The sequence below is a fragment of the Streptomyces sp. TRM68367 genome (genome assembly GCF_014495685.1).
Taxonomy (GTDB): domain Bacteria; phylum Actinomycetota; class Actinomycetes; order Streptomycetales; family Streptomycetaceae; genus Streptomyces.
Window position 1 is genome coordinate 1 of the sequence record NZ_JACTVI010000045.1, and the last position, 54,217, is coordinate 54,217.

Consider the following 54,217-nt stretch of genomic DNA (forward strand, 5'->3'; position numbering starts at 1 on the left):
AGGAGGCGATCACTCCCGGAGTCAGTCACACACCGTGACACCACGTCAGTGCGTGAGACGAGGCGCACCGCTCAACTTCGAAGACCCGTATTACCGTGGCCCGCATGAGCTATGTGATCCGGTCAGTCCGTGCCGATGAGTGGCCCGCGGCGCGGGAGTTGCGGCTTGCGGCACTGCGGGATCCGGTGGCGCATCTGGCGTTCCTGGAGACGTACGAGGAGGCCGCGGCCAGGCCGGACTCCTTCTGGCGGGAGCGGACGGCCGGCGGCGCAGAAGGGGCCGACAAGGCGCAGCAGATCATCGCCGAGGGGCCGGACGGGCGGTGGGTGGGGACGCTGACCGTGCTCGTGGAGGAGCCCGGGACGACGGACTGGGCCGGGGTGCCCGTGGAGCGGAAGCAGGGGCATCTGGTCGGCGTGTACGTGCGGCCGGAGGAGCGGGGGAGCGGGCTGACCGAGGTGCTGTTCGATGCCGCGCTGGAGTGGTCGTGGGCGCGTGGGGTGGAGCGGGTGCGGCTGATCGTGCACGAGGACAACGGGCGGGCGCAGCGGTTCTATCGGCGGGTGGGGTTCTTGCCCAGCGGGGTGGTGGTGCCGTTGGCGGGGAACGACGGGGAGCGGGAGCTGGAGTTCGTTCTCGAACGGCCCTGACGCCTGCGCTGACGAACGGCCCTGACGCCGGTGCTCATACCGGCAGTTCGTCGTGGGGCCAGCGGGCTCGGGCCTGTTCGCGGGAGCGGAGCAGGGCCAGGGTCGGCATGCCCCGGTCCGCTCCGGTGGCCAGCAGCTCGGGGAGCTGGGGCAGGGGAGCCACGGCCGCGATGTCGTCCAGGACGAGGGTGAGTGGTGGGTCGAGCCGGCCGGCGGATGACCGTTCGGCCATGCGGCGGCCGTGCTCGACCACGTTGGAGACGAGGGCCGTCAGGAGGGGCATCGCGCCTGCGTTCGTCCTGGGGTCCTCGAGGGATTCACCCACAACATAAAGCGTGCCCCCTTCCTGGACGAAAGAATCCAAGGCGAGTGCATCACTTCGGTTGGGGGTGCAGGCTTCGCGGACGTTGACCGTGAAGAGGGAGGCCAGTGCGCGGGTGGTCAACTGCTGGGCCATGTCCCGGCGTTCGGGGTGGGCGGTGAGGGCGGCTTCGAGTTCGCCGGCGGCGCCGGGGGCGGCCTTCGTGTTCATACGGAGGATGCGTACGGCGTCCTGGATCTGGGTGCCCTGGGACCAGCGGTGGACGTGGCGGATGGTGCGGGCGTCGATGGCGGCGGCGTGCAGGTAGCTCCGCAGGAGTGTTTCCGCGGTGTCGGCGAGGGCCTGGTCGAGTTTGGCGGTGGGGCGGACGGGGTGGAGCAGGGCGGCGGCTCGTTGGGCTGCTTGTTCTTTGCCCTCGCAGTGCTGGGTGGGGGACCAGTGCAGGCGGGCCGGGGTGTCGCAGAGGTGGGCGGGGTCGTAGAGGTGGACCGGGCCCAGTTTGGCTCTGGCGTCTTTCGTTTCCTGCCAGAGCGTTGGGTTCGAGGTGACGATGAGGGTGGGGCCGTCCGCGTCTCGTACTGCCTGGGTTGCGGTGGTTTGGCGGCTTTCCCTTGGGGCTACGAGGATCTTTTCCCACCCGCCCGCCTGTTCGCCGCCGAACAGGGATGCGGAGGGTTCGGCCTCTGCCGGCGTTGCGCGGACTGGTTCCGCCTCCTTGTGGAGCCCCAGGGGGCTGGGCGCCGTCGGCGGCTGCGGTTCCGTGCGGGGTTTGGGTACGTCGTCGTAGCGCGGGGTCGGCTGTGCCGGTGGCGTCGGCTGTTCGATCGGCGCCGTCTTCTCCTGACGCCTGCGCTGCCGTACCGCTTTCCACCTCGCCGTCGTGCCCATCACGAACACCGCCAGGACGAACAGGATCATCAGCTGGCCGATGAACAGGCCCCAGAACAGGCCGTACCCGGAGAGCTGGTCGGGGGAGGCGTCCGGCCAGGCGCCGGTGATGTCGCGGGGCTGGGTGATGAGGTGGCGCATGGCCAGGGGAGTGCGGGTGAAGGTGACGTCCTGGGGCCAGGCGCCGCGGGCGAACCAGCCGGCGAGGCAGGTGGCCGTCCACACCAGCAGGGTGGTGCCGAGGAGGAAGGCGAGTATGCCGATCAGCAGTCCGTCGGGGATGCCGCCCTGGCCGTCCCGGCGGTTGTCGCGGTGATCATCCCGTCTCACGCTTTCCCCCTACGCCACCGTCGATTCGGAGTCGCCAAGGTGTTGCTCCACGAAGGCCGCCGCCCGCTCCTCCGCCTCAAGCTCGGCGGCGTGCAGGGCCTCGTCCGGCAGTTCGCTGGACGATTCGGTCATCGCGCGGTCGGTGAAGACCAGCGGGCGTTCGGCCTCCGTGATCAGGTGCTTGACGACCTGGACGTTGCCGTTGACGTCCCAGACCGCGATGCCGGGACTGAGCGTCGGGATGATCTCCACGGCCCAGCGGGGCAGCCCGAGCACCCGGCCGGTCGCCCGTGCCTCGTCGGCCTTCTGGGCGTAGATCGTCCTCGTCGACGCCATCTTCAGAATCGCCGCGGCCTCCTTCGCCGCCGCGCCGTCGACGACGTCGGACAGGTGGTGGACGACCGCCACGAAGGACAGGCCCAGGCGTCGGCCGAACTTCAGCAGCCGCTGGAACAGCTGGGCCACGAACGGGCTGTTGATGATGTGCCAGGCCTCCTCGACCAGGAAGATGCGCTTCTTCCGGTCGGGGCGGATCCAGGTGTGCTCCAGCCACACGCCGACGATCGCCATGAGGATCGGCATGGCGATCGAATTTCGGTCGATGTGGGACAAATCAAAAACAATGAGAGGCGCGTCCAGGTCGATGCCGACCGTTGTCGGGCCGTCGAACATGCCGCGCAGGTCACCGTCGACCAGGCGGTCGAGGACCAGCGCGACGTCCAGGCCCCACGCCCGTACGTCGTCTATGGCGACGTTCATCGCCTCGGCCGACTCCGGTTCGGGGTGTCGTAGCTGCTCGACGATGTCGGACAGCACCGGCTGGCGGTCGACGATCGTCTCGTTGACGTAGGCGTGGGCGACCTTCAGGGCGAAGCCGGAGCGTTCGTCGAGGCCGTGGCCCATGGCGACCTCGATGATCGTGCGCAGCAGGGCCAGCTGGCCCGTCGTGGTGATCGAGGGGTCCAGGGGATTCAGGCGGATGCCGTGGTCCAGGGCGGCCATGGGGTCCAGGCGGATGGGGGTTATCCCCAGCTCCTGGGCGATGAGGTTCCATTCGCCGACGCCGTCCTCGCCCTGGGCGTCCAGGACGACGACCTGGCGGTCCTTGAAGCGCAGCTGGCGCAGGACGTACGTCTTCTCCAGCGCTGACTTGCCGTTGCCGGACTCGCCGAGGACCAGCCAGTGCGGGGCCGGGAGCTGCTGGCCGTACAGCTGGAAGGGGTCGTAGATGTAGCCCTTTCCGGAGTACACCTCGCGGCCGATGATGACGCCGGAGTCGCCCAGGCCGGGGGCGGCGGTCGGGAGGTAGACGGCCTGGGCCTGGCCCGTGGACGTGCGCACCGGCAGCCGGGTCGTCTCGACCTTCCCGAACAGGAAGGAGGTGAAGGCTTCGGAGAGGAGGGACAGTGGGTCCCGCATCAGGGCATCAACCCCTACCTTCGGATTCCGGTGGAGAACGGGAGGGTGTTCACGAAGGCGCGGTGGTGCTCACGGTCGCACCACTCCAGCTTCAGGTACGACTTGCCGGCTGAGGCCCTTATTGTCCGCTTGTCGCGGGCCAGGGCCTCGGGGGAGCGGGAGGAGACGGTGATGTAGCCGACCAGGTTGACGCCGGCCGCGCCGCTCGCGAGGTCCTCGCCGCGCTGGTCGAGGCGGTTGTGGGCGGCGATGTCGCGCGGGTCGACGGTGCGGTTCATCTTGGCGGCGCGGGACGCCTCGGCGTCGTCGTTGGTCTTCTCGGTGAGCATGCGCTCGATGGCGACCTCGGTGGGTTCGAGGTCCATCGTGACGGCGACCGTGCGGATCACGTCCGGGGTGTGGACCAGGAGGGGGGCCAGGAAGTTGACGCCGACCGGGGTCATCGGCCACTCCTTCACCCAGGCCGTGGCGTGGCACCAGGGGGCGCGGGTGGAGGACTCGCGGGTCTTGGCCTGGAGGTAGGTGGGCTCCATGGCGTCCAGCTCGGCCGGCCAGGCATTACGTTTCGTCATCGCCTGGATGTGGTCGATCGGGTGGTCCGGGTCGTACATGGAGTGGATCAGGGAGGCGAGCCTGCCCTGGCCGAGGGGCTGCCGTACGCGGATGTCGGCCTCCTGGAGGCGCGAGCAGATGTCGGTCAGCTCGCGGGCCATGACGACGGCGAGCCCTGCGTCCCGGTCGACCTTGCCGCCGTGCGGGCGGGCCGCGCGGGCCATCGCCTGGGCCTCGGCGGCCAGTTCGCGGGTGTAGTGCATGCAGGCGACGAGATAGGCGCGGTGCTGCTCGCTGCTGGTGGACACCATCGACTGCAGCTGGTCGTACGACTCCTGCAGCCATCCCGGGGCGCGCTCGTCGCCGCGTACGGCGACGTCCTTGGCGTGGGCGTCGGGGTCGGCGGGGAGGGTGCGGGCGAGCATCTGCAGGCGGGTGACGAAGCCGTCGCCGTTGGCCACGTGCTTGAGCAGCGTGCCGAAGCGGTCGACCAGGGCCTCCTGGTCCTCGGAGTCGCGCAGGCCGACGCCGGGGCCCTCGATCTCGATGCAGGCGGTGACGGTTCTGCGGTCGGCGTGCAGCAGGACGGCGATCTCGTCGGGGCCGAAGGGGGCCGACAGCCAGGAGATGCGGCCGATGCCGGGCGGCGGCCCGATCTCGACCTCCCGGCCGTCGAGGCGCGTGCCGGCCTCGACGGCGGCGGAGCGGTAGGTGGCGCCGCGGCGCAGGGTGCGCTTGTAGCTGCGGTTGATCTCGAACCACTTGTAGAACGTGCGGCGCTTGTACGGCACGTAGACCGCGGCCAGCGCGATCAGCGGGAAGCCCATCAGCAGCACGATGCGCAGGGACAGGACGGGAACGAGGAGCCCGCACATCATGCCGAGGAAGGCGCCGCCGATGATCAGCGCGATCTCGCCGGTCTCGCGGTTGCGGCCGATGAGTGCGTTCGGCCGGGCCCGGCCGATCAGATACGTGCGGCGGGGCGTGACCGGATGGGACACATGGGCCGCATGGGAGTCAGTCGTCAACGCCCTTCACCTCCCGGGCGGTTGGTACTGCTGTTGCGGGTGTTGCTGGCGTGGGGGGTGTTGACCGGGCTGCCCGAGGAGCGGGGCGCGGGTGCGGCGGAGGGGACTGATCCGCCGCCTCCCCCGGTCGAGGGGCGCGAGCTGTGCGCGGCCACGCCGCCGGAGGCGGGGTTGGCGGGGCGCGGGGCGGAGGACTGGGCGGCCGCTCCATTGCTGTCGGCGCGGGTGCTGTGCGTCTTGATGCCCTGGGCGACCAGGTGCGCCGGGGAGCTGATCATGGCGGCGGCCTTGCCCTCGGCGCCCTGCATGATCCGGTTGTTGCGGGAGCCCGCGATCTCGTCGCCGAAGCCGGGCACGAAGCGGTAGATCATCGCGCTGGCGAAGATGGCGAGCAGGATGATCGCGAGCCCGGAGACGACGGCGGAGAAGGCGTCCGGGCCGTCGCCGGAGGACAGCGCGCCGGCGAGTCCGAGCACGATGACGATGACCGGCTTGACCAGGATGACGGCGACCATAATGCCGGCCCAGCGGCGGACGTGACCCCACAGGTTCTTGTCGACCAGGCCCGCGTAGACGACCGTGCCGAGCAGCGCGCCGACGTACAGCAGAGCGGCGCGGATGACCAGCTCCAGCCAGAGGACGCCGGCGGCGAGGATGCTGACGAGGGACACCACGATCAGCATGATCGGGCCGCCGCCGATGTCCTCGCCCTTGCTGATGGCGCCGGAGAAGTTCCCGAAGAACGTGTCCGTCTGATTCCCGGTCGTCCTGGCGATGACCTCCGTGACACCGTCCGTGGCGGAGACGACGGTGTACAGGATCAGCGGCGTGAACGCGGACGCCAGGACCGTGAGCCAGAGGAACCCGACGGCTTCGCCGATGGCGGTGCTCAGCGGCACGCCGCGCACGGCTCGCTTGGCGACGGCCAGCAGCCACAGCAGGAGCGTGAGGATCGTCGACGCCGCGAACACGACGGCGTACTGCTGGAGGAACTTCGGGTTGGTGAAGTCGACGTTCGCGGTCTCCTTGACGGCCTCGCTGAGCTTGTCGATGGTCCAGGCGGCGGCTTTGGCGCATCCCTTGGCGAGGGAGGAGAGGGGGTCGAGGGTGAGGGAGCCGTCGAGGGGGGTGGAGCCTCCGCCGCCGGTGCCGCCGCCGGAGCCGCCGTTTTCGCAGAGGTTCTTGGCCGGGCCGACGATGAGGTCGCAGTTCTCGTCCGACGACGGTGTGGGGGTTGGCGTGGGTGCCGCGACGGCACGCGTGGCCAGCAGCACCGCCGCGGTCTGTGCGGCGGTGACGGCAGCGGTGAGCTTCAGTACGCGGCGCGAACTAGCGGGCATAGGTGAAGCCTCCGTACTCCTCGACAGCCTTGGCCATCTCGTCGGCGCTGGATGCCCGCTCGTCGCCGGGGACGGGCGCGGGGCCGTCCTTCTGGGAGAAGCTGTCGACCTTCCAGTCGCCGTCCGTCCAGCGCAGCTGGAGGGTCATGGTGAACCAGTCGCTGGTGACCGGGTTGGTGGAATCCTCACCCGCCGTGCCGTACAGGCCGGTGCACCAGACCTCGACAGCCGCAGCGGTGTCCGAGTAGCTCGTTGCCTTGGTGCCGATCGGCATGGTGCGGGAGACGTAGGTGTGGCCCGCTCTCGCGTTGCCGTTCTCGTCCAGGCCGACGCCGTTCAGGAACTTCTTGGAGTACGCCTTGTCCATCTTGGCCTTGAGGGAGGCCTGCTGGCTGGGGACGAAGACCTGCTGGACGATCTCGGCCCGCCGGGCCGGCTTCAGGATGTCGGCCGAGACCAGCGCGACCGTGTAGTTGGCGGCCGCGCTCTGCGCACCCTGCTGGTCATGGGCGAACCCCGACGGAATCCCGCCCGCCGCCCGAACCGGCCGCTCCCCGCTCGGCGCCGTAGCCGAGGCCTGCGGCTGGCCTCCGCCTGCGCCGCCGCCGTTGGCGGAGGATGCGGAATCGTCTCCTCCACGGTTCGCGAAGGCGATCGCGGCGATGAGCAGGACCACCACGCCGACCACCGTGACCAGGCTGCGCGACGACGAGCGGCCGCCGCGGCGCGCGCCGCCGTACGCGTCGCCGCCCCCGTCGGGCAGCCGGGTCCGGGTCTGGCCCGTGCCGCCGTAACCGGCGGAGGCCTCGTGCTCGTCTCCGAGACTCATGCCGCGTACGCCCCCTCGACGTCGTGCGGAAACACCTCGTACGTGGTGCCGTACCCGGTGCAGTTCCTCGCGTACTCCTCGTACGACGGTAGCCGTGCTGGTTCCCGCGCGGGCGCGGTGTGGTGACTCGACATCAGGGAAACGCAACCTCAGCCGGTGGGCACGACGGGCGGGTGGGGTGGAGGGGGACCGGGCGTGCCCGGACGGATCGCAGGTGGGCCGCCTATACGGCCATGCCGTACACGATGGTGAACAGCGTGCCGAGTGAGCCGATGATGAAGACACCCGTCAGCCCGGCGATGATGAGGCCCTTGCCCTGTTCGGCGCTGAACGTGTCCCGCAGGGCCGTCGCGCCGATGCGCTGCTTGGCGGCGCCCCAGATCGCGATGGCGAGGCACATCAGGATGGCCACGGCCATGACGACCTGGATCATCGTCTTGGCCTCGGTGCCCAGGCTGCCGAAGGGGCCCCAGTCCGGAGCGATCCCGCCGATGATGGTGTTGATGTCGCCCTTATCGGCCGCAAAGAGCATGTAAGTCACCGCCCCTGTGTGGGTAGTTCCGCATCCCCTGCGGTCGTGCAGAGGTCAGGCTCATTCTCGCTGACAATGTCGCTGTCGGATGTCGACTTGGCGTCATTGATTGGCGGGTTTCGTACGAATACCTTGCCACCGCCCCGCGCGAGGCCCTAGGGCGAGCGCGGGTCGGACGGCGAAGAGTCGAATCGTCACTCTGTGTATCACGGCTGGTCACGTCGGGCAATGATGCCTGGGCGGAACCCGGGGTGCGGTTCCGTCGTTGAGCCCTTTTATGACTGTTGCGATGCTTGTGCCGCCTACGGCTCCTCGGGGGTGAGAGTAGCCGCACATGCTGAAGGGGGCGCGGCTGGGTGCCGCGGCCCGCTGGGTGGGTTGGTGACGGAACGTCATGGTGTTGACGAGGCTCGCCGGGCGAAGGTGACGAGGCTCACCCGGGGATGGCGCTCACCCGGTGAAGGCACCGAGCCCTTCCTTGCCGTAGGCCTTCTGGAGGTCGGCGGGGCCGTAGGAGGGGGTAGCGGCGTCGTCGGCCTTGGGAGTGGTGTCGGCCTGATGGGCGGTCAGGCCGCCCGTGAAACGTACGGAGTTGCGGGCGAGGTCGCCCTGACCGGTGCCTTACCGAAGGGGGCGTACGTCTTGCCGGACGATGGCGGGCCGATGGCAGGGGAATGGGCGTGGCTTGACGTGGTCAGCGACACCTGCGTTGGATTCGGCGGGGCTTGACGTGAAGTCGGCAAAGCCTGACGTGGATTCAGCGGGGCTTGAGTCCGTGGAGTAGGAGGTGGACGAGCTCGTCGACGCCCTCCAGAGCCGCCTCGGGGGCGATCGCGCCGCTGGCTGCGAAGGCGGCGAGGCCGTGCAGGGTGGCGCCCGTGACGAGGTTGAGGGCGTCCGGATCGCCGTCGATGATCTCGCCGTGCTGCTGGGCGTCCGAGAAGACCCGTACGAGGGAGCCCACGGTGCGGTCGACGGCGGCGGCCATCTGCTCTTCGGCGTCCGGATCGTGCTTACGGGCGTACATCAGCTCCAGCAGCTCGGCGTTGTCGATCGCGAAGCCGAGGTAGGCGCGGGCCAGCGCGGTGAGCCGGGGCTGGAGGGGGAGCGCGGGGTCGTCGGCGGCGGCCAGGGCCTGGCCGAGGCGTGCGTACCCGGCCAGCGCCAGGGCGTTGAGCAGGGCCTGCTTGTCCTTGAAGTGCCGGCCGGGCGCGGCGTGGCTCACTCCGGACGCGCGGGCCAGTTCGCGCAGGGAGAGCGCGTGGACCCCCTTCTGCCTGAGGGTGCGCTCGGCGCTGGCGAGCAGGGCGGCGCGCAGGTCGCCGTGATGATAGGGACGGCTCTCGGGCATGGATGTCATCGTATCCGGATGTTGACCCCGTCAGCATTGTTGTCACCGTCCCCATTGTTGTCATTGACAGCATTGTTGGCGACGTCTACATTGAGGTCATGGCTGAGAAGAGCACCGGCACATGGAACGCGACCCACCTCCCCGACCTGACCGGCCGCACCGTCGTCGTCACCGGAGCCAACAGCGGCATCGGGCTGACGGCGACCGACGCGCTGGCGCGGGCGGGCGCGCACGTGGTCCTCGCGGTACGGGACGTGGAGCGGGGGAGGGCAGCGGCGGCGCGAGTGCGGGGCAGTACGGTGGTACGGCGCCTGGACCTGGCGGACCTGTCCTCGGTCCGCGGCTTCGCCGCCGCCTGGCAGGACCCGCTGCACACCCTCGTCAACAACGCGGGCGTGATGATGCTCCCGAGGCAGCGGACGGTGGACGGCTTCGAGATGCAGTTCGGCACCAACCACCTGGGCCACTTCGCCCTGACGAACCTGCTCCTGCCGCACATCACCGACCGCGTGGTCACCGTCTCCTCCGGCGCCCACCGCTGGAGTGACGAACGCATCCACTTCGACGACCTGAACCTGACCTCGGTCTACGATCCGCGGCGCGCCTACGCCCAGTCCAAACTGGCGAACCTCCTCTTCACCCTGGAACTCCAGCGCCGTCTGACGGCCTCGGGCTCCCCCGTCCGCGCCCTCGCCGCCCACCCCGGCTACGCGGCCACCAACCTCCAGAGCCACGCGGGGAGCCCGGTGATGCGCGGCTTCATGCGGATCGGCAACCGCTTCGTCGCCCAGGACGACAGGGCGGGCGCGCTGCCCACGCTGTACGCCGCGACCCAGGACCTCCCCGGCGCGAGCTACGTCGGCCCTGACGGCTTCGCTGAGATGCGCGGTGGGCCCACACTGGTCGGCCGGTCCCGTGCGGCCAGCGACCCCCTTACGGCCCGCCGTCTGTGGCGGGTGTCGGAGGAGCTGACGCACGTCCGCTTCCCGCTGGGCGAGCGGGAGCCGGCGGCGCCGAAGTGAATCCGCCGTCCGCCTCGCCATCTGGCCGCTTTCGGCCAAGCGGACCACGGCAATGCCCGGCTGCCCCCGCTCGACCGAAGCCATCGCTGGCCGAAACCGGCCCCGTGCCGGGGCTCTTTGAACCACCTTCGTGCTCTGCCGGGTGCCGGGAATGATTCCGACGCCAGCGTGGTTGTACGGAGCGGTCGCTGTTTTACCTGTGTGTTTGTGTCAGTCGCATGCTCGCAGAGAACGATGTTGCGGGCGCGAAGCTTGCCTTCCAGGTCGCTGGAGCAGCCGCGTCGTGAAACCGGCCGGGAATCTCGCACGGTGCGAGTTTCCCCAACCCAGCCCCTGTAAGGAGCAGCAATGACTCAGGGAACCGTCAAGTGGTTCAACGCCGAGAAGGGCTTCGGCTTCATCGCCCAGGCCGACGGCGGTCCGGACGTCTTCGTGCACTACTCGGAGATCGACAGCTCGGGCTTCCGCAGCCTGGAGGAGAACCAGCACGTGGAGTTCGACATCGTGCAGGGCCCCAAGGGCCCGCAGGCTTCACGCGTCCGCCCGCTGTAAGCCTGTAAGCAGGCTGGCAGGCCAAGCCTGCCGTGGGTGACGTGACAGAAACAGAAGAGGGCCAGCACCTTCCCGGTGCTGGCCCTTCTTCGTGGGTCCGCGGTCAGTGGCGTGAGCCCTGTGAACCGCTTTCGGTGAGGTCACCGGCGCGGCGAAAGGCCTCTCCGCGTGCCATGGCTCGCTCCACCTGCCCGGGATCGATGACACGCGGACCACCCAGCGCCTGCGAGGAAAAGCTCATCTGGGCGTTCTCTTCGAGGCAGAGCAGCGTGTAGACGGCGTGCGCCAGGTCGCGCCCCCAGAGGAGGAGGCCGTGGTTGGCAAGCAGCACCGCAGGGCTGTCGTCCCCGATCGCCTCCAGGATCTGACCGACCGCGTCCTGCCCGCCGCGCGGCGCATAGGAACGGGTGACCGGAACAGGCCGGGTCGCCCCCAGACGCGCGAGCGCCTCGATCAGCTCGAAGGGTAACGACAAGATCGCGGGCGCTGATGTGGGCACCGAGAAGAGCGCGTCTCCCAGCGCCAGCCCGTCGGACTCGGTCAAGCGTCCGGAGATCAAGCTTCCCTCGGACGTGAAACTTACGTTCACGCCCGAGGAGACCGGCGACCCCGTCAAGGACGCCATCCTCCGGGACAACGCCGAATTCATCCGCGCGCTCGACGCGGCGATCGTCGCCCAGAATCCGCGACTCCCCGCGCTGGAGTTCTACACGGAGGGCGAGGGAGCGGCAGCCGCCGAGAAGTGGGTTCAGCAGTTCAAGGACGTGGGTTGGACGGTCACAGGCACCGTACGGTTCTTCAACCGCGCAGTGAAGGTGAAGTCGCAGACCGGTGCTGCTATCGGCTACTGCGGAGACGAGAGCAAGGGCTACAGCAAGGTCATCAAGACCAACGAGCTCAAGGGAACCGAGGTGACCAAGGACAGCTATGTCGCCTACAACGTTCAGGTGTCCAAGAACAAGCAGGGAGTCTGGGAACTCGTGAAGATCACGTCGACTCGCGGTGCCGAGGGGTGTCAGCCGTGATCAAGACGCTCCAGCTCACGGCAGTCACTGTCGTTGCGGGAGCAACCTGGATGTGCGCGACACCCAGTGCCATCGCCGCTCAGACGCCTCCCGGCGATGGCATTGGCGAGGATTCGGGTTCACAGCCGGACACCAGCGCCTAGGCCCGGGCCGACGGCGACAAGCTCTCCTCAGCCGTCTCAGGTGTGATCGTCGCCCCGGAGGCCGCCACGAAGGTGAACCTGCCGACCTGGGCGTGGCTGGAAGATCAGCTGAACGAGCACGACGGGACAGGGCGGCGACCTTCCGAGCGGCACGTTCGGCGATGATCAGGACGTCGTGGTTCAGGAGATCCAGGCCGTCAACCGCTGACGGGGAAGCACGAGCAGTGAGCATGTGCAAGGGATCCGATCCAGGTCGACTGTCAGCTGCTGTCCACGAGCGCGAAGCAACTCTGCGATATCCGCGACGAGTTCAACGGGGCGAGACGACGCGCGAGGCCTTCAAGGGGCTTGACGACGATCTGGCCAAAGCCACCAAGGGGAAGTCGGCAGCGACGAGCTTCTTCACGGAATCCAGCGTGATCTGCCGCCGGGTGAGATGGTCGTCGGAGAGCGACACGGCGATCTCCGTCGTCATGCCTGAGCCATCGCGAATGCCTTGGTCATTTCGTCCCCTCCACGAAATGATCGAACTCGCCCGCCTGTACGCCGAGTACGAACGCGTCCCACTTGCGGCGGTTGGTGGTGACGACGTTGGCCGGGTCGCTGGTTTCGCGGATGTAGACGGGGGTGTCGCCGTCGTCTCCGTCGCCGAAGGCGATTTCGATCCAGGGGCCGGGGCCGGTTGCCTCCGGCGGGGCGGCGCGTTCCCAGGTGAGGTTCGGGGGGATGTCAGCCACGGTGCGGTTCCTTCTTGAGGGCAGTGAGCAGGGCGTCGAAGGCGGCCGGGGTGGCCGTGAGTATCGCGCCGGAAGGGTCGTTGCTTTCGGTTAGGCGGATTGTTTCGCGGGTGGTGGCGATGTGTATGCAGGAGTTGCCCTCGCTGCAGTAGGAGGACTTCTGCCAGTCCACGGTCATGGTTGTTTCCCTCACAACTTGTGCATCAGGTGGTGGACAAGGTCCTGGGTCTTCTCCGGGCGCAGTGCTACGGCGTCGATCCGTTCGAAGAGCGTTCGGTACTTGTGCAGCTGGGCCTCGGCGTCGAGGAACGCGACGCCGTGGGACTGGTCGAGCTGGACGGTGTCCAATTGCGGTACCGGGCCGTACGCGTAGTAGATGGACTGCCCGGATCCCGGGTAGGCGCCGACGTCGAAGGTGATGGCGCGCAGGGTGATGTGGTCGCGGTCGCTCATGTCGAGTAGGTACTTGAGCTGCTGCCGGGTGACCTCGGAACCGCCGACCTTCATCCGCAGAGCTGCCTCGTGGACGATCGCCTCGTACGGGGTGGGGTTGTCCTCCCGGTAGAGAATCGCCTGCCGCTTGATGCGGAACGAGAGGCGGTGCTCGATGTCGGGCGGCGAGAGCTCGGTGACCGCCTGGCGGAAGATTTCGAGGGCGTACTCACGGGTCTGGAGCAGACCGGGGATGCGTGCTGTGGTGCTGGCGCGCAATGACCGGGCGTGGTGCTCCAGTTCGGCCATGTCGAGGAGTGAGCTGGGCAACAGCTCGCGGTACTGCTCCCACCAGCCCCGCGTCCGGTCGCTGGTCATCGCCACGATGGCCTCGACAAGCGCCTTGTCCGAGCAGGCATAGACGCTGGCCAGCGTGCGCACCCGCTCGGCGCTCACGCCTACGCGACCGGCCTCCATGTTGCTGACCTGCGCCTGCTTGATGCTGAGGAGTTGACCGGCTTCGGTGGAACTCAGGCCCGCTTGCTCGCGCAGTTTTCGCAGCTCCGCACCGAAGCGCAGTTGGCGCCCCGTTGGGTTCCTCACCGGCTTGTCGCCTCCTTGCCGTCACTCACATGGGTGGCAGTAAAGGGATTCGCTAAGTTTGAGTGAAGAACTTCACTGTCTGCCGCTACCTTACAGCTTGGCCCACCGCCCAGGAGTGCCCCGCTCGACGGAGCGGCGTGGTCACTGGGCAACCGTACGCGGAGTAACGCGGAGTAACAGGGCCTCGATCGCTTTGCCGACAGATCCGGACGACTACGTGAATCCGGATATGATCGTTCTGCCCACGGCTTGGATGCAGGACGACGACTGGCTGGCCGACCCGGAGGACGCCGTGCTCGCCGTGGAAGTCATCTCGCCCGCCGAGAAGTCCCGTGAGATCAGGGACAAGGCCGACTGGTACGCCGTCGCCCGTGTTCCCGTTCTCCTCGTCATCGACCCCCGTAAGGGGACCTGGGCCCTCCACACCCGTCCGGACAACGGTGCCTACCGGGACGTGCTGCCCGGCAAGTTCGGGGAGGCCGTGCGCCTGCCCCAGCCGCTGGGCATCGAGATCGCCACCGACGGTTTCCCGACCTACTGCCCGCCACCGGCACCCGTTTGACGTTTCTCTCACCTTTGTCGTCCAAGATGTCCCCCGATGAAGCGCATCCCACGCTCCCCGGGCAGCCGCCGGCTCGCGCTGTTCGCGGTGTTTGTGTTGTTGGCCGTGACCTCGGCGTCCGTTGCGGCTGCCGATGACGGGCCGGGGCCGTTCGGGGTGACCGTCACGGCGGCGGTCAGTGCGCAGAGTGTGCGGGTCGGGGCGCTGTTCGAGGCGGCGCGGGCGCCCTCCAGGCTGGCCGGGGGGCACTTCTGTACCGCGTCCGTCGTGCACAGTCCGCACCGGAATCTCATACTCACCGCGGCGCATTGTCTGGATGACAGTGGAAGCCTCGTGTTCGTGCCGGGGTATCGGGATGGGCGGGCGCCGTACGGCGTGTGGCCCGTGCGGCGGCGGTTTCTGCCCGACGGGTGGGCCAAGGGGCAGCATGAGGACAGTGATGTGGCGTTCGCCATCGTGGGCACCCACCATGGCAGGGGTGTTGAGGACGTGGTCGGGGGGAACCGGTTCGTGAGCGGGGTGGCCACGGGGGCCACCGGGGTCACCGTCACCGGGTATCCGAGCTCCCGTGAGACGCCGATCGTCTGCACCAACAAGCCCACCGCGCGCAGCGCCACGCAACAGCGCATCGCTTGTCCGGGGTTCAGCGGGGGGACGAGCGGGAGCCCCTGGGTCAACGGGGACGGGCAGGTCGTGGGCGTGCTGGGCGGACACGACGAGGGCGGGGTCACGGCGGACGTGTCGTACAGCGTGGTGTTCGGCGCGGAGGCGGCCGAACTGTATCGGGACGCGGCCGCCGATCCGTAACGTATAACGTCCCATATGGCAGGAGGTCACCTGTTATGCCGGTGTCGTGATCATTCCTGCGGCAGTGGTCCCGCCTCTACACTGACCTCGGCGACGGACTCCTGGGCGGCGAGGGGCGGTTGACGGTGCGTAAGGCGTGGGTCGTGGCGATCGCCGCTCTCGGCGGAGGTCTCTCCTTCGTGATGCTGCTGGTCGTGGGGGTGTACGTCGTCGCCGGGGGCATCGCCAACAACGCGGGCCGCGCCGCCAAGACGCTCGCCAAGGGCTCCGTGCCCGCCGCCTACCAGGACCTCGTGCAGAAGTGGGGCAACCTCTGCCCGGCCATCAACCCGGCGCTGCTGGCCGCTCAGCTTTACCAGGAGAGCGGGTTCAACCCCAGGGCCCAGAGCCACGCCGACGCGCAGGGCATAGCGCAGTTCATCCCGGGCACCTGGGCCACGCACGGCATCGACGGCGACCATGACGGCGACCGTGACGTATGGGACCCGAAGGACGCGATTCCGTCCGCCGCGTCGTACGACTGCGAACTCGCGTCGTACGTGAAGAAGGTCGGCGGGAATCTGACCGAAAACATGCTGGCCGCCTACAACGCCGGGTCCTACGCGGTGATCCAGTACGGGGGGGTGCCGCCGTACGAGGAGACGCGGAAATACGTCAAGACGATCACCACACTGGAGAAGAGCTTCGCCGCGCCCGTCACCCGCGTCGACCCCTCCGAACAGGCCGCCGGCGCCATCGCGTACGCGCAGAAGAAGCTCGGCACGCCCTACCTGTGGGGCGGCGAGGGCACCCCTGAGCAGGGCGGACGCTTCGACTGCTCGGGGCTGACACAGGCCGCGTACAAGAGCGTAGGCATCGATCTCCCGCGGGTCGCCAACGACCAGTACAACGCGGGCCCGCACCCCGCGCGGGACGAGCTGCTGCCGGGCGATCTGGTGTTCTTCTCGGACGACCTGACCAATCCGCGCGCCATCCGGCATGTGGGCATTTATGTCGGCGGCGGATACATGATCGACGCGCCGCGCACCGGGGCCGTCATCCGCTTCGACCCGATCGACACGCCCGACTACTTCGGCGCCACCCGGGTCACCGAAGATGGCGCGAAAGCGCTCCCCACGACGGTGTGAGCAGTGCGTGAAGCCACCCCCTGAGCTGCGAAGACGTGTCTCTCTTCGATAACGTCTGAGTGATCATTCGGTGGAGTGTGGAACGTATGGACGGGGGCCGTGCGTTCCTGTTGACGTAGCCGAGCGGACGTCGATCGTGTCCATGGAAGCGTGTCAACGGAAGCGGATCTACAAACCGCGGGGGTGAGCCGGATCGGCGTGCGCAAGGGCGCGCCGAGGAACACGACGAAGGGGCCGTTGCACCATGGCTGGACTCGCCGCATCCGGGTCGAACCCCGACGTCGTCCTGCTCTACGACATCAACAGCCTGGCCAAGGACGCGCCGCACTGGTTCGACCGGGTCATGGAGTTCGTGGGCGAGTACGGCCTGCTGTTCGCCGTGATCCTGCTCGTGCTGGGGTGCTGGTGGTCCGTGCGGCGGCGCGGCGACGAGGACGCGGCGTCCGCCGTCGCGGCCCTGGTGTGGGCGCCGCTCGCGGCGGGCATCGCGGTGCTGGTCAACATCCCGATACGCGGATTCGTGGAACGGCCCCGGCCCTTCAACGACCATCATGGACTCGAGGTCCTGGTCAAGGGCAAGGCCGACTACTCCTTCGTCAGCGACCACGCCACGATCACCATGGCCCTGGCGGTCGGCCTGTTCATCACCAACCGCAGGTTCGGCCTCGTCGGCCTCGGCCTGGCGCTGCTCGAAGGCTTCTGCCGGATCTACATGGGCGTGCACTACCCGACCGACGTCGTGGGCGGCTACGCCCTCGGCACGGCCATCGCCCTGCTGCTGTCGCCGCCGGCGATGGCGTTGCTGACGCCGGTGACGACCGCGATCGAGCGGTCGCCGCGGATGGGGTGGCTGATCCGGGCGCGAGGGAAAGGGCACGGCGGGCAGGACGCGGTGATTCCGGGGGCGCGGACGGAGACGGCCGAGGCTGAGGAGCGGGACCTGGCGGCATGACCGCTCCTCGGGGCGCCGGAGGTCAGAGTGCCTGCGGGTAGGTGAAGAAGCGGTCCGGGTCGTATTGCTGCTTCACCTTGGCGAGGCGGGCGGCCGCGTCCCCGTAGTAGGCCCGGCGCCAGTCCCCGAGCGTCGGGTCGGTGTAGTTCTGGTAGGCGGCCCCGGAGGCGTACGGCCGCATCGCCTTGTGGGCGGACGTCAGCCAGGACTGGGCCGTCGTACCGCTCGTACCGGCCCGCCAGGAGGCGATGTACTGGGCCAGCATCCGGGAGCGGCGGTGCACGAAGGCCGTGGCCGTGGGGGAGACGCGGTTGACGGCGCCGCCGAGTGCGGTGAGCTGGATCGTGCCCGAGCCGCCGCGCACACCGCGAATCTGGGACAGCAGCGTCCGGATCCCGGCCGCCGAGAGCGAGCGGTCGAAGAAGTCCGACCGTGCGGCGTACGTCTCCCTCCCCAGCGCGCCCTGCGGAGAGCGGCCCGGCGTGGCACCGGGCAGATGGCACTGCGCGTCCGTCGCGAAGGCGGAGCAGCCGGCGAACACCTCCATCGACTCCTCGTACGAACGGCGCCGCAGCGAGACGTTGACCGGGCGGCCGCCGATGCGGTCGGCGAGGCGGTCCAGGGCGTCCTGGAGTTCGCCGTAGGTGCCGAGGGAGAAGGCGGAGACCGTGACGGTCGGGGTGCCGCCGGAGGCATTGGCGAAGTACAGGGAGGACCAGATCTCGTCGGGCTGCTCCGGCCCCCACTCCTGCCATGCCCTGATGACGGCGGCGGCCTTCGCCCACGACCAGGTCACGTAGGCGGACACGCCCTGCGGTGCGGGGTGCGTCCTGAACTGCAGCTCCGTTACGACGCCGAAGTTGCCGTTGCCGGCGCCGCGCAGGGCCCAGAAGAGGTCCTTGTTCTCCTGTGCGTTGGCGGTGACGAGCTTTCCGTCCGCGGTGACGAGGGTGGCCTGGGTGAGGCTGTCGCAGGTCAGGCCGTAGGCACGGGAGGCTACGCCGTGGCCGCCGCCGAGGGTGAGCCCGCAGACGCCGACGGTCGGGCAGGAGCCGGCGGGGATGGTCACGCCCTTCGCGGTGACGGCGCGGTAGACGTCGATCAGCTTGGCACCGGCGCCGACGACGGCGGAGCCGGCGGATGCGCGGATGCGGTTGAGTCTGGAGACGTCGAGGATCAGGCGGCCGTTGCCGGAGGACCAGCCGGCGTAGGAGTGGCCGCCGTTGCGGATGGAGACGCGGATGCCGTGGGTTCTGGCGTACGACAGGGCTGTGCGGATGTCGTCCGGGTGGGCGACGTAGGCGACGGCGGCGGGGCGGAGTGCGTCGAAGCGGGTGTTGTAGAGCTGCCGGGCGGTGTTCCAGTGGGCGTCGCCCGGGCGGATCAGGGAGCCGTCCAGGTCACGGGCGAGGCCGGACCAGGTGGCCGGGGTGGGGGCACGGGTGGAGGTGAGGGTGTGGGAGGTCTGGGGCGGCGTGTCCGTTTTCGTGCCGGTGGAGTTGCTGCCGTTGCAGGCGGTTGCGGTGACCGCCGTTGTTATGGCGGCTGCGCTGCCTGCGAGGAATGTACGCCGTTCCATGTGTGCCTCCCGTGGGGTGTTACGTGGAACGAGACGGAGTGCCGGAGGCCGGGGTTCCATGATGGGGGGCGTTGATGCGGTGCGGGGCGGCTGGTCCGCGTTTGCCGGGTGCCCGGCGTTGGTGCGGGCCGGGGGTGGGTTCCGCTTGCCCGCGCCGGCGGGGCGCCGCTGCGCCCACCCGTGCCGCCCCAGCGCCACGACTGCCCGCAGCTACGACGACTGCGCGTGCCCCCACCGGGCCGCAGTCGCCGACGGCGCTACGCGCACCCCGCCCCACCCGCGCAGGCCGCCGCAGGCGTACAACACAACCCGCACCCGCCCACCGGCCGTACCCGGTCACCCGGTGGCGTCGGTGTGGGACGTCGCGTCGGCTCTGGCCTGGCTGCGGGCTCTTCGGGCTGGGCCGCGCCAGCCGCAGGTGCAGTGGGCCGCGGAGAAGGCGCCCTTCTCGATGGTTGTCGTGCGGTGTTCCCCGGCGACCGGGGCAGGTTCCGTTCCGTCCTGCTGCGCCACGGCGACAACGCTAGCGAGGCCGGGTGCCGTGCCCATCGGCGGCCTCCGGCCGCGGAACTCGTATGCCTGCACGGGGGCGGCCGCGTGACGGGGGCAACTACCCGTCGTTAACCGGAAGGACAGGGGGCCCTGACGGACGTAGCGGCTGGGGGTAGGCAGGCGATGGCTAGGCAGCGGCAGCGGCACTTGAAGGTGGGGGAGGCGGTCGTCGCCGCCGGAGTCGTGGGGTGCGTCTGCCTCGGAACCAGCGGATGCGCCGGTGGTGACGCCGTCGCCGGGGACGCCCGCGGCGGCGACCCCGTCCAGGTGCTGCACCGCGCCGCCGACCGCCTTGTGGACGCCGGCAGCTCCAAGGCCCGTACATCGATGGAGATGGCCACCGGAGGGACTCGGGTGACCATCCGCGGTGAGGGCGTGTACGACTTCCGGAAGCGGCTCGGGCGGCTGAAGGTGATGCTGCCGCAGGATCCGGCAGGGGACACGGCCCAACGGCCGATCACCGAACTCCTCGCGCCGGGTGCGCTGTTCATGAAGAACCGGGGTGCCGGGGTCCCCCCGGACAAGTGGGTGCGTGTCGACACCGGCACCCTCTCCGACGGCAACCTCGTCACCGGCGGCGCCACCGACCCGTTCGCCGCCGCCGAGGTCCTGCGCGGCACGCGCACGGCGACGTACGTCGGCCGCACCGAACTCGCCGGCACCGAGGTCCGGCACTACCGCGGCACCGCCGACCTCACCGACGCCGCGCAGCACGCCTCGGCCGGGAACAAGGGCCCCCTGGGCGCCGCGGCGAAGGGGTTCGCCACGGCCGAAGTCCCGTTCGACGCCTACCTCGACGACGCCGGCCGCATCCGCAAGCTCCGGCACCGGTTCAGCTTCGTCAACGGCCGCGAGAAGAGCCCCGTCGACGTCGCCTCGACAACCCTGCTGTACGACTTCGGCGTCCCCGCACGCGTACGGCTCCCCGCCGCCGGCGACATCTACGCGGGCAAGATCGCCGAAGAGTGACCGGCGTGAACTAGCCCGTCCGTGCCATGCGCGGTGCGTAGGCCGCTCCCTACTCTAGGAAGTGGGTGACGGTAGAGAAGAGGTGATGCACGTGGCTCCGGTCGGCGGTACGGCAGTTCAGGACCACGTGGCCCTCGCCGAGATCGAGCTCTGCGGAGAACTGATCATCGCGGCCTCGGCCGCCCACGAGGACCGGCTCAGCCTGGAGAGCATCGACGAGGTGCTGAAAGTGGCCGAAGCACGCGCGGAGGCGAAGGCCTCCGGCGGCTGAGCCGTCGTAGTAGGCGTAACCGGTGTCGTAGTCGTACGGCGGCCGTACGGGAGTCGACGTCTCACGCGAGCTCCCGGCGTCTCACGTCCGCAGCATCCGCGCGATCGCCTGCGTCGCCTCCTTCACCTTCGCGTCGATCTCGTCGCCGCCCTTGACGGCCGCGTCCGCGACGCAGTGCCGCAGGTGTTCCTCCAGCAGTTGCAGGGCGAAGGACTGCAGGGCCTTGGTGGAGGCGGACACCTGGGTGAGTATGTCGATGCAGTAGACGTCCTCGTCGACCATCCGCTGCAGACCGCGGATCTGGCCCTCGATGCGGCGCAGCCGCTTGAGGTGTTCGTCCTTCTGCTGGTGATACCCGTGCACTCCGCGGTCGTGGTCGGTCACCACAGCCGGAGCATCCTGGACTTCCGGAGCATCGGCGGCGGAGGGCGCACCCGCGCCGGCCTCTGTGGTCGTCATAGCGTCCTCCCGTTGGTCAGATAGCCGACATATACCCCTGGCGGGTATATGGTACCGAACTTTGCTGGGTATAGGCCTTGTGGCCGATGTCCGGAAACCCCTGGGCAACGGCCGAAACGGACCGGCGAACCGCCCCCGTGCTCATCACCGTGCCCGATGGGCGACACTGGTGGGCGGCCCCTTAGCCGGGGCCGAATGATGCGCCTAGCATCAGCCTGACCGAAACCGAAGCAAGCCGAGGACCCCACGTGCGCTTTCGTCTGACCCCCAGGGAGACGAGCTTCTACGACATGTTCGCCGCGTCCGCGGACAACATCGTCACGGGCTCGAAACTCCTGATGGAACTGCTCGGGGCGGACACCGCCGGCCGGGCCGAGATCGCAGAGCGTATGCGGGCCGCGGAACACGCAGGTGACGATGCGACGCACGCGATCTTCCACCAGTTGAACTCCTCGTTCATCACGCCCTTCGACCGCGAGGACATCTACTCCCTCGCATCGTCCCTCGACGACATCATGGACTTCATGGAGGAAGCCGTCGACCTGGTTGTCCTCTACAACGTCGAGGAACTGCCCAAGGGCGTCGATCAGCAGATCGAGGTGCTGGCGCGCGCGGCCGAACTGACGGCCGAAGCGATGCCGAACCTGCGCACGATGGACAACCTCACCGAGTACTGGATCGAGGTCAACCGGCTGGAGAACCAGGCCGACCAGATCCACAGAAAGCTCCTTGCCCACCTGTTCAACGGCAAGTACGACGCCATCGAGGTGCTCAAGCTCAAGCAGATCGTGGATGTGCTGGAGGAGGCCGCCGACGCCTTCGAGCACGTGGCGAACACGGTGGAGACCATCGCCGTCAAGGAGTCCTGAGGCCCGTCCATGGACACCTTCGCTCTGGTCGTGACCATTGCGGTCGCGCTCTTCTTCACGTACACAAACGGCTTCCACGATTCGGCGAACGCGATCGCCACGTCCGTGTCGACGCGGGCGTTGACGCCGAAGGCCGCGTTGCTCATGGCCGCGGTGATGAATCTCGCCGGTGCGTTTCTGGGCTCCGGGGTCGCCAAGACGGTCAGCGAAGGGCTGATCCAGACGCCGGAGGGGTCGAAGGGGATGGGGATCCTCTTCTCGGCGCTGGTCGGCGCGATCACCTGGAACCTCATCACCTGGTACTTCGGGCTTCCCTCCTCCTCTTCCCACGCGTTGTTCGGCGGCATGGTGGGGGCGGCGCTGGCGGGCGGTACGACGGTGTACTGGCACGGGGTGCTGGAGAAGATCGTCATTCCGATGTTCGTGTCGCCGGTGGTGGGGCTGCTGGGCGGCTCTCTGGTGATGGCGGCGATCATGTGGATCTTCCGGCGGGCGAATCCGCACAAGGCCAAGCGGGGGTTCCGGATCGCGCAGACGGTGTCCGCGGCGGGGATGGCGCTCGGGCACGGGCTGCAGGACGCGCAGAAGACCATGGGTGTCGTGGTGATGGCGCTGGTCATCGCGGATGTCGAGGACTACGGCGATCCGATCCCGGTGTGGGTGAAGCTGGTTGTGGCGTTGATGCTGTCGGCGGGCACGTACGCCGGTGGGTGGCGGATCATGCGTACGCTGGGCCGGAAGATCATCGAGCTGGACCCGCCGCAGGGATTCGCCGCCGAGACGACGGGCGCCTCGATCATGTTCGCGACCGCCTTCCTCTTCAAGGCGCCGATCTCGACGACCCATGTCATCACGTCCGCGATCATGGGCGTGGGTGCGACCAAGCGTCTGAACGCCGTGCGCTGGGGGGTCGCCAAGAACATCATCATGGGCTGGTTCATCACGATGCCGGCCGCGGCGGCGGTGGCAGCGGCGTCCTTCGGCATCGTCAACCTGGCGTTCCTCTGAGAGCACCGCCCGATGGGCCGGGCCCCGCGGTGCCCGCCGGCCTCGTCCACACACGCCGGACGGGCTGATTTTGCCAGCCGGTGTCGTCAAGCGCTGCCGCAGACGGCACCGCCCGTGGCCGGAACGCGACGGACCCGCCCCCGGGAGCCAGGGGCGGGTCCTTTTCGCGCCTCGCGGTGGCACCGCCATGCAGCACCGCGAGGGGTTCTGGGTCAGCCGAAGCGGCCGGAGATGTAGTCCTCCGTGGCCTGGACCGACGGGTTGGAGAAGATGCGCTCCGTGTCGTCGATCTCGATCAGCTTGCCGGGCTGGCCGACCGCGGCCAGGTTGAAGAAGGCCGTGCGGTCGGAGACGCGGGCCGCCTGCTGCATGTTGTGCGTCACGATGACGATCGTGAACTGTTCCTTCAGCTCGCCGATGAGGTCCTCGATGGCGAGGGTGGAGATGGGGTCAAGGGCCGAGCAGGGCTCGTCCATCAGCAGGACCTTCGGTTCCACCGCGATCGCCCGGGCGATGCAGAGGCGCTGCTGCTGGCCGCCGGAGAGGCCCGAACCGGGCTTGTTCAGGCGGTCCTTGACCTCGTTCCAGAGGTTCGCGCCCTTCAGGGACTTCTCGACTATCTCGTCCAGCTCGGACTTCTTGTAGTTGCCGTTCAGCCTCAGGCCCGCCGCGACGTTGTCGTACACCGACATCGTCGGGAACGGGTTCGGGCGCTGGAAGACCATGCCGATCTCACGCCGCACGGCCACCGGGTCGATCCCGGTGCCGTACAGGTTCTCGTCGTCGAGCATGACCTTGCCCTCGACCCGCCCGCCCGGCGTGACCTCGTGCATCCGGTTGAGCGTGCGCAGGAACGTGGACTTGCCGCAGCCGGACGGACCGATGAACGCCGTCACGGAGCGGGGCTCGATGCTCATCGAGATGTCCTCGATGGCCAGGAAGGAGCTGTAGTAGGCGTTGAGGCCGCTGACATCAATGCGCTTGGCCATGGGAATCACTGCTTCTTTCGGGTCGCTGACTGTTCGTCTGTGGCCGCGTCAGCGACCGGACTTCGGGGCCTTCCAGCGGGCGATGCCGCGGGCCACCAGGTTGAGGACCATGATGAACGCGATGAGCGTCAGTGCCGCTGCCCAGGCGCGGTCGTAGGCCGCTCCGGAGCCACCGCTGTTCGCCCACTGGAGGTAGATGTACATCGGCAGCGAGGCCTGCGGGTCGGAGAAGGGGTTGGCGTTGATGAAGTTCGTACCCCAGACCAGCAGCAGTACGGGCGCGGTCTCACCGGTGATACGGGCGATCGCGAGCATCACACCCGTGGTGATGCCGCCGATCGACGTCGGCACGACCACCTTCACGATGGTGCGCCACTTCGGCACACCCAGCGCCAGCGACGCCTCGCGCAGCTCGTTCGGGACGAGCTTGAGCATCTCCTCGGTGGAGCGGACGACCACCGGGATCATCAGGATCGACAGGGCCATCGAGCCGGCGAAGCCGGAGTAGCCCATGCCCAGGATCACGATCCACAGGCTGAGGATGAACAGACCCGCGACGATCGACGGGATGCCCGTCATGACGTCGACGAAGAAGGTGACCGCCTTGGCGAGCTTGCCCCGGCCGTACTCGACCAGGTAGATCGCGGTCAGCACACCGATCGGCACGGAGATCAGGGTGGCGAGGCCCACCTGCTCCAGCGTGCCGAGGATGGCGTGGTAGATGCCGCCGCCGGGCTCGGTGTCGGCGACCACGCCCATCGAGTGGGTGAGGAAGTAGACGTCGAGGACCTTCACACCGCGCTCGACGGTCTCCCAGGCCAGGGACGCCAGCGGGATCACGGCCAGGATGAACGCGACCCACACCAGGCTGGTCGCGGTCCGGTCCTTGGCCTGCCGGCGGCCCTCGACGCGCGCGGAGATGCCGTAGGAGCCGAACACGAACAGGAGCGCGGCGATCAGGGCCCACTGGATGTCGCTGTGCAGCCCGGCCGCGGCGCTGATGCCGAGGCCCAGGGCGATGGAGCCCGCCGCGACCGCCCAGGCGAACCACTTGGGCAGGGTCGCGCCGCGCAGGGAGCTGGGGCGCTTGGCGGAGAGAGTGGCGTGGCTCATGCGTTGGCCCCCGAGTACTCCTTGCGGCGGGCGATGATCAGCCGGGCCGCGCCGTTGACCAGCAGCGTGATGACGAAGAGCACCAGACCGGAGGCGATCAGCGCGTCCCGGCCCATGGGGGTGGCCTCGTTGAACTTGCTGGCGATGTTCTGGGCGAAGGTGCCGCCGCCCGGGTCGAGCAGGCTGGCCTTGATGTCGAAGCTCGGGGACAGCACCATGGCGACGGCCATGGTCTCGCCGAGCGCGCGGCCGAGGCCGAGCATCGACGCGGAGATGACGCCGGAGCGGCCGAACGGCAGCACCGACATGCGGATCACTTCCCAGCGGGTGGCGCCGAGCGCCAGGGCCGCCTCCTCGTGCATCCGCGGGACCTGCCGGAAGACCTCACGGCTCACGTTGGTGATGATCGGCAGGATCATGATCGCGAGCACGATGCCGACGGTGAGCATCGAGCGCGGGGCGCCGCCCTGCCACTCGAAGATGCCGGTCCAGCCTAGGTACTCGTCCAGCCAGCCGTAGAGCCCTTGCAGGTGCGGTACGAGGACGATGGCGCCCCACAGGCCGTAGACGATGGACGGCACGGCGGCGAGCAGGTCGATCACGTAGGCGATGGGGCCGCCGAGCCTGCGCGGGGCGTAGTGCGTGATGAACAGGGCGATGCCCACCGCGATCGGGACCGCGATGACCATGGCGATGATCGAGGAGACGACGGTGCCGTAGATCAGCACCGCGATGCCGAACTCCGGCGGGATGCCGCTGGGGTTCCAGTCGAAGCTGGTGAAGAAGTTGGCCTCGTCCTTGCTGATCGCGATGGCGGCCCGGTAGGTCAGGAAGGCCGCGATGGCGGCCATGATCACCAGGACGAGGATGCCGGACCCGCGGGAGAGACCGAGGAAGATCCGGTCTCCGGGGCGGGTGGCGCCGCGTGCGGCGCGCTTGGCCTCGGCCGGGGACGGCTGCGGGGCGGGGGGAGGCGTGTCGGTTATCTGTGTGGATGTGTCCATCGGGTTCTCCGGTCTGCGGAGCCGTCGTACGGGGCGGCTCCTGGCGGAGCCGCCCGCGGACGGGTGGCCCCTGGCGGCGGTGCACCGGACGGTGCGGCCCAGTCCCGCGGTGGGGGCTGGGCCGCACGCTCAGGTCAGCTCAGGCCCGAGATGGTCGAGCGGACCTTGGAGATGATCTCGGCGGGCATCGGGGCGTAGCCGGCGTCGGCCAGCAGGCCCTGGCCCTCCTTGGAGGAGATGTAGTTCAGGAAGGACTTGGTGGCGGGCAGGGTGTCCGCCTTGTTGCCCTTGTCGCAGACGATCTCGTACGTCACCAGGACGATCGGGTAGGCGTTCGCGGCGGTCGGCGTGTAGTCCAGCTCCAGCGCGAGGTCCTTGCCGGTGCCGACGACCTTGGCCGCGCCGATGGCGCCGGTGGCGTTCTCGACGGTGGCCTTGACCGGCTCGGGGGCCTCGGTCTTGATGTCGACCGTCTTCATGCCGTCCTTGGCGTACGACAGCTCGAAGTACGAGATCGCACCCGAGGTCTGCTTCACCTGCTGGGCCAGGCCGGAGGAGCCCGACGCGGACTGGCCGCCCTTGGCCTCCCAGGACTTGCCCGGCTCGTAGCTCCAGTCCTTGGGCGCGGCGGCCTTCAGGTACTTGGTGAAGTTGTCCGTGGTGCCGGACTCGTCGGAGCGGTGGAACGCCTGGATCTTGAGGTTCGGCAGCTTGGCGTCGGGGTTCAGCGCCTTGATCGCCGGGTCGTCCCAGTTGGTGATCTTGCTGTCGAAAATCTTGGCGAGCGTGCCGGCGTCCAGGACGAGCGAGTCGACGCCCGGGACGTTGAAGCCGACGGCGATCGGGCCGCCGACCATCGGCAGGTCGATGCCCTGGCCGCCGGAGCAGACCTTCTTGGACGTCTCGATCTCGTCGGGCTTGAGCGCGGAGTCGGAACCGGCGAACGCGGTCTGGCCCTGGGTGAACGCGGTGACGCCGGCGCCCGAGCCGGTCGGGTTGTAGTTGATCTGTACGTCTCGGCAGGCGGCGGTGTACTGCTTGACCCATGCGTCGATCGCGTTCTTCTGGGCCGAGGAGCCGGATGCCTGGAGCTGGCCCTTGGCGTCGCCGCACTTGATCGAGCTGGGCGCGGCGGTCGTGGAGCCGCCGCTCCCGCTGCCGCCGCCGGTGTCGTCCGAGCCGCACGCCGTGAGGGCCAGGGCGCCGGAGACGGCGAGAGCACCGAGAGCGAGGGCCCGCCGGTTCATGCGCTGAAGCTTCACTTGAGGGATTTCCTTCCGGGAGCCGCCGTCCTGAATTCGGCGGCGTGCGAAGTCTGGGATGCGGACGCGTGTGGGGGTGTGCGAGTCGCACCGCGTAAGGCTGAAATTAGGCAGATCAGGTGAAGGCGCCGATGGCCGTAAATGAACGAGGGGTGAACCCCTGTAGACGGTGCGGTGAGGTCACGGAACGCTTACGTCGAGGACACGGGGCGGCTGCAAGTTCCGCACCTCCGGGTGATCGTGCTGCTACACAGGGTACTTGCCGTGGGGCGCGTCCGGTCCACGGTCACTGTCTGTGTGTCATGTGCCGTTCACCCTCGATTTCACGCCAGGTGCAGGGATTCGAGCAGGGCGTCGACCAGGGTGCGGTCCCTCGGCTGGGTGAGGCGGTCGCGGGCGGTGCCGGGCGGCAGCCACAGGATGCGGTCCACCTCGTGGTTCGGTGCGAAGGCGCCGTAGAGCGCCTCGGCCGCCCAGTAGCTCACCTGCTTGGGGCGGCCGTTCGCCGTGTAGCGCGAGGTGGGGAGGCGGGCGCCGAGCGCGGCGGCGTACCCGGTCTCCTCCTCGACCTCCCGCAACGCCCCCGCGAGCGGGTCCTCGCCGCGCTTCAGCTTGCCCTTGGGATGGGACCAGTCGTCGTACTTCGGCCGGTGGACGAGGCAGATCTCCAGTTCGCCGTCCACCGGGGAGCGGCGCCACAGGACGCAGCCTGCTGCCTGAACGGTGGTGTCCTTCGGGGAGCTCACAGGGTGTTCACGCCTCCTCGGACTGACTCGGACCATGGGTTCTAAGACGTGCCGATGACTTCCTTCTGCCAGCAGCGCTGGAACGCGTAGCGTGCCGCCTCCACCTCGTGCCGCTGGTCGGCGTGGAGCACGCCGAGGGCGTACGCGGTCGCCGGGGCGATGCGTGGCGTGCGGGCCGCCTGGGCCGCGGCGGCGGCCGCCTCGGAGGCGTCGCGGTGCCGGTCGAGGGCATCGCCGGCGGCCAGCAGCCGTACGCCCATGGGGGCGTTCTCGCCGTACAGGACCTCGCGGGCGTAGCGGTGCAGGCGCAGCAGCAGGCGGACCTGGTGCCAGGGGGCGTCCTGCGGGTGGGGGGACGGGTCCGGGGAGAGGCCGTGGATGAGCGCCTCCGCGTTGTACGGGTGGCCGGCGGTGAGCAGCGGGAGGGCCGTGACGGCGTCGGCGAGCCGGTCCTCCGCGGCGGCGGCCAGGGGGCGCAGGTCGGCGGTGTCCGCCGTGGTGGTGAGGGGGACCTCGCTGGCCAGTACGGCGACCTTGTCGGCGACCGCGTGGAAGCGGCTGCTGCCGAGGGCTTGGAGGGCCGTGGAGTGGGCTCGGGTGCGGGCCAGTGTCAGCTGGCGGTCCAGAAGGGCGCCTGCCTTTGCCGCGCCCACTGTGAGGTTGCCGCGGTCCGGGGTGGGCGCCGGGTGGGTGGGGTGGCCGGCCTCGCCGGGTGCCTCCCCCACGCTCGAACGAGCTCGCGCGGGGGCACCTCCATCGTCCACCCGTGCCGCCCCGGCGGCACGACCGCCCGCAGCTGCGTCGGTGCGGCGGCCGGTGGCTCGGCTGCTCGTGGCTGTGTCGGTGCGGCCGTCGGCGGCTGCTGTGTCGGTGCGTCGGCTGGTGGTTCGGCTGCCCGTGGCTGTGTCGGTGCGGCCGGCCGTGGTCGCGTCGCCTCGGCCGGTGGCAGAAGTGCCGCTACGGCTGGTCGTCGCCACGCCGGCTGTTCCGCCCACCGCCGGCGCCGACTGCGTCGGGAACCCCGTCGAGCCCGACAGCCGGTGCAGTGCCTGGAGCAGGCGGTCCAGGCGGGTCGCACAGGCGTGTTCCATGGCCAGGGTGCCCGAGACCCAGGCCAGTTCCGGGCGCATGCTCTCGGACCAGTCCGTGTCGAGGAGGGACTGGAAGGTGTGCAGGCTGCCGCTGATGCGGCGGGCCGAGCGGCGCAGTGCGCGGCCCGCGTCGACGGACGCCTCCGAGCCGTTGGCCCCGGTCTCCCGGTGCTGGCGCAGCGCGCGGAGGAACTCCGTGGCCTGGGCACGCAGATAGCCCGCGAGGGCGTCTGCGGTCACCGGCCCGGACGTGGGGTCCGTCGGGTCAAGGTGTTGCTGTGCCACGCCGGCGCCTCCGGGCGTCTATGAGCATCTCCTGGACGTTGCGCAGGGGCTGTCCGTCCGCGTCGGCCGCATGCCGGGTCCAGTCGCCGTCCGAGCCGAGGTGCCAGGAGGCGGTGGTGTCCGACATGCCGGTCTCCAGCAGCCGGTTGAGGGCTGCCCGGTGGGCCGGGTCGGTGACCCGGACCAGCGCCTCGATACGGCGGTCGAGGTTGCGGTGCATCATGTCGGCGCTGCCGAACCACACCTCGGGCTCGCCGCCGTTGCCGAAGGCGAAGACCCGGGAGTGTTCGAGGAAGCGGCCGAGTACGGACCGTACACGAATGTTCTCGGACAGTCCCGTGACCCCGGGGCGCAGTGCGCAGATGCCGCGCACCCAGACGTCGACCGGCACACCCGCCTGGGACGCCCGGTACAGGGCGTCGATGACGGCCTCGTCGACCATCGAGTTGACCTTGATGCGGATGTAGGCGTGACGCCCGGCAACGTGGTGCTGGGCCTCCTTCTTGATCCGCGCGATCAACCCGTCCCGCAGGGACTTGGGGGCGACCAGCAGCCGCCGGTAGGTCTCCCGGCGCGAGTAGCCTGACAGCCGGTTGAACAGGTCGGACAGGTCCGCGCCGACCTGCGGGTCGGCCGTCAGCAGGCCCAGGTCCTCGTAGAGACGGGCCGTCTTCGGGTGGTAGTTGCCGGTGCCGACGTGGCTGTAGCGCCGTAGCGTCTCGCCCTCCTGGCGGACCACGAGTGACAGCTTGCAGTGGGTCTTCAGCCCGACCAGGCCGTAGACGACATGGCAGCCGGCCTCCTCCAGCTTGCGCGCCCACTTGATGTTGGCGTGCTCGTCGAAGCGGGCCTTGATCTCGACCAGGACGAGGACCTGCTTGCCGGACTCGGCGGCGTCGATGAGCGCGTCGACTATCGGGGAGTCGCCGGAGGTCCGGTACAGGGTCTGCTTGATGGCGAGGACGTCCGGGTCGTTGGCCGCCTGCTCCAGGAACGCCTGCACGGACGTCGAGAACGAGTCGTACGGGTGGTGCAGCAGCACGTCCCGGCTGCGCAGCGCGGCGAAGATGTCGGGCGCGGACGCCGACTCGACCTCGGCGAGGTCACGGTGGGTGCCGGCGACGAACTTCGGGTACTTCAGCTCGGCCCGGTCGAGGGAGGCGATGCGGAAGAGGCCGGTGAGGTCCAGGGGACCCGGCAGCGGGTACACCTCGGCCTCGGTGATCTTCAGCTCGCGCACCAGCAGGTCCAGGACCTCCCGGTCTATGGACTCCTCCACCTCCAGGCGCACCGGCGGACCGAAGCGGCGCCGCATGAGCTCCTTCTCCAGGGCCTGGAGGAGGTTCTCGGCGTCGTCCTCCTCGACCTCCAGGTCCTCGTTGCGGGTGACCCGGAAGGTGTGGTGCTCCAGGACCTCCATGCCCGGGAAGAGTTCTTCCAGGTGGGCGGCGATGACGTCCTCCAGCGGGACGTACCGGCCCGGGGCGGCCTCCAGGAAGCGGGACAGCAGCGGCGGCACCTTCACGCGCGCGAAGTGCCGGTGGCCGTTGACCGGGTTGCGCACGATGACCGCGAGGTTGAGCGAGAGACCCGAGATGTACGGGAAGGGGTGCGCCGGGTCGACGGCCAGCGGCGTCAGGACCGGGAAGATCTGGTGCCGGAAGAGCGTGAAGAGCCGCGCCTGCTCCTTCTCGGTGAGCTCGTTCCAGCGGACCAGGTGGATGCCCTCCTCGGCGAGGGCCGGGGCGACGTCCTCGTGGAAGCAGGCGGCGTGCCGGGCCATCAGCTCGCGCGAGCGGGACCAGATCATCTCCAGCACCTCGCGCGGCTGGAGCCCGGAGGCGGACCGGGTCGCCACGCCGGTGGCGATACGGCGCTTAAGACCGGCGACCCGGACCATGAAGAACTCGTCGAGGTTGCTGGCGAAGATCGCGAGGAAGTTGGCCCGCTCCAGTAGTGGCGTGTTCGGGGCCTCGGCGAGTTCGAGCACCCGCTCGTTGAACGCGAGCCAGCTGCGCTCCCGGTCCAGGAACCGGCCCTGCGGCAGCTGCGCCCCGTCGACCTGTGCCTCCTCGTACGCGTCGAGGTCGGCGTCGATGTCGGGTTCCAGGTCGGAGACCACCGCGGAGGAGACGGTGTGCGGCCGGTGTGCGGCGATGGAGCCGACGGAGGGCTGCGCGTGCTGGACTTCCTGCGTGTCTTGCTGGCTCATGAACCCATTCTTCCGCGCGCGCGGCGATACGGGCGCGTCGGAGAGCGCGGGTGGGAGCGCTGCGGTAACACGGATGTCCCCATTCCTCGCGTTCCCCTCGGGGGGCGGCGAAGGCTCTGGCACGGCGGGCTTCATTCGCTGAGCGTCGCAACCCTGTCTGAATCGATGGTTACGGAGACATGACGTGCGGGATAGCGGGGGGCGGCTCGCGGGCGTCTACGGCAGGGGTCCTTCGTACGGCCCTCCCGGGGCTGGCACGCCGGGTGCTGCGTCCGGAGGTTCTCGAACACGATATGGCAGAGGATGTCGAGAACGGCCTGGCGGCTCCGTCCCAGAGGGGATGCGGCCACCGTGGCGCCGCCCGCGTGGCCGCCATCCGTGACACCTACCCCGGCCCGCTCGACCTGGGTGGCCCGCTGCTGATCGTCGACACCAGCCGCCCTGCCGACTCCTCGGCGCTGGCGACAAAGACCGCGCACGCCCTGGAAGCTGGGCGCGGGAGCGCCGGCTGAAGTGCTCAATGGCCACAGCAGCAGACTTCACCAGAGGGCCGCTCAGATCCTGTTCTTCCGCGCCGCACACAAGCGTGAACCGGAAAGCACCGGCCCGCGCCGCAACGGCTCCGGCGCGAACGCCGTCCACGTCAGCGCGGCGAGGAGCGCCATCGCCGTCCAGCGGTCGTGTGCGGCGTCCCACTCCGAAGACCCCGGTGCGGGCAGCAGGGTCCAGTCGTCGGGGAGGAGCAGGGCCGTGGCGACGGCTGCGGTCAGCAGGGCCGTCGTCACGGCGAGTCCCGGCTCGGGCCGGTCGGTGAACCGGACCGCGGTCGCCGCACCGGCAAGCGCGCAGCCCGCGACGCCTGCCGCCTCCAGCGTGATGTCGCCCAGCGGGGGCCGGGCCTGTGCCGGTACGAGGAGCAGGGCCGTCGTCCACCACAGCGCGGCGAGCGGGGCGACCAGGGCCAGCCGCAGGGTGATGCGGAGTGGGCGGGGCGTCGGTACCGGTGTGGTGGTGTGCCGGGCCGGGTCGTCCAGGAGGAAGGCCGGGCCCAGGGCGAAGCAGAGGGCTGCTCCTCGTAGGAGGGTGAGTCCCTGCCAGGGGTCCGCGGCGCCGGATCGCATCCGCGGGATACCGACCAGCAGCAGCCCGAGCCCGGCGCCTGCCGCCAGCGGCATCCAGGGCAGCGTCCGCCACACCGGCCGGACCAGGGACAGCACAGGCACACCCTCACCCCTCACAGGAGTCACCGTCCCCCGCCCCTTCGCCCCGCGCCTTCACGCCCAGCAGGTCCGCCACCCGCGTGAGCGGCGTCCGCGGGGACGTGAGTTCGGCCCAGTGGGACTTCACCGCAGCCGTGACCTCGCCTCGGGGCCTGGCCAGCAAGTGCCGGACGACCTGGGTCTGTTCGGCGGTCATGGTCAGCGGGTTCGTCGGGGTCAGGACGACGGCCGAGCCCTCGACGCTGTCGTCGACGCGGACGTTCCGCAGGGCGGTCATCGGGTCGCGCTCCGTGCCCAGGGCCAGCCACATGATCGTCACCACGCGGGCGTCGCACACCTCACCGCCGGATTCCTCGTCGCCGGCCACCAGCACCGAGGCCGCGCCCACCGCGAACTCGGGGATCCGGTTGCCGCCCCAGCGCGTGCCCACGGTCACCTCGCCGCGCCCGCCGGACGGGGCGATGGAGGCGTCGTCCTGCAAGCCGTAGCGGGCGTCGATGCGCTGCCGGACGGTGAGCTTTTCCCGGGCCGCGCTGCCGCCCGCGAGGGCCTGGACGCGGCCGGCCACCGCGGCCCAGTCGGCGGTGCGGCCGGTCCACTCGGGGAACGCGCAGTACGTGGACGTGCCGTGCGGGAGGCAGGTCTGTTCCCTCTCGGGGGCGACGGACGCCTGTTCGCGGGCCGCCAGCAGGGCGGGCGAGTCGCCCGGTGACTGGCCGGCGACGCCCGTGACCGTGGCGGCGAGGGCTACGCCTGTCGCCGCCCGGAGCGCCCACGTACGGCCGCCGCTGAGCAGCACCGCACCGCACAGCGCCAGCGCGGCCAGCCCCGCCAGGTACAGCGCGTGCCACGCGGCCGGGCGGCCCAGCAGGCCGGACGGGAGCGGATCCCCGCCGGTGTCGTTGACGACCGGCCACAGCCACTCCAGCCAGTGCACGTCGCCCAGGACGGAGGAGGCGGCGTACACGCCGATCACGAAGATCGGGGCGGCGAAGGAGGAGGGCAGCAGGCGGGCGAGGAGGACGCCGATGAAGCCGGCCAGGAGGACCCCCAGCGGGCCCACGGCGAGTTCGGCCGACGAGCCGTGCCCGACCGCGCCCGGCTTCAGCGCCACCCAGGTGAACTCCAGCGCCACCACGAGCGTGACCAGCGCCGCGAACGGCACCACCGAAAGCGCGTGCGCGACCGTACGCCGCCCCGCGGGCATCGGCAGCACGTCGAAGTGACGGTAGGTGCTGTGCTGGCGGGAGCGCAGCACCGCGCGGTTGACGCAGACCAGTACTGCGATGCCGACCAGTTGGGGCAGCGCCTGCGTGGCGCGGTCGGCGTCCTGGAGCGCCGGGAACTCGTCCATGCCCTCGCGGCCGTTGAACAGTTTCCAGCCGGTGTAGCCGACGTACAGCAGCAGAGAACAGAGCACGGCGATCTGCATCAGCAGTTCGCGGGCCTCGAAGCGGGCCAGGGCGAGGACGGACGAGAGGCCGTGTCCCTCGCGTGCGGGCTCGGGGGCGGACCCGGTGGGCGTCGGCGGGATCACCGTCGTACTCATGCCGCCACCTCCGCGGACGCGCCGTCGAGGGTGAGGAGGTAGCCGTCCTCCAGGGTGGGGTCGGCGAGATCGGCGCCGGGCGGGGGATCGCCCACGTTGCGGAAGGATCCGGTGCCGGTGCGCCAGCCGGCCAGCGCGCCCGGATCGCGGCCGGTGCTGCTCCACACCCGGCCCGCCGCCCGCGCGGTCAGCTCGGCCGGGGTGCCGTCGAAGCGGACCCGGCCGCCCGCCAGCACGATCACGCGGTGGCAGAGCATCGCCACGTCCTCGGTCTGGTGCGTGGACAGCAGCACCGTACGGCCCTCGCCCGCGCGGGCGATCAGCTCCCTGAAGCGCATGCGCTGCTCGGGGTCGAGGCCGACGGTGGGCTCGTCGAGGACGAGGAAACCGGGGTCGCCGACCAGCGCGGCGGCCAGGGCGACGCGCTGCCGCATGCCGCCGGAGAGCCGCTTGATGCGCCGGCCACGGACATCGGCGAGGCCGACCTCGTCCAGCGCGCGCCGCACCTCGCGGTGCCGTGCGGCCCGGTCGGTGAGCTCCTTGAGGATCGCCACGTAGTCGACGAACTCGAAGGCCGTGAAGTCCGGGTGCAGGCCGGGCGTCTGCGGCAGATAGCCGAGGGCGCGCCGCACGTCCTGGCGGCCGCGCGCGGTGGCGGGGTCGTGGCCGAGCACCGTGAAGGCGCCGTGGTCGGGCGGCACGGCCGTGGCGAGCACCCGCAGCAGAGTGGTCTTGCCGGCGCCGTTCGGCCCGAGCAGTCCGGTGACGCCCGCCGTCAGCCGCAGCGACACGTCGTCGAGGGCGCGGGTGCCGCCGTAACGGAGGCTGAGCCCGCAGGCGGAGACGGTGGGGGTCATACGGTCCTCCCGTGGAAGCAGGGGTGGCGGAGCGGGCCGGTGGTCACGCGGCGGTCCCGCCAGTCGAAAGCGGACGTCACCGCGGTCACACGGCACCCCCGCTGAACAGGTCGTAACGGTCGCGGAAGAGGAAGAGCAGTACGGCGGCGAAGCCGGCCACCGCGGCGGACACGCCCTGCCCGGCCGCGGTGAACGGCGCCAGCGGGTCGCTCGCGCTCGGCTGCGCCGCCTGCGCCACCACCAGCACGGCGACCCAGGTCCCGCCGACCGCGCACGGCGCCGCCACCGGGCCCAGCCGGGGCGCGAGCGCCAGCCCGGTCGCGGTCAGCGCGAGCGCGGGCAGCAGCCAGGCCAGCGCGCGCAGCCCGTACCCGGGCAGGGCGAGGGTGGCCAGGCCGTTGAGCCCGAGGCCGGCGACGAGCACGGCCACCGTGCGCAGCATCAGCAGCCGGAAGCCGTGCATCGGGGCGACCACCGTCATCTCGTACGCCGGGTCGAGCACCGGCCCGTACGACAGCGCCACCCCGGCCAGCGGCAGCAGCGGCGCGAGCGCGAGGAACAGCGTGGGCGAGCCGGCGTCCAGGGAGCGGCTCGCGGCCACGGTCATGAGCAGCACGGCGACGACCGCGGCCAGCCAGGACCGGCGCAGCACCGGCGTGGCCGCCAGCAGCCGCGCGGTGTGGCCGGCCACGCCGAGCCGTACCAGCAGCGTCTCCAGCAGGCCCGGCCGGGGCGCGTCCAGCTCGGCGTCCAGCCGCTCCCACCCGGCGTCCAGGGCGGCCGGATCGCTGACCCCGGCGAGCACACCCCGGCACTCGGCGCAGGCGCCGAGGTGGGTGTCGGCCGACCACAGCGCGGGCGCCGCCAGCTCGCCGCGCGCATAGGCCCGCAGGTCCCCTTCGGGTACGTGCCAGGTCATTCCGTCACCTCCGCAAGTCGCCCCCGGCCGATCCCGCCGGCTCCCGTGTACGGCGTCATGTCAGGGCCTCCCGCAGCTGCTTGCGGGCGCGCATGGCCCGGGTCTTGACCGTGCCCGGCGGGATGCCGAGCAGGACGGCCGCCTCGCGGGTGCTCAGGCCGTCGATCACCGTGGCCTGGAGCACCGCCCGCAGTTCCGGCGACAGCCGGACCAGCGCGCCGGCGAGATCTCCGTGCTCCACCCCCGCGAGCACGCGCTCCTCCGCCGACGCCTCGTCCCGGTGCCGCAGCCGGGCCAGCGCCTGCCGCAGCCGGCCCCGCGCCCCGTCGCCGCGCAGCGCGTCCACCAGCCGCCGCGAGCCGATCCGCCACAGCCACCCGGCAGCATCTCCGGCGTCCCCGTCGTGCCGGTAGCGCGCGCTGCCCCGCCACACCGCCAGGAACGTCTCCTGTACGACGTCGTCGACGATCCCGGCGTCGGCGCAGCGGCTGCGCATACGGGCGGTCAGCCAGGGGGCGTACCGCCGGTACAGCTCCTCGAAGGCACGCCGGTCACCGTCCGCGGCGGCCCGCAGCAGCTCCCCGTCGCTTCTCGTTTCGCTCACGTCTCCTCATCGGACGAGCCCGGCCGATCGGTTCACCGGTCCGCCCGGCGCGGCCCGCGCGTGGAGATCCGCGGGGCGCGCGAATGGTCTCGTGGATGTGCTGGTGGTGACCTCAGTGCTGGATCAGGCCGCCGACCGGGACGGGAGCGACGTGGCCGGTTGCGGGAAGGGTCTGCGCCAGGGCGAGGCCGATGTCGACCAGCGATGACCGGCGCAGGCAAGCGATATCGGGGATCGGAGTCCAGACCGACTCGGCGGTTTCGCCGTTCGGCTCGGGCCGGAGCCGGCCGCCGGTGATACGGACCCGGTAGAAGATGCCGACATTCTGGTGCTCAACTCCGGCACGAGCGGCGGCCGCGGGGATGACCCTCGAGTCCACGCCCAGCAGGCGTTCGACCACCGCGTCGCAGCCGGTCTCCTCAGCGACCTCCCGGATCACCGCGTCGAACGGATCCTCCGCGTGCTCGACCCTGCCGCCCGGAAGAGTCCAGTTGCTCTCGCCCGTCGGCGGTACATGACGGGCGAGCAGCACCCGCCCGTCGTCGATGCACACGGCGTACGCCGCCAGCCGAAAACTCATCCCCGTACCTCCCACTTCTCGACGTTTCCCCCAGGTCAAGCCCCAAAGTAAGCCCGGCCCTGGTGCCCACGACGACGGCGGCGTCCGTCTCCCGCAGCCAGTCGATGACCCGCCGCTCGGCGAGCCGGTGGCGGGCCTCCCTTGGTCGCTCGTCTCCCATCCATGCCGCACACGCCGCGCCCCGTCGCTTCTTCGCAGCGAGCAGCAGTGGCGACCTGTCCTGGCCCCGCGCCTTCCGCTCCCGGTAATACCGACGCCCGGTCCGCGCGGGCGCCCGCGGTGCGGAACCGGCGGACGGCATGTGCTTCAAGTGCCAGTTTGAAACAGGCTAATACGCCTGATGGCATGAAAAACACTCTAAAAAATGGCGAGTTGTTACGGCGTTGCTACCTTCAGCGGTGGGGCCGCCTGCTTCGCGCAGGGTTGACCGGCTCCATGCCGAACTCGCCTATTTGGGAGGGGTCATGGCAGCAATCACCAAGATCGAGGCGTATGTCTACACCGGCGACGCCGGTGGGGTGGGCACTGGCGGTTACGTCTATCTCGGCGTCGGCGGCCGTGTGTTCAACCTACTTGTGCCTCGAACCGTACGGCGATTCTCCCGACTAGCTGCTGGAACGGGCGATCGTCGCCGTCAAACCCCGGCGAGGACAGCCAGACCAAGTGCGGCCTGGTTCGGCACCAAACACGGCAAGGTCCTCTACCTCAAGCACGTCTGAGGACCAGTCAGCACAACTGATCCCCACGTCAGAGAGGAATCCTATGCGTCGCATCCTGACCCGCCTCGTCCTCGTCCTCGGCCTGCTCGGCACGATGCTCGGCGGAGCCGCGACCGCCGCCACGGCCAAAGCGCAGGGTCCGGTCACCCACATCGTCAACATCAAGACCGGCGGCAGCCTGCTCCCGCATAACTGGGGCGAAGGCTTCCAGGACGGCTGGGTGCACTACGCCTATGACCGCGGTGCCACGCTCGGCGCCGACCTGTGGGAGTTCGAGTACCTCGGCGGCTTCACCCACATCATCCGCAACACCAAGACCGGCATGTGCCTCAAGCCGGGTGCTCCCGTGGGTAACAAGCCGCGGGTGACCGAGGGGACCTGCGGCACAGGTCTCCAGTTCCAGTGGGATCTGATCCAGCGCTTCAGCGGCGAGTACAAGATCTACAGCCGTTCCGCGCACCAGGTCATGACCCCGTACTACGGGTACGGCCTGAATGAGATCGTCGTCCTGGAACCGGACAGCAACGTTGAGAAGGTCTGGTGGTCCATCGACAACCTGTGACCGGCCGCTAGCTGCCGCCCGGTCCGCCGGGCGGTTCCCGGCCCGGCTGCGTGGCCACGACAGCCCCTGCCCTCCTCCGGGCAGGGGCCTGTACTCCGAGACCGACCCAGAGTGAGGGTAAGGAAGACCGGTGCAGCGAGAGCTGACCGAACACCGAGTACATCTAGGAGTATGGAGGCCCCCCTCGTGCCACATCCGACCCGGGGTGCCGCCGGACCTCAGGACTGGAGTGAGCAATTCCTTCGGTCCGCGGAGTGCGTCATCCGGAGACAACTGGCTACGGAGGAGGATCGGGGTAGCCTGCACCGCCTCACTCTGGACTACCACGCCAACAGCGTGCGGGCGGTGGCGGCGTTCGCCATGGACAAGCGCCCCGGCGTCACTTTCGAGTATCAGCGGGACGTTGTTCCGGGCCTGAGTGTGGACTGGGAGCCGGACTTCGCTGCGTCGCTTTCGAGACACATCTGATCGAATGGTTCTACACCGAGGCCAAGAACGCGCCGCCGGACACGGAAGGCGTCGTGCGGAACTGAGGCAAAGCTGTACCGGGTGCGGCTGACCGAGCAGGGTGTGGGCAAGTACCTGCGCCGGTGGGGCCTGTCGTTCGCGCCAGCCCCACATCGTTCGCGGCTGCTTCGGCGGCCCCCGCGTCCGCTACACCTTCGAGCCGCTGGCCTGAAGCGCCCTCAGGAACGACGCCCACGGGGCGGCTCCGAACAGGACGATCGGGCCGTCCGGGGCCTTGCTGTCCCGCACGGGGACCATGCCGGTGTAGCCGTCGGCGACCTCGACGCAGTCGTTGTCGCCCCCTTCGCTGTAGCTGGACTTGCGCCAGACAGCGGTGCCGAAGTCGGGAGTCACGCCGTCTCCCGTACGGTGCTCACGAACGCGGACCAGGAGGCGGCGGAGAAGACCAGCGGGCGGGTTGCCGGGGTCTTGCTGTCGCGGACCGGGACTATGCCGGTGTAGCCGTCGGCGACCTCGACGCAGTTGTTGGCTCCCCCGTCGCTGTAGGTGGACTTGCGCCATGTGACGGTGCCGAAGTCGGGGGTCTGCATCATGATCCGAGCTCCTCCAGTACGTCCCTGATGAAGGCCAGCGAGTCCGACGGCGACAGCGCCAGATCCCGGAGCCGATCGTAGGACAAACGGTGTCGCAGGACGTCCTCCGGATCGTCCATCAGCAGACCGCTGCTGTCACCTTCCGTGTAGGCGACGGCGCTTCCGTCCTCCTGCCACAGCAGGGTCAGCGATCCCTTTCTCATGAGTTCGTGGATGTCAGCGGAGAACGGCAGCACCTGTACGACGGTGTTGGGCCACTGCGCAACGACCTCGATGTGTCGCAGCTGGCCCTCCCAGGTCTCCGGGCTGGCGGAGGGGCGGCGGAACGCAAGCTCGTCGATGATGAAACGGACGCTGGGCGCCGGATTCCTGCGCAGCGGAAGCTGTCGCCCCAGGCGTGCGGCCACCTGCTCCTCGATCGCCTCGGCGTCCTGGTCCGTTGTCCCGGGTCCGGACAACACCTCCCGGGCGAATTCCTCGGTCTGCAACAGCCCGGGCACGTCCGGCGTGTACACGCGCATGACGCGTGCTGCCGCCTCCAGGCGCATGTACTCCTTGTATTTGTCCTTGAAGGCCTCGATCCTCGCGATCTTCCAGTGGCTGACCAGCAGGTCACCGCACCCGTAGTAGCTGTCCAGGTCCTCCATGACCGTCATCTTGGACAGCCGCTCGCCCGTCTCCAGCCGGTACAGGTAGCTCTTGTCGTACCCGGTCTCCTCGGACAGCTGCCCCAGTGACCTCCCCGCCTTCTCCCGCAGGTACTTCAGCGTCCGCCCCAGTACGTCCCGCCCTGACACCCGCGGCTCGTCAACCACTTCGGTCACATTCGCCCCTCTTTTGTCCAGGTCCCCGGACAACGCTGGCCCCCTTCCGCAGCGTACCGGCAAGCAGTGACGATCGAGGCACGAACGGTAATCACCACTCGTCAAAGCCCCCACCCCTCAAGGAACCCCATGCCCGAGAACCTCCGCCTCCTCCCCTGGACCACCCCCGAGGGCAAGCCCTGCTACCTCAGCCCCGCGAGCGACCGCAGCCTCCTCTCCCGTCTCGCCGACGACGTGGAGGCCGCCCAACTCGACTCCGGGGAGCAGGTACTCGTCGGCTCCCAGGCCGTCCTGGCCGACCCCAGGGCGGGCGAGCGCGCGGTGCGGTTCGCGCTCACGCGGGCCGCCGAGTCCCTGGCGGACGTACTGCGGATCGCGATCAGCAGGGGCGAGCGCATCGAGGCGGGTGACAGGTGACACGCCCATCCATCACCACCCGGCGCCTCGCGCGTTCTACCGTGGACCTCCGGCCCTCACGTCTCACCCGAGCCGGAGAAGAGGAACCGATCATGGCCCACGAGGTGGACCCGAACGCCTGTGAGAGAACGCCGGAGGCGATTCGCGCGGCTCTGCAGCGGCGTCCCGACTGGTTGCAGGCCTTCGAGCAGGAGTGGCTGAGCGCGGCGGCGGACTTCGACCGCGCGGCGCTCGACGCCGTGATCGACAAGTGGTTTCCTTTCGCCTGTGCCTGCGCGACCCCGGGTTACCTCGACGAGGTGGAACAGACGGTCAAGCGCATGGCGGAGGGCGACACCGACGGCCTCGTCTTCCGTGACGCGGACGGCAACGCCTACGACGCCGACAGCCGGCCCATCGATACGGGCGGGCGCCGGTGAGCTCGTACGCCATCCGGTACGCGGACCGCGCGGCACAGCGCAGGGCTGCCCTGCCGGCCCCGCAGCGCGCGTCGCTGGAGGACCTCGAAAAGCGGCTCAGCCTCAACCCCTTCGGCCCCCCGGCGCTCAGCAACCGCGACAACAGCTGGTCGGCCGCGTTCCAGGGCGGATTCATCACCTACGTCGTGTCCAACCGTCATCAACGTCATCGACCTGGTGGCCCTCTGACGCCGGTCGGGCCCTCCGGGCCCGTCACGACGTAACCACGTAACGACGTAACGACGTCACGACGTGCCGACGGACAGGCCCGACCCCTCCAGCCGGACCTTGATTCCGTCCTCCTCCACCCGTACGTCCCGCAGCCGCACGTCCCCCTGCTCCGGTTTCGGGAGTTCGAAGGAGAGGGACAGGCGGTCGGCGAGGACCGGGCGGGTGAGGCGGGACAGCGCCTCGGGGAGGGCGGGGTCGAGGCCCAGGCGGCGCAGGACCTCGGGGTTGTCCAGGGCCAGGTCGATGAGGTTGAGCCGGACGGCCTGCCGGGCGAATTCCGCGGAGCCGGTCAGCTCGGCGAGCTTGCCGTCGTCGCTCAGGGCCTCGCGTACGGCGGAGTCGGGCACCCCCAGCCGCCGCAGGATCGCCGGCACCGAGAGCAGCGCCTTCGCCTTGCGGGTCTCCCGCGTGAGGTCGGCGGCGCCCTTCGGCGTCAGGTGCAGGCCCTGCGAGGCGCGTGTGCCCGGCAGGTATGTCGCCAGATCGCCGATGTCCAGGCGCATGCCGCCGATCTCCGTGGCGATGCCCCGCTCACCGTCGCGCGCGATGCGGGCCTCGGCGCGCAGCTTCAGGTCGTGCCCGGCGACCGGCAGCGTGCCGCGGGCGCGGACCCGGTCCGGGCCCTCGGCGGTGAACGTCACCTGGGACGCGCCCAGTTCGCGGTTGAGGTCGGCGAAGGACAGCAGTACGTCGCCGTCCAGGCGGGGCACCCGGGCGCCGCGGATGGAGGTGGGGCCGTCGGCGTCCAGCGTCACGTCGTGGGCCGTCGCCGAGACCTTCGCCAGGGACACCCGGTCGGCCGCCACGTCCGGCACGGTCACGCTCACCGACTCCAGCCGCCTGTCGGCGAGTTGGGTGAGGAAGGGGAAGCCGCCGATCTCCACCTCGGGCGCGGCGGTGAGATCCAGCCGGTCCTTGAGGGTGTCGGCGGCCTTGTGCTCGGCGTACAGCAGGGCCCAGCGGTCGCCGAGACGAAGGCGGCGAGGACGGCCAGGCCCACCACCGCCTTCAGCGCGAGCGGAAGTCCCGCGAAGCGGCCCCGCCGCCGGCGCCGGCCGCTGCGGCCGTGGTTGGGCGGGGTCCACTCCTCGTTCTGCTCGTGACCGTCGCGGTCCTCGCCGAGGAACTCCTCCAGAGGGGTCTCCTCCAGGGGGCCGTCGTCGAGAGCCGCGAGTTCGTCGTACGGGTTGTGACCGGGCTGTGGTGTTGCTATGCGGTGGGGGGTGCGCATCGGTACATCCGACCATGCGTACCGGTCCCACACGCAACCTGAACCGGAACTGTGCGACCTACCTCACGACCGTGATCCGGTCCGCCGCGGGCGGCGAGATCGGGTTCGTGGGCGAGGAGTTGGCCGTCAGGTAGTGCTCCAGCGCAGTCAGGTCGTCGCCGCCGACCAGGTCGCTCTCGCCCTGTCCCAGCGTCGGGAAGCCGTCGCCGCCGCCCGCGAGGAAGCTGTTCGTCGCGACGCGGTAGGTGGCCGCCGGGTCGATCGCGGCATCGTTCAGCCTGACCGAGTCGGCGACCACCCGGTCGGCGCCGGTCTTCGTCAGGTCCAGCGTGTACGTCAGCCCCTTCGACACCTGGAGGATCTTCGGCGCCGCCGCGTTCGCGCCGCTCACCTGTTCCTCGCGCGTGGAAGAGGCCCGAGATCAGCGGGGAGGCCCCGACCATGTCGCCGCCGGCCGCGGTGACGGAGTACCTCTTCCCCTCACGCGCCCTGCGCAGATGCGTGGCCAGGTACTCCACGCCGCCCGCGTCGATCGTCTTCGTCGTGCCGTCGTGCTGGTGCTCGGTGACCCGGCCGGAGGACCCGGCCGGCGGCTCCAGGTTGCCGTGCAGGTCGTTGAAGGACAGCAGCTGTATGTCCTGGTAGCGGCCGGGGTGGTGGCCGGGCCTGTGCTTCTCCCCGGCACCGGCCGACCCCGGCAGCGCGGCGGCGGTCAGTGCGCCCGCGGTGGCGAGACCGGCGGCGAGCGCGAGGAGACGGGTCGTACGGGATCTGCGACGCGGCTGGTGCGCCTGTGAACTGGCTGGCATACGCCCCCCTGTGGGTCTGCCGAGGCTGGCGGGAAAGTGACTCGGTCCGGGCGCAGCCTAGAGTCAACGCGCGTAGCGCGACAGAGGGTTCACGGTTACATCCTGGTTGCCTCTTTGCCGCCACACTGCCGGTGGCTGCCCGTACCCTCATACGCATGACCAGCGACGACACGGTACGGCCCGGCAGCCCCCGCTCGATCCACACGTACGCCGCGCTCTCCCCGGAGCAGACCGAGGCGGTCCTCGGCCTGCTGGAGGAGGCCCTGCGCACCGACGGCCAGCAGGCGGTGTCCGAACAGGGGCGGTTGCAGCTGCGGGGCGGGGAGCGGGAAGGCGTGTCCCACCTGCTGCTGACGGTGGCCGGGCAGCTGGTCGGCTACGCCCAGCTGGAGGACACCGACCCGGTGGAGCCGCCGGCCGCCGAGCTGGTCGTCCACCCCTCGCACCGCGGCAGCGGCCACGGCCGGGCCCTCGGCGCGGCGCTTCTGGCCGCCTCCGGCAAGCGGCTGCGGGTGTGGGCCCACGGCGGGCACTCCGCCGCGCGGCATCTGGCGCAGGCGCTGGGACTGACGCTGTTCCGCGAACTCCGCCAGATGCGGCGGCCGTTGACGGGGATCGACCTGCCGGACCCGGTGCTGCCCGCCGGGGTGACCGTCCGCACGTTCGTCCCCGGCCAGGACGACGCGGCCTGGCTGGCGGTGAACGCCGCCGCCTTCGCCCACCACCCCGAGCAGGGGTCTTTGACGCAGCGGGACCTGGACGACCGCAAGGCCGAGCCGTGGTTCGACCCGTCCGGCTTCTTCCTCGCCTTCCGCGGCGACGAACTGATCGGCTTCCACTGGACCAAGGTCCACGCGCAGGAGCGGCTCGGCGAGGTGTACGTCCTGGGCGTCGGCCCCGAGGCCCAGGGAATCGGCCTGGGCAAGGCGCTCACGGTGATCGGGCTGCGGCACCTGGCGGGTCTCGGTCTGCCGACGGCGATGCTGTACGTCGACGCCGACAACAAGGCGGCCGTGAGCGTGTACGAGCGGATGGGGTTCACGACGTACGAGACGGATCTGATGTACCGAACGGAGACGTGACCGGCGGTTGCCTCACGCCCGCTTGGGCCCGGTGCCGGCGCGGTAGTTACGCAGGGGCAGGTGCTATGCCGGGCGGGGCAGTGAGCTGATGCCGTCGATCGCGATGTCGGTGGCCCGGTGAACGGCGTTGTAGGTCTCCTCGGGCCGGTAGCCCCGCTGTTGGCAGGTGGCGACGATGAGCTTGATCGCCCCTACCAGCGAGCCCACCGCCGCGGCGGCCTCGACGAGGTCCAGCTCGGGGCAGGCACGGTGGAGCGCGTGGGTCAGTTGCAGTTGGATGTCGAACAGCACGTACAGCTCACGCGCCTGCAAGGCCGGGACCGACGCGATCAGCCGGGTCCGGACCGGACCGACCTTCCGCGCCAGCTCTGAGTCCGTGTCTCCGAAAACACTGTGGTCGATGACGCGCCGAAGCAGGTCGGCCACTGGCTCGCCGGGCTGCCGGTCTCGGATGATCTCGACCGCGCGTTCCAGCCGCGACCTGTCGTCGAAGAAGACGATGTCGTCCTTGCTGGCGAAGTAGCTGAAGAAGGTCCGCGTCGCGATGTCCGCGGTGGCCGCGATCTCCGCCACGGTTGTCTGGTCGTAACCCTTCTCGGTGAACAACCGCAGGGCGCCTTCGATGAGCGCTTGCCTCGTGCGCGCCTTCTTCCGCTGGCGCAGACCTGGGTCGTTGGTCACGCCGGCACTCTACCGCATGCGATGTTGTTTTGCACTTATTGACGTTTTACATCGAGTGCTGTTTTATCAGGATGCCCGTACCGATCCGAGGAGCGGCCGATGGACAGCACGTCCCGCTCTCGGCGGTTGCTCCTCGAAACGGAGATCGAGGCGGTCGTCGCTGACCACCTGGACGAGATGGAGCTCGCCGGGGGCCCGGCCGACCTGGTACAGGCGTTCGCGCTGCCGATCTCGGCACAGGTGATCGGCGAACTGCTCGGGGTGCCCTATTGCGACAGCAAGGGGTTCCAGCGGAACGCCACCACACTGTGGAACGTCGACCTCGCGCCGGAACGCCGGCACGCGGCGCTCGGGGAGCTCACGGCGTATCTGCGGGATCAGCTGCGCCACAAGCGCTCCTGGCCGGAGGAGGACGTGCTCAGCGGGCTCGCCACACACGAGGAGCTGACCGCGGACGAGCAGGCACGACTGGCGCTGCTGTTCCTGATCGCCGGACATGAGACGACGGCGAACATGCTCGCGCTGGGTGCTTTCGCTCTCCTGGCCGACCCTGCGCGGTTGGCGAAGGTCCGCGACATGGGCGAAGACGTCCCCGCGGCGGTCGAGGAGCTGCTGATTCACCTCCCGATCATCCAGCACGGGCCCGACCCCACCCGCTCCCCGGCCGGACACCTCGCGTTCGGCCGGGGAGTCCATCAGTGCCTCGGGCGGCGACTGGCCCGCGCCGAAATACGGATCGCTCTCCCCGCGCTGCTGCGCCGCTTCCCTGCGTTACGTCTCGCTGTCGCGCCCGAGGACGTGCCACTGCGGTCGGACATGACGGATTACGGCGTGCATGAACTGCCGGTCACCTGGTAGGAGTTCCGTCACCTGCGGTCGGGTGTCGGTCGCGTGTCAGACGACGCAGTGGACGCGCTGGGTGTCCAGTTCGTAGCGGGCGCCCACGGCGGACAGGCGGCCGTCGGCCACCCAGGGGTGCTGACCTGACCCACGCCCGCACTACCGGCTGGGTGACGGTAGCCGCGGTGGGCGTGGGGCCTGTTCGGGGGCTCCGGCGGTGTGGCGCCCGGGGGCCCTCCCGGCTCGGCGGTCTCGTGGTCCGCCGAGCCGGGAGGGAGTCTCAGGACGCCGTCGGGGTCCAGCCCGCCAGCCAGTCCGCGACCTCCTGGCTCGCGGCCTGGCCGTCGCTCAGGTGCGGGCGGTCACCGCTCGCTCCGCCCGCGCCGGGACCGGTGTTCTTGTACTCGGCGAAGCGGTCGTCCTTCCAGGAGAAGCCGCTCATGTCGGTCCAGGGCGTGGACTTGATCGCGGAGCTGAGGTTGGTGTTGCGGACCGTGGTCTGGGGGTCGAGGCTCGCGTCGCCGCCGGCGTGCCAGGGGCGGCCCAGGTAGAAGCTGGCCCCGGACACGTCCCCGTTGACCGTGGAGTTGGCGATCAGGATGCCCTTGCGGTTCGCGGCCGTGCTCGGGGCGGTGATGTACCCGGCCGAGCTGCCGTTCCAGCGTTTCTTCAGCGTGATGACGGACTTGTCGAGCACGGCCGTCGCGCGGCCGAAGATGAAGTCGACGTTGCCGGTGACGTAGGAGTTGGCGACGTAGACCCGGCCCAGCCTGTCCTTGGCCGCCGTGTCCAGCAGCAGGGTGTCCTGGTCGCCGGTGGTGATGATCGAGTCCAGGAACACCTTGTCGGCGGCGGTGCGCAGGGCGACCGCCTGGTGGCCGGAGAGGTTCTGGTTCTTCGCCTCGTCGAAGTCGTTGGAGATCGTCAGGTTGCGGGCCTGGAAGTCGTCGGCCTCGACGGCGACGGTGGCGCTGCCGCTGGTGCCGTAGTTGCCCGAACCGTCGGGCTTGGGGGTGCCCGCGGCGTTGTCGTAGACGATCACCGTGTCATTGCGGCTGCCGCCCGTGCCCTGGATGGTGACGTGCGGCTTGTTGGACGGGACCTTGACCGTCTCGCGGTACGTCCCCGGCTTCACGGCGATCACCACCCGGGAGGGGTTGTTCGCCGGTACGGCGTTCACCGCGGCCTGCACGGTCCTGTACTGCCCGCTGCCGTCCTTGGCGACGGTGATGGTGGTCGCGGCGGCGGCCTTCGTGCTCGCCGCCGTCGTACCGATCGAACCGCGCGGCCCGGCCCCGGACTTGAGCAGCGACGGCACGTCCGCCGTCTTGTCCAGCGAGTAGTTGTAGTACGTCTTCGGATCGAAGGCCGTGCAGCCGCTCTCATTGCGGCCGGAGGTCCCGGAGAAGGTGTTTCCGCGCTGGACCACGGCCGCCGTGCTGTCCTTGATGACGGGGTTCTTGACGCCCTGGAAGTAGCTGTTCTCCAGGACCATCTTCGTCTTGCCCCGCGAGTAGTTGCCGTACGAGGACTTGATGTCCGTGCCGGGCGTGTCCTCCAGGAAGTTGTTGTAGAGGTGCGCGTGGGCGGCGTTGTCCGTGGACGGGTTGCGCTGCTCGGTCTCGCGCAGCCAGTTGTGGTGGATCGTGATGTCCGTCCTGACGTTCTCGGTCCAGCCGATGCCGAACGTCTTGTTGTTGTCGCTCAGCTTGTTCCAGGACACCGTCACGTACGAGCTGTCCTTGCGGACGTCGATCAGCCCGTCGGCCATGTGCCGCAGGTCGTTGTGGTCGATCCAGACGTGGTGCGCACCGTCCATCTGGACCGCGTCGAAGTCGTGGTCCTTGTCGTTCCAGATGCCCTGGTAGGTGTCCCGGATCGTCAGGTTCCGGATGATCACGTTGTGGACGCCGGAGCCGAGGAATAAACCGCCGCCGACGATCTGCCCCGAGGTGCCCTGGCCGACGATGGTCTTGTCCGACTGGACCTTGATCTCCTTGCCGACCGGGTTCATCTTGATGGTCCCGGCGACGACGATGACGTACGGCTCCGCGGCCGTGGCGTACTTCTCCAGGTCCGCCTGTGTCTTCACGGTGACGGTCTTGCCGTCCCGGCCGCCGTACGTGCCGTTCTGCCCGAGGGCGTTGACGGACGCGAACCCGTCGGCGGTGTCGGCGGCCCAGGCCGGTGCGGCGGCGTTCGCGGCGGAGGCCCGCTGCTGGGCGTCGGTGCCGAACAGACCCGAGTCCGTGCCGTAGGCCAGGGTTCCGGCGGCGGCCAGGACCACCGGCACCGCGACCGCCAGGGCGGTACGGCTTCTGCGGTGCCGGGCCTTGCTGCGCAGCTCACTCATGCGTGCGCTCCGTTCCGTGCGGGGGGAATCGAACCGACGATCAGTTGCCGCCCCGCGGGGAAAGGTTGCCGCCCGCGGCCGTGCTCCTCGGCTCACGCGGCAGACGCCCGGCCGGGAGCGTGGGGGGAGAAGATCTCCGGCCGGGCGCCGCACCTCCACTCTCCTCCCACCGGCCGCCACGCACCTCGGCCGTGCGGCCGACCCCGGCGGCGCGGGGTCGGCCGAACGGCCGAGGTGCCGGGTCGCCGAGGGGGGGGCGGGTCGAGGGCGGGGCGGGTGCCACATCGACTCCCCCGGCATGCTCGGCCGGGACTCACGGGCGGCGGGAGCTCAGGCCGGTTCCTGAAGGTCCGGCGGCGGCGTCGGCGCCCCCGGCAGGCGGACCGTGGCCACCGTGCCGCCGCCGTCCGCGGGGCCGAGGGTGACCTGGCCGCCGGCCTGCTGGACCGTGCGGGCCACGATGGACAGGCCGAGGCCGGAGCCGGGCAGGGCGCGGGCGGAGGGGGAGCGCCAGAAGCGGTCGAAGACGTGCGGGAGTTCGTCGGCGGGGATGCCGGGGCCGTGGTCGCGGACCGTCAGCACGCCCTGGCTCAGCCGCACCTCGACCGCGCCGCCCTCGGGGCTGAACTTCACCGCGTTGTCCAGGATGTTGACCACCGCCCGTTCCAGCGCGGCCGGCTCCGCACGGACGTACCACGGCTGGACGTCCGCCGTGATCGTCAGCTCCGGGCCGCGCAGCCGGGCGCGGCGCAGTGCCGACTCGACGATGTCCTGCCAGGCGAGGATCTGCGCCTTGCCCGCGTGCTGGCCCTGCTCCGGACGTGACAGCTCCTGGAGGTCGCCGATCAGCGCGGACAGCTCGGTCATCTGCGCCTTCACCGAGGCGAGCAGCGCCTTGCGGTCCTCCGCCGGCAGCGGGCGGCCCGTCTCCTCGCTGCGGGTGAGGAGTTCGATGTTCGTGCGCAGCGAGGTGAGCGGGGTGCGCAGCTCGTGGCCCGCGTCCGCGATGAGCTGCTGCTGCAGCTCGCGGGAGCTGGCCAGGGCCGAGGTCATGGAGTTGAAGGAGCGGGACAGGCGGGCCACCTCGTCCTCGCTGTCCTCCTCCACCGGGATACGGACGTTCAGGTCCTCCGTGCGGGCCACATGTTCGACGGCCTCGGTGAGCTTGTCCACCGGGCGCAGACCGGCCCGCGCGACCGCGAGGCCGGCGGCTCCCGCGCCCAGGACCCCGATGCCGGAGACCAGAAGCAGAATGAGTGCCAGTTCGTTGAGGGTGTCCTGGGTGTTCTTCAGCGGCAGGGCGACCAGCAGGGCGGAGTTGCCGGGATCCTCGTCGCCCTCGGCTATGGCCAGCGGCAGGCGTACGACCATCACGCGCACGGCCTCGCCGTCGGTGGTGGTGCTGTTGTGGAAGTGGAACTGGTTGATGGGGCCGTCCCTGACCAGTTCCTTGTCGGCCGCGGTGACCTTGACCGCGCCCGCGGAGCCCGGGATGACGCAGAACTTCCCGTCCTCCTTGAGCACCTGGACGTAGCTGTTGCGGAAGAAGGGGCTGGGGCTCTGCTGCACGGACTCGGTGCAGCTCTGGACCGCGTTGACGACATCGCTGTACTGGGGCTTGCTCGCCGCCTTCTGCAGGTCCTCGTTCATCTGGGCGTACAGCTTGCCCTGCACGATGAACCAGCACGTCACCGACACCGCCGCCACCGCGAACGCCACCGCCGCCGCAACCAGCAGCGACAGCCGGGCCCGGATCGGCAGCGCGCGGAACCGGCGTATGACTCTGCTCACTCCGCGCCGCCCTGCCGCAACACGTACCCGACGCCGCGCACGGTGTGCACGAGGCGCGGCTCGCCGCCCGCCTCGGTCTTGCGGCGCAGGTACATGACGTACACGTCGAGGGAGTTGGAGCTGGGCTCGAAGTCGAAGCCCCACACCGCCTTCAGGATCTGCTCGCGGGTGAGGACCTGGCGCGGGTGCGCCATGAACATCTCCAGCAGGGTGAACTCGGTGCGGGTCAGCTCCACGTGCCGGGACCCGCGCGTGACCTCGCGGGTCGCGAGGTCCATGCGCAGGTCGGCGAAGGTCAGCACGTCGTTGTCCTCGGTCGCGCCCGGTACGGAGGCCGCGTAGGAGCTGCGGCGCAGCAGGGCGCGGATCCGGGCGAACAGCTCGTCCAGCTCGAACGGCTTGACCAGGTAGTCGTCGGCCCCGGCGTCCAGGCCGGTGACCCGGTCGCCGACCGTGTCCCGGGCCGTCAGCATCAGGATCGGGGTGGTGTCGCCGGCGCCGCGGATCCGGCGGGCGGCGGTCAGGCCGTCCATGCGGGGCATCTGGATGTCGAGGACGACCAGGTCGGGCTGGTACGCCGTCGCCTTGTCCAGCGCGTCCGCGCCGTCGACGGCGACCTCGGTGTCGTATCCCTCGAAGGCGAGGCTGCGCTGGAGTGCTTCGCGTACCGCCGGCTCGTCGTCGACGATCAGGATGCGCTGGGTGTCACGGTCGCCTTCGGCGGGGCTCATGGGCGTCGGTTCCTCGGCTGCGGTACGCGGTGCTGACGGATTCAGCCTCGCACGATTCCCTGTGGGGGCGGAAAGGATCAGTGGCGGGTGGTTGCCGGGTGCGGGGGGACTGCGTCGGCTGGGCTGTGTTTGCCGGGTTGCCCGGCGTTGGCGCTGGCCGGGGGTGGGTGCGCTTGCCCGCGCTGGCGGGGTGCCTCCCTCACGCTCGAACGAGCTCGCGCGGGGGCACCCCCATCGCCCACCCGTGCCGCCCTGGGGGTCCCTCCCAGGCCCTCAAGACACCGGGGGAGGCACGACTGCCCGCCGCCATGTCGGCTGTGGCGGCTCAGCTCCGTGCGGCCGTGCGGCGGCGGCGCGCTGCGCGGCGGGCCGGGCGTGTGGCCGTGGGGGCGACCTCCGGGGCCCGGGGTGCCGGGGTGTGCAGCTCGGCGGCGACCGTGAGGGCGAGGGTGAGGGTGGCCGGGCCGGTGCCGGTTGCCGGGTGCGGGATCTGCTTGATCATGTCGTACTCCCCAGGGTTGTCCGCCGTGGCGGGGTCAGTCGGTGGAACCGGCCCGCAGCTTGGCGAGGTCGGCCTTGACGGTGTTGACCGGGATGGCGAAGCCGAGACCGGCGCTGCCCGGGTCGGACGACGAACCGGTCGGGTACATCGCGGAGTTGATGCCGATGATGTTGCCGTTCATGTCGATCAGCGCGCCGCCGGAGTTGCCCGGGTTGAGCGACGCGTCGGTCTGGATCGCCTTGTACGTCGTCGTGTTGGAGCCGGTGTCGCCGTTGAACTGACGGCCGCCGAACTCGAACGGCCAGTTGCCGTCCGGCTGCTGCTGCTGCTCGTCGGTGGGCACTGTGACCTCACGGTTCAGCGCCGAGACGATACCGCTGGTGACCGTGCCGGACAGGCCCTCCGGGGAGCCGATCGCCACGACCTCGTCGCCGACCCGGACGCCGTCGGAGTTGCCGAGCGTCGCGGGCTTGAGGCCGGCCGCGTTCTTCAGCTTGATCAGCGCCAGGTCCTTCTTGCTGTCGGTGCCGACGACCTCGGCGGAGTACTTCTTCCCGTCGCTCATCGTCACCTCGATCTGCGAGGCGCCGGAGATGACGTGGTTGTTGGTGACGATCTCGCCGTCGCTGGTGATGACCACGCCGGAGCCGGTGGAGGAACCGGCGTTGGAGTCGGCGTTGATCTCGACGATGCTCGGGCTGACCGCCTTGGCGACCCCGGAGACCGTGCCCTTCTGGCCGGCCGGGACGACATCGGTGCTGGTGGAGCTGGCGGCGACGGTGGTGTCGTTGCCGGTCAGCTCCTGGATGCCGTACGCGGTGCCGCCACCGACGGCCGCGGCGACGATCGCCACGGCGGCCAGCAGGGCGGCGGGGCCGCGCCTGCGCTTCTTCGGCGGGATCGCGGGACCGTACGCCGGCGGGGGCGGCCACTCGGGGTTCACCGGGGTCGCGGAGGACTGCTCACCCTGGTAAGGGTTCTCGTACTCACCATTGCGGTGGAAGCTCTCGGTCATGTTCATGAGCTTCGCGCTCGACCATGAGAGCTCCCTGAGTGCTCACTGAGAAGCCCGACAGAACCTCGTATGCCCGATATAAAGGGCTCCCTCGGCGGTTGGCAGGGGCTCTCAGAGAAACCTCATGCGCAGCCGCACGACCGCCGGACCACCAGCCGCGACGGGAACACCTTCAGCCGCTCGCGGCGCGAGCCCGCGACCCGCAGCCCGTCGTCCAGGACCAGGTCCACCGCGGCGCGTGCCATGGCCGAACGGTCGGAGGCGACCGTCGTCAGGGGCGGGTCGGCCAGCGCCGCCTCCTTGATGTCGTCGAAGCCGGCCACCGCCAGCTCGCCTGGGACGTCGATGCGCAGCTCGCGCGCCGCGCGCAGCAGGCCGATCGCCTGGTCGTCGGTGGAACAGAAGATCGCGGGCGGGCGGTTCGGCCCGGAGAGGATCCGCAGGGCGGCCTCGTAGGCGTCGTAGCGGTTGTAGAGGGCCTCGAAGAGCCGGCCATCCGTGGAGATCCCGGCCTCGGCCATCGCCTGCCGCCAGCCCATGACGTGGTCGGAGACCGGGTCGCCGACCGCGGGGGTTTCCGCGACGCCGCCCATGCAGGCGACGTACTCGTGGCCGTGCTCCAGCAGGTGGCGTACGGCGAGCTGGGCGCCGCCGAGGTCGTCGGTGACCACGGAGACCTCGTCGATGGCCTCCGGCCGCTCGTGCAGCAGCACGACCCGCGCGTCCCAGGCCTCGATCTCGGCGGCGGCGAGGTCGTTGAGCGCGTGGCTGGCCAGGATCAGCCCGGAGACCCGCATCCCGAGGAAGGCCCGCAGGTAGTGGACCTCGCGCTCGCCGACGTAGTCGCTGTTGCCGACCAGCACCATCTTTCCGCGCTCGGCCGCGGCCCATTCGACCGCGTGCGCCATCTCCCCGAAGAAGGGCTGGCGGGCGTCCGGCACGATCAGGCCAATGAGGTCGGTGCGCCGCGAGGCCATCGCCTGGGCGACCCGGTCGGGCCGGTAGCCCAGCTCCTTGATCGCGGCGAGGACGCGCTCGCGCGTGGCCGGGGCGACCGGCCGGGGTCCGTTGTTGATGACATAGCTGACGACGGCGGTGGATGTCCCCGCCAGCCGCGCCACGTCATCCCGAGTCACCTTGGCCACGCGCGAAGTCTACGCGGATATACCAGGTCCGGGCAGGCCGGAAGAGGTCCCCGGCGGGTGCGGACCGTCACCCGGACGGCCCGCACGTGTCCCGCCGCGCCCCTGCGGGGCTCCGCTCACGCCTCGGCACGCACCTCGGTGCCCGCCGGGGCGCTGGTCTCGTCCGCATCCTCCGCCTTTGCCCGCTCGGCCTTGGCCTTGGCCTCCTCGGCGGCGCGGTCCACCTTCTCCGGCGTAACGAATCGATAACCGACGTTCCGGACGGTGCCGATCAGCGACTCGTGCTCGGGGCCGAGCTTCGCGCGCAGACGACGTACGTGCACGTCGACGGTGCGGGTGCCGCCGAAGTAGTCGTAGCCCCAGACCTCCTGGAGCAGCTGTGCGCGCGTGAAGACGCGGCCGGGGTGCTGGGCGAGGTACTTCA

Annotated in this window: 60 protein-coding genes and 2 pseudogenes (1 of these 62 cut by a window edge); 20 read left to right on the forward strand and 42 right to left on the reverse strand. The window is 70.0% G+C overall.

The genetic code is table 11. From position 1 onward, the window contains the following. Window positions 1-104: 104 nt before the first annotated feature. Entirely contained in the window at window positions 105-650 is a 546-nt protein-coding gene (locus H8R17_RS25810) for a GNAT family N-acetyltransferase (protein ID WP_187825598.1), read from the forward strand. Window positions 651-684: 34 nt separating this feature from the next. Here the strand turns inward: H8R17_RS25810 and H8R17_RS25815 are convergent, their stop codons facing one another. The 8 genes from H8R17_RS25815 to H8R17_RS25850 all read right to left on the reverse strand — a co-directional run bounded on the left by H8R17_RS25815 (window position 685) and on the right by H8R17_RS25850 (window position 9,250). Continuing rightward, window positions 685-2,190, reverse strand: coding sequence for a type IV secretory system conjugative DNA transfer family protein (locus tag H8R17_RS25815; protein WP_187825599.1), 1,506 nt, complete (start codon window positions 2,188-2,190; stop codon window positions 685-687). Between the two features lie 9 nt (window positions 2,191-2,199). After that, entirely contained in the window at window positions 2,200-3,609 is a 1,410-nt protein-coding gene (locus tag H8R17_RS25820; RefSeq protein ID WP_187825600.1) for an ATP-binding protein, read from the reverse strand. 14 nt (window positions 3,610-3,623) lie between these two features. Next, window positions 3,624-5,162: an SCO6880 family protein gene (locus tag H8R17_RS25825; RefSeq protein WP_399477275.1), complete on the reverse strand. Its 1,539-nt coding sequence runs from the start codon at window positions 5,160-5,162 to the stop codon at window positions 3,624-3,626. Window positions 5,163-5,185: 23 nt separating this feature from the next. Continuing rightward, entirely contained in the window at window positions 5,186-6,529 is a 1,344-nt protein-coding gene (locus tag H8R17_RS25830; RefSeq protein WP_187825602.1) for a hypothetical protein, read from the reverse strand. Next, complete coding sequence (locus tag H8R17_RS25835) at window positions 6,519-7,358, reverse strand: hypothetical protein (protein WP_187825603.1); 840 nt, start codon at window positions 7,356-7,358, stop codon at window positions 6,519-6,521. The genes H8R17_RS25830 and H8R17_RS25835 overlap by 11 nt, the downstream gene beginning before the upstream one ends. Beyond that, on the reverse strand, window positions 7,355-7,492 hold the full coding sequence (locus H8R17_RS25840) for a hypothetical protein (protein ID WP_187825604.1): 138 nt from the start codon (window positions 7,490-7,492) through the stop codon (window positions 7,355-7,357). Before H8R17_RS25840 ends, H8R17_RS25835 begins: the two co-directional genes overlap by 4 nt. An 89-nt stretch (window positions 7,493-7,581) precedes the next feature. Then, the gene (locus tag H8R17_RS25845) at window positions 7,582-7,890 is read right to left on the reverse strand and encodes a hypothetical protein (RefSeq protein WP_187825666.1); all 309 of its coding nucleotides are present in this window, start codon (window positions 7,888-7,890) and stop codon (window positions 7,582-7,584) included. 757 nt (window positions 7,891-8,647) lie between these two features. Next, the gene (locus H8R17_RS25850) at window positions 8,648-9,250 is read right to left on the reverse strand and encodes a TetR/AcrR family transcriptional regulator (RefSeq protein WP_187825605.1); all 603 of its coding nucleotides are present in this window, start codon (window positions 9,248-9,250) and stop codon (window positions 8,648-8,650) included. 89 nt (window positions 9,251-9,339) lie between these two features. On the opposite strand from H8R17_RS25850, the gene H8R17_RS25855 reads away from it, so the two are divergent. After that, complete coding sequence (locus tag H8R17_RS25855) at window positions 9,340-10,263, forward strand: oxidoreductase (RefSeq protein ID WP_187825606.1); 924 nt, start codon at window positions 9,340-9,342, stop codon at window positions 10,261-10,263. Between the two features lie 348 nt (window positions 10,264-10,611). Next, complete coding sequence (locus H8R17_RS25860) at window positions 10,612-10,815, forward strand: cold-shock protein (protein ID WP_187825607.1); 204 nt, start codon at window positions 10,612-10,614, stop codon at window positions 10,813-10,815. 103 nt (window positions 10,816-10,918) lie between these two features. On the opposite strand, the gene H8R17_RS25865 is transcribed toward H8R17_RS25860, so the two are convergent. Further along, on the reverse strand, window positions 10,919-11,359 hold the full coding sequence (locus H8R17_RS25865; RefSeq protein WP_223125461.1) for a class II aldolase/adducin family protein: 441 nt from the start codon (window positions 11,357-11,359) through the stop codon (window positions 10,919-10,921). 28 nt (window positions 11,360-11,387) lie between these two features. On the opposite strand from H8R17_RS25865, the gene H8R17_RS25870 reads away from it, so the two are divergent. Further along, window positions 11,388-11,840 (forward strand): hypothetical protein, encoded by a 453-nt coding sequence (locus H8R17_RS25870; RefSeq protein WP_223125462.1) that lies wholly within the window; start codon window positions 11,388-11,390, stop codon window positions 11,838-11,840. A 453-nt stretch (window positions 11,841-12,293) separates the two neighbouring features. Here the strand turns inward: H8R17_RS25870 and H8R17_RS25875 are convergent, their stop codons facing one another. Genes H8R17_RS25875 through H8R17_RS25890 form a run of 4 tightly spaced genes read right to left on the reverse strand, consistent with a single transcriptional unit; the run spans window position 12,294 to window position 13,755 of the window. After that, window positions 12,294-12,458, reverse strand: a complete 165-nt coding sequence (locus H8R17_RS25875; protein WP_187825609.1) for a hypothetical protein — start codon at window positions 12,456-12,458, stop codon at window positions 12,294-12,296. Window positions 12,459-12,483: 25 nt separating this feature from the next. Next, window positions 12,484-12,720 (reverse strand): DUF397 domain-containing protein, encoded by a 237-nt coding sequence (locus H8R17_RS25880; protein ID WP_187825610.1) that lies wholly within the window; start codon window positions 12,718-12,720, stop codon window positions 12,484-12,486. After that, window positions 12,713-12,898 (reverse strand): DUF397 domain-containing protein, encoded by a 186-nt coding sequence (locus H8R17_RS25885; protein ID WP_187825611.1) that lies wholly within the window; start codon window positions 12,896-12,898, stop codon window positions 12,713-12,715. Before H8R17_RS25885 ends, H8R17_RS25880 begins: the two co-directional genes overlap by 8 nt. 11 nt (window positions 12,899-12,909) lie before the next feature. Further along, complete coding sequence (locus tag H8R17_RS25890) at window positions 12,910-13,755, reverse strand: Scr1 family TA system antitoxin-like transcriptional regulator (protein ID WP_187825612.1); 846 nt, start codon at window positions 13,753-13,755, stop codon at window positions 12,910-12,912. Window positions 13,756-13,870: 115 nt separating this feature from the next. Here H8R17_RS25890 and H8R17_RS25895 point away from each other — a divergent pair, with 115 nt between their 5' ends. The 4 genes from H8R17_RS25895 (at window position 13,871) to H8R17_RS25910 (ending at window position 17,203) form a co-directional block, all read left to right on the forward strand. After that, entirely contained in the window at window positions 13,871-14,317 is a 447-nt protein-coding gene (locus tag H8R17_RS25895; protein WP_316959534.1) for a Uma2 family endonuclease, read from the forward strand. 36 nt (window positions 14,318-14,353) lie between these two features. After that, complete coding sequence (locus H8R17_RS25900; RefSeq protein WP_187825614.1) at window positions 14,354-15,124, forward strand: serine protease; 771 nt, start codon at window positions 14,354-14,356, stop codon at window positions 15,122-15,124. Window positions 15,125-15,306: 182 nt separating this feature from the next. Further along, window positions 15,307-16,251 (forward strand): bifunctional lytic transglycosylase/C40 family peptidase, encoded by a 945-nt coding sequence (locus H8R17_RS25905; protein ID WP_262505511.1) that lies wholly within the window; start codon window positions 15,307-15,309, stop codon window positions 16,249-16,251. A 244-nt stretch (window positions 16,252-16,495) separates the two neighbouring features. Next, window positions 16,496-17,203 (forward strand): phosphatase PAP2 family protein, encoded by a 708-nt coding sequence (locus tag H8R17_RS25910; RefSeq protein WP_187825616.1) that lies wholly within the window; start codon window positions 16,496-16,498, stop codon window positions 17,201-17,203. 22 nt (window positions 17,204-17,225) lie between these two features. Here the strand turns inward: H8R17_RS25910 and H8R17_RS25915 are convergent, their stop codons facing one another. Continuing rightward, entirely contained in the window at window positions 17,226-18,782 is a 1,557-nt protein-coding gene (locus tag H8R17_RS25915; RefSeq protein WP_187825617.1) for an FAD-binding oxidoreductase, read from the reverse strand. Window positions 18,783-19,118: 336 nt separating this feature from the next. After that, window positions 19,119-19,295: a hypothetical protein gene (locus H8R17_RS25920; protein WP_187825618.1), complete on the reverse strand. Its 177-nt coding sequence runs from the start codon at window positions 19,293-19,295 to the stop codon at window positions 19,119-19,121. A 162-nt stretch (window positions 19,296-19,457) separates the two neighbouring features. On the opposite strand from H8R17_RS25920, the gene H8R17_RS25925 reads away from it, so the two are divergent. Next, window positions 19,458-20,303 carry a hypothetical protein gene (locus tag H8R17_RS25925; RefSeq protein ID WP_187825619.1) on the forward strand — a complete coding sequence of 282 codons (846 nt, stop codon included), beginning with the start codon at window positions 19,458-19,460 and terminating at the stop codon, window positions 20,301-20,303. A gap of 85 nt (window positions 20,304-20,388) precedes the next feature. Then, window positions 20,389-20,574 carry a hypothetical protein gene (locus H8R17_RS25930; protein ID WP_187825620.1) on the forward strand — a complete coding sequence of 62 codons (186 nt, stop codon included), beginning with the start codon at window positions 20,389-20,391 and terminating at the stop codon, window positions 20,572-20,574. Window positions 20,575-20,655: 81 nt separating this feature from the next. Here H8R17_RS25930 and H8R17_RS25935 read toward each other — a convergent pair whose 3' ends face one another. Then, entirely contained in the window at window positions 20,656-21,033 is a 378-nt protein-coding gene (locus H8R17_RS25935) for a metal-sensitive transcriptional regulator (protein ID WP_187825621.1), read from the reverse strand. Window positions 21,034-21,281: 248 nt separating this feature from the next. On the opposite strand from H8R17_RS25935, the gene H8R17_RS25940 reads away from it, so the two are divergent. Beyond that, entirely contained in the window at window positions 21,282-21,902 is a 621-nt protein-coding gene (locus H8R17_RS25940; protein WP_055624809.1) for a DUF47 domain-containing protein, read from the forward strand. A 9-nt stretch (window positions 21,903-21,911) separates the two neighbouring features. Beyond that, window positions 21,912-22,910, forward strand: a complete 999-nt coding sequence (locus H8R17_RS25945) for an inorganic phosphate transporter (RefSeq protein ID WP_187825622.1) — start codon at window positions 21,912-21,914, stop codon at window positions 22,908-22,910. 212 nt (window positions 22,911-23,122) lie between these two features. Here the strand turns inward: H8R17_RS25945 and pstB are convergent, their stop codons facing one another. The 7 genes from pstB to H8R17_RS25980 form a co-directional block, all read right to left on the reverse strand. Further along, window positions 23,123-23,899, reverse strand: a complete 777-nt coding sequence (pstB, locus tag H8R17_RS25950) for a phosphate ABC transporter ATP-binding protein PstB (RefSeq protein WP_187825623.1) — start codon at window positions 23,897-23,899, stop codon at window positions 23,123-23,125. A gap of 48 nt (window positions 23,900-23,947) precedes the next feature. Beyond that, a complete protein-coding gene (gene pstA / locus H8R17_RS25955; protein ID WP_187825624.1) occupies window positions 23,948-25,012 on the reverse strand; it encodes a phosphate ABC transporter permease PstA in 1,065 nt (354 codons plus the stop codon). Further along, on the reverse strand, window positions 25,009-26,016 hold the full coding sequence (pstC, locus tag H8R17_RS25960) for a phosphate ABC transporter permease subunit PstC (protein WP_187825625.1): 1,008 nt from the start codon (window positions 26,014-26,016) through the stop codon (window positions 25,009-25,011). The genes pstA and pstC overlap by 4 nt, the downstream gene beginning before the upstream one ends. 134 nt (window positions 26,017-26,150) lie before the next feature. After that, window positions 26,151-27,278, reverse strand: a complete 1,128-nt coding sequence (gene pstS / locus H8R17_RS25965) for a phosphate ABC transporter substrate-binding protein PstS (protein WP_187825626.1) — start codon at window positions 27,276-27,278, stop codon at window positions 26,151-26,153. A 323-nt stretch (window positions 27,279-27,601) separates the two neighbouring features. Beyond that, a complete protein-coding gene (locus H8R17_RS25970) occupies window positions 27,602-28,060 on the reverse strand; it encodes an NUDIX hydrolase (protein ID WP_187825627.1) in 459 nt (152 codons plus the stop codon). A 5-nt stretch (window positions 28,061-28,065) separates the two neighbouring features. Further along, the gene (locus tag H8R17_RS25975; protein ID WP_399477262.1) at window positions 28,066-29,355 is read right to left on the reverse strand and encodes a CHAD domain-containing protein; all 1,290 of its coding nucleotides are present in this window, start codon (window positions 29,353-29,355) and stop codon (window positions 28,066-28,068) included. 25 nt (window positions 29,356-29,380) lie between these two features. Next, window positions 29,381-31,747 (reverse strand): RNA degradosome polyphosphate kinase, encoded by a 2,367-nt coding sequence (locus tag H8R17_RS25980; protein WP_187825629.1) that lies wholly within the window; start codon window positions 31,745-31,747, stop codon window positions 29,381-29,383. Window positions 31,748-31,905: 158 nt separating this feature from the next. Between H8R17_RS25980 and H8R17_RS25985 the strand changes: the two genes are divergently transcribed. Then, the gene (locus H8R17_RS25985) at window positions 31,906-32,124 is read left to right on the forward strand and encodes a hypothetical protein (protein ID WP_187825630.1); all 219 of its coding nucleotides are present in this window, start codon (window positions 31,906-31,908) and stop codon (window positions 32,122-32,124) included. A 42-nt stretch (window positions 32,125-32,166) separates the two neighbouring features. Here H8R17_RS25985 and H8R17_RS25990 read toward each other — a convergent pair whose 3' ends face one another. From H8R17_RS25990 to H8R17_RS26015, 6 genes are all read right to left on the reverse strand, one after another. Then, window positions 32,167-32,835 carry an ABC transporter gene (locus H8R17_RS25990; RefSeq protein WP_399477264.1) on the reverse strand — a complete coding sequence of 223 codons (669 nt, stop codon included), beginning with the start codon at window positions 32,833-32,835 and terminating at the stop codon, window positions 32,167-32,169. 4 nt (window positions 32,836-32,839) lie between these two features. Beyond that, window positions 32,840-34,381 carry an ABC transporter permease gene (locus tag H8R17_RS25995; RefSeq protein ID WP_187825631.1) on the reverse strand — a complete coding sequence of 514 codons (1,542 nt, stop codon included), beginning with the start codon at window positions 34,379-34,381 and terminating at the stop codon, window positions 32,840-32,842. Next, entirely contained in the window at window positions 34,378-35,238 is an 861-nt protein-coding gene (locus H8R17_RS26000) for an ABC transporter ATP-binding protein (protein ID WP_187825632.1), read from the reverse strand. Before H8R17_RS26000 ends, H8R17_RS25995 begins: the two co-directional genes overlap by 4 nt. Window positions 35,239-35,323: 85 nt before the next feature. Beyond that, window positions 35,324-36,157: a zf-HC2 domain-containing protein gene (locus H8R17_RS26005; protein WP_187825633.1), complete on the reverse strand. Its 834-nt coding sequence runs from the start codon at window positions 36,155-36,157 to the stop codon at window positions 35,324-35,326. Window positions 36,158-36,212: 55 nt separating this feature from the next. Continuing rightward, window positions 36,213-36,761, reverse strand: a complete 549-nt coding sequence (locus H8R17_RS26010) for an RNA polymerase sigma factor (RefSeq protein WP_187825634.1) — start codon at window positions 36,759-36,761, stop codon at window positions 36,213-36,215. Between the two features lie 112 nt (window positions 36,762-36,873). Continuing rightward, on the reverse strand, window positions 36,874-37,341 hold the full coding sequence (locus H8R17_RS26015; RefSeq protein ID WP_187825635.1) for an NUDIX hydrolase: 468 nt from the start codon (window positions 37,339-37,341) through the stop codon (window positions 36,874-36,876). 464 nt (window positions 37,342-37,805) lie between these two features. On the opposite strand from H8R17_RS26015, the gene H8R17_RS26020 reads away from it, so the two are divergent. Further along, the gene (locus tag H8R17_RS26020; RefSeq protein ID WP_187825636.1) at window positions 37,806-38,060 is read left to right on the forward strand and encodes a hypothetical protein; all 255 of its coding nucleotides are present in this window, start codon (window positions 37,806-37,808) and stop codon (window positions 38,058-38,060) included. A gap of 43 nt (window positions 38,061-38,103) precedes the next feature. Then, entirely contained in the window at window positions 38,104-38,622 is a 519-nt protein-coding gene (locus H8R17_RS26025) for an RICIN domain-containing protein (protein ID WP_187825637.1), read from the forward strand. Between the two features lie 654 nt (window positions 38,623-39,276). Here H8R17_RS26025 and H8R17_RS26030 read toward each other — a convergent pair. From H8R17_RS26030 to H8R17_RS26040, 3 genes are read right to left on the reverse strand one after another with little or no spacing between them, the layout of a single operon-like run. Beyond that, window positions 39,277-39,483, reverse strand: coding sequence for a DUF397 domain-containing protein (locus tag H8R17_RS26030; protein ID WP_187825638.1), 207 nt, complete (start codon window positions 39,481-39,483; stop codon window positions 39,277-39,279). Beyond that, window positions 39,480-39,683, reverse strand: coding sequence for a DUF397 domain-containing protein (locus H8R17_RS26035; protein ID WP_187825639.1), 204 nt, complete (start codon window positions 39,681-39,683; stop codon window positions 39,480-39,482). Before H8R17_RS26035 ends, H8R17_RS26030 begins: the two co-directional genes overlap by 4 nt. Continuing rightward, window positions 39,680-40,507, reverse strand: a complete 828-nt coding sequence (locus tag H8R17_RS26040; protein ID WP_187825640.1) for a Scr1 family TA system antitoxin-like transcriptional regulator — start codon at window positions 40,505-40,507, stop codon at window positions 39,680-39,682. The genes H8R17_RS26035 and H8R17_RS26040 overlap by 4 nt, the downstream gene beginning before the upstream one ends. 129 nt (window positions 40,508-40,636) lie before the next feature. Here H8R17_RS26040 and H8R17_RS26045 point away from each other — a divergent pair, with 129 nt between their 5' ends. From H8R17_RS26045 to H8R17_RS26055, 3 genes are all read left to right on the forward strand, one after another. Continuing rightward, window positions 40,637-40,924 carry a hypothetical protein gene (locus H8R17_RS26045; protein ID WP_187825641.1) on the forward strand — a complete coding sequence of 96 codons (288 nt, stop codon included), beginning with the start codon at window positions 40,637-40,639 and terminating at the stop codon, window positions 40,922-40,924. 92 nt (window positions 40,925-41,016) lie between these two features. Beyond that, window positions 41,017-41,343 (forward strand): DUF6247 family protein, encoded by a 327-nt coding sequence (locus H8R17_RS26050; RefSeq protein WP_187825642.1) that lies wholly within the window; start codon window positions 41,017-41,019, stop codon window positions 41,341-41,343. Further along, a complete protein-coding gene (locus tag H8R17_RS26055; RefSeq protein WP_223125478.1) occupies window positions 41,340-41,606 on the forward strand; it encodes a hypothetical protein in 267 nt (88 codons plus the stop codon). The genes H8R17_RS26050 and H8R17_RS26055 overlap by 4 nt, the downstream gene beginning before the upstream one ends. A 21-nt stretch (window positions 41,607-41,627) precedes the next feature. On the opposite strand, the pseudogene H8R17_RS26060 reads toward H8R17_RS26055, so the two are convergent. Next, window positions 41,628-42,844, reverse strand: a pseudogene (locus H8R17_RS26060) (DUF2993 domain-containing protein). A 58-nt stretch (window positions 42,845-42,902) separates the two neighbouring features. Next, window positions 42,903-43,653 (reverse strand): annotated as a pseudogene (locus H8R17_RS26065) (5'-nucleotidase C-terminal domain-containing protein). Between the two features lie 155 nt (window positions 43,654-43,808). Between H8R17_RS26065 and mshD the strand changes: the two are divergent. Continuing rightward, entirely contained in the window at window positions 43,809-44,735 is a 927-nt protein-coding gene (gene mshD, locus H8R17_RS26070; RefSeq protein ID WP_187825643.1) for a mycothiol synthase, read from the forward strand. 63 nt (window positions 44,736-44,798) lie between these two features. Here mshD and H8R17_RS26075 read toward each other — a convergent pair whose 3' ends face one another. Continuing rightward, window positions 44,799-45,416, reverse strand: coding sequence for a TetR/AcrR family transcriptional regulator (locus H8R17_RS26075; RefSeq protein WP_187825644.1), 618 nt, complete (start codon window positions 45,414-45,416; stop codon window positions 44,799-44,801). A gap of 99 nt (window positions 45,417-45,515) precedes the next feature. On the opposite strand from H8R17_RS26075, the gene H8R17_RS26080 reads away from it, so the two are divergent. Further along, window positions 45,516-46,274, forward strand: coding sequence for a cytochrome P450 (locus H8R17_RS26080; protein WP_187825645.1), 759 nt, complete (start codon window positions 45,516-45,518; stop codon window positions 46,272-46,274). 262 nt (window positions 46,275-46,536) lie between these two features. Here the strand turns inward: H8R17_RS26080 and H8R17_RS26085 are convergent, their stop codons facing one another. From H8R17_RS26085 to H8R17_RS26115, 7 genes are all read right to left on the reverse strand, one after another. Beyond that, window positions 46,537-48,609 carry a pectinesterase family protein gene (locus H8R17_RS26085; RefSeq protein ID WP_187825646.1) on the reverse strand — a complete coding sequence of 691 codons (2,073 nt, stop codon included), beginning with the start codon at window positions 48,607-48,609 and terminating at the stop codon, window positions 46,537-46,539. Window positions 48,610-48,939: 330 nt separating this feature from the next. Further along, window positions 48,940-50,400 carry a cell wall metabolism sensor histidine kinase WalK gene (locus H8R17_RS26090; protein WP_187825647.1) on the reverse strand — a complete coding sequence of 487 codons (1,461 nt, stop codon included), beginning with the start codon at window positions 50,398-50,400 and terminating at the stop codon, window positions 48,940-48,942. After that, complete coding sequence (locus H8R17_RS26095) at window positions 50,397-51,131, reverse strand: response regulator transcription factor (RefSeq protein WP_187825648.1); 735 nt, start codon at window positions 51,129-51,131, stop codon at window positions 50,397-50,399. Before H8R17_RS26095 ends, H8R17_RS26090 begins: the two co-directional genes overlap by 4 nt. A 325-nt stretch (window positions 51,132-51,456) precedes the next feature. Further along, window positions 51,457-51,633: a hypothetical protein gene (locus H8R17_RS26100; protein WP_187825649.1), complete on the reverse strand. Its 177-nt coding sequence runs from the start codon at window positions 51,631-51,633 to the stop codon at window positions 51,457-51,459. A gap of 34 nt (window positions 51,634-51,667) precedes the next feature. Beyond that, window positions 51,668-52,648, reverse strand: coding sequence for a S1C family serine protease (locus H8R17_RS26105; protein ID WP_187825650.1), 981 nt, complete (start codon window positions 52,646-52,648; stop codon window positions 51,668-51,670). Window positions 52,649-52,770: 122 nt separating this feature from the next. Next, entirely contained in the window at window positions 52,771-53,793 is a 1,023-nt protein-coding gene (locus H8R17_RS26110) for a LacI family DNA-binding transcriptional regulator (RefSeq protein WP_187825651.1), read from the reverse strand. Between the two features lie 116 nt (window positions 53,794-53,909). Then, on the reverse strand, window positions 53,910-54,217 hold the 3' end of the coding sequence (locus H8R17_RS26115; protein WP_187825652.1) for a response regulator transcription factor. It continues 472 nt past the right edge of the window; 308 of the gene's 780 nt are visible here — the last part of the coding sequence; the start codon falls outside the window, past its right edge; it ends in the stop codon at window positions 53,910-53,912.

What these genes read in the sequence shown, in the direction of transcription:
- H8R17_RS25810 (WP_187825598.1), top strand. Translation starts at nt 105, where the DNA reads ATGAGCTATGTGATCCGGTCAGTCCGTGCCGATGAGTGGCCCGCGGCG.
- H8R17_RS25820 (WP_187825600.1), bottom strand. Translation starts at nt 3,609, where the DNA reads ATGCGGGACCCACTGTCCCTCCTCTCCGAAGCCTTCACCTCCTTCCTG.
- H8R17_RS25830 (WP_187825602.1), bottom strand. Translation starts at nt 6,529, where the DNA reads ATGCCCGCTAGTTCGCGCCGCGTACTGAAGCTCACCGCTGCCGTCACC.
- H8R17_RS25835 (WP_187825603.1), bottom strand. Translation starts at nt 7,358, where the DNA reads ATGAGTCTCGGAGACGAGCACGAGGCCTCCGCCGGTTACGGCGGCACG.
- H8R17_RS25840 (WP_187825604.1), bottom strand. Translation starts at nt 7,492, where the DNA reads ATGTCGAGTCACCACACCGCGCCCGCGCGGGAACCAGCACGGCTACCG.
- H8R17_RS25845 (WP_187825666.1), bottom strand. Translation starts at nt 7,890, where the DNA reads ATGCTCTTTGCGGCCGATAAGGGCGACATCAACACCATCATCGGCGGG.
- H8R17_RS25850 (WP_187825605.1), bottom strand. Translation starts at nt 9,250, where the DNA reads ATGACATCCATGCCCGAGAGCCGTCCCTATCATCACGGCGACCTGCGC.
- H8R17_RS25855 (WP_187825606.1), top strand. Translation starts at nt 9,340, where the DNA reads ATGGCTGAGAAGAGCACCGGCACATGGAACGCGACCCACCTCCCCGAC.
- H8R17_RS25860 (WP_187825607.1), top strand. Translation starts at nt 10,612, where the DNA reads ATGACTCAGGGAACCGTCAAGTGGTTCAACGCCGAGAAGGGCTTCGGC.
- H8R17_RS25875 (WP_187825609.1), bottom strand. Translation starts at nt 12,458, where the DNA reads ATGACGACGGAGATCGCCGTGTCGCTCTCCGACGACCATCTCACCCGG.
- H8R17_RS25885 (WP_187825611.1), bottom strand. Translation starts at nt 12,898, where the DNA reads ATGACCGTGGACTGGCAGAAGTCCTCCTACTGCAGCGAGGGCAACTCC.
- H8R17_RS25900 (WP_187825614.1), top strand. Translation starts at nt 14,354, where the DNA reads ATGAAGCGCATCCCACGCTCCCCGGGCAGCCGCCGGCTCGCGCTGTTC.
- H8R17_RS25905 (WP_262505511.1), top strand. Translation starts at nt 15,307, where the DNA reads ATGCTGCTGGTCGTGGGGGTGTACGTCGTCGCCGGGGGCATCGCCAAC.
- H8R17_RS25910 (WP_187825616.1), top strand. Translation starts at nt 16,496, where the DNA reads ATGGCTGGACTCGCCGCATCCGGGTCGAACCCCGACGTCGTCCTGCTC.
- H8R17_RS25915 (WP_187825617.1), bottom strand. Translation starts at nt 18,782, where the DNA reads ATGGAACGGCGTACATTCCTCGCAGGCAGCGCAGCCGCCATAACAACG.
- H8R17_RS25925 (WP_187825619.1), top strand. Translation starts at nt 19,458, where the DNA reads ATGGCTAGGCAGCGGCAGCGGCACTTGAAGGTGGGGGAGGCGGTCGTC.
- H8R17_RS25930 (WP_187825620.1), top strand. Translation starts at nt 20,389, where the DNA reads ATGCACGTGGCTCCGGTCGGCGGTACGGCAGTTCAGGACCACGTGGCC.
- H8R17_RS25935 (WP_187825621.1), bottom strand. Translation starts at nt 21,033, where the DNA reads ATGACGACCACAGAGGCCGGCGCGGGTGCGCCCTCCGCCGCCGATGCT.
- H8R17_RS25945 (WP_187825622.1), top strand. Translation starts at nt 21,912, where the DNA reads ATGGACACCTTCGCTCTGGTCGTGACCATTGCGGTCGCGCTCTTCTTC.
- pstB (WP_187825623.1), bottom strand. Translation starts at nt 23,899, where the DNA reads ATGGCCAAGCGCATTGATGTCAGCGGCCTCAACGCCTACTACAGCTCC.
- pstA (WP_187825624.1), bottom strand. Translation starts at nt 25,012, where the DNA reads ATGAGCCACGCCACTCTCTCCGCCAAGCGCCCCAGCTCCCTGCGCGGC.
- pstC (WP_187825625.1), bottom strand. Translation starts at nt 26,016, where the DNA reads ATGGACACATCCACACAGATAACCGACACGCCTCCCCCCGCCCCGCAG.
- H8R17_RS25970 (WP_187825627.1), bottom strand. Translation starts at nt 28,060, where the DNA reads ATGGTCCGAGTCAGTCCGAGGAGGCGTGAACACCCTGTGAGCTCCCCG.
- H8R17_RS25980 (WP_187825629.1), bottom strand. Translation starts at nt 31,747, where the DNA reads ATGAAGCCCGCCGTGCCAGAGCCTTCGCCGCCCCCCGAGGGGAACGCG.
- H8R17_RS25985 (WP_187825630.1), top strand. Translation starts at nt 31,906, where the DNA reads ATGGCAGAGGATGTCGAGAACGGCCTGGCGGCTCCGTCCCAGAGGGGA.
- H8R17_RS25995 (WP_187825631.1), bottom strand. Translation starts at nt 34,381, where the DNA reads ATGAGTACGACGGTGATCCCGCCGACGCCCACCGGGTCCGCCCCCGAG.
- H8R17_RS26000 (WP_187825632.1), bottom strand. Translation starts at nt 35,238, where the DNA reads ATGACCCCCACCGTCTCCGCCTGCGGGCTCAGCCTCCGTTACGGCGGC.
- H8R17_RS26005 (WP_187825633.1), bottom strand. Translation starts at nt 36,157, where the DNA reads ATGACCTGGCACGTACCCGAAGGGGACCTGCGGGCCTATGCGCGCGGC.
- H8R17_RS26015 (WP_187825635.1), bottom strand. Translation starts at nt 37,341, where the DNA reads ATGAGTTTTCGGCTGGCGGCGTACGCCGTGTGCATCGACGACGGGCGG.
- H8R17_RS26020 (WP_187825636.1), top strand. Translation starts at nt 37,806, where the DNA reads ATGGCAGCAATCACCAAGATCGAGGCGTATGTCTACACCGGCGACGCC.
- H8R17_RS26025 (WP_187825637.1), top strand. Translation starts at nt 38,104, where the DNA reads ATGCGTCGCATCCTGACCCGCCTCGTCCTCGTCCTCGGCCTGCTCGGC.
- H8R17_RS26035 (WP_187825639.1), bottom strand. Translation starts at nt 39,683, where the DNA reads ATGATGCAGACCCCCGACTTCGGCACCGTCACATGGCGCAAGTCCACC.
- H8R17_RS26045 (WP_187825641.1), top strand. Translation starts at nt 40,637, where the DNA reads ATGCCCGAGAACCTCCGCCTCCTCCCCTGGACCACCCCCGAGGGCAAG.
- H8R17_RS26050 (WP_187825642.1), top strand. Translation starts at nt 41,017, where the DNA reads ATGGCCCACGAGGTGGACCCGAACGCCTGTGAGAGAACGCCGGAGGCG.
- mshD (WP_187825643.1), top strand. Translation starts at nt 43,809, where the DNA reads ATGACCAGCGACGACACGGTACGGCCCGGCAGCCCCCGCTCGATCCAC.
- H8R17_RS26080 (WP_187825645.1), top strand. Translation starts at nt 45,516, where the DNA reads ATGGACAGCACGTCCCGCTCTCGGCGGTTGCTCCTCGAAACGGAGATC.
- H8R17_RS26085 (WP_187825646.1), bottom strand. Translation starts at nt 48,609, where the DNA reads ATGAGTGAGCTGCGCAGCAAGGCCCGGCACCGCAGAAGCCGTACCGCC.
- H8R17_RS26095 (WP_187825648.1), bottom strand. Translation starts at nt 51,131, where the DNA reads ATGAGCCCCGCCGAAGGCGACCGTGACACCCAGCGCATCCTGATCGTC.
- H8R17_RS26100 (WP_187825649.1), bottom strand. Translation starts at nt 51,633, where the DNA reads ATGATCAAGCAGATCCCGCACCCGGCAACCGGCACCGGCCCGGCCACC.
- H8R17_RS26105 (WP_187825650.1), bottom strand. Translation starts at nt 52,648, where the DNA reads ATGACCGAGAGCTTCCACCGCAATGGTGAGTACGAGAACCCTTACCAG.